The following is a 41,589-nucleotide window of genomic DNA, read 5'->3' on the forward strand; positions in this document are numbered from 1 at the left end:
CTGAGGCCACAGAAACACACAGGGGGGCACTTATTGGCGCATTAGCCTCTTGAGTCACCTTAATCCGCGTGATTGATGCGCCCCACTAACCGAGATAATCAGATGTCACCGACCCAATACGCCTGGGAAGCCCTTTCGAACACGATGCGCCTTTATGCAGAGTCGAGTGCAAGATTTCACTACCTGATGCAGGTCGATCAGGAAGAAGCCGTTGCCAACCTTGATCGGGCCTTCGAGGCAAAGCTGGAGTCATTCCATCGTCTGTACGACCTCACCAAGAGCGTTCCAGGCTTTGGCTATTTCGATCACGCTGATACGTCACTGATGATCGTATTACGTAATGCCCTGCACCATCGTGATCACACGCTGTTTACCAGTTGGAATCGGATGATGATCTTAGATGGAGGAGTGTCAGGAAAGGCCGGGGCGGCCTATCTAATAGGTGAATACGAGCGACAATCTGAGCGGACTTCGCGGTATCCACTGCCCTTGCAGGACTTCTACCAGCGGCTATCCCACAGCTCCATTCGAAAGCCAGACACATTGCGCAAGCTTTGGAATGATAACCTCGCCTTCGAACAGATCGCAGATCACGCAAAGCGGGAAGGATACCCCACGAACCAAGTGTACGTAGATGTGCTCCCAGTCTTCTGTTCGGCGCTCAAGCGGGTGACCTCATGGATGCAAACCTCTGAGGTTGCTCCTGTCGGTTTTGACAGTGCAACCTACGTCGCCCACTTTTCCCGATCCCTGGAGCTGGATCTGCGCGTGCCAGCTTTCAAGGTTGTCCGGATTCCTTCGTTCCTTGCAGACATCCAGGCACCTGACAACTAAGCCCGCCCAGGAGCCACGCACCAGATGGCTCCATGCGCAAGCAACTGTCGCTGCTATCAGATCGAAACCGGTGCCGCGATGTGCGGGTGCGGCTCGTACCCTTCCAGCTCGAAGTCCTCAAACGAGTAATCGTAAATGCTGTCAGGCTTACGCTTGATCTTCAGCTTCGGCAGAGGCTTGGGATCGCGAGTGAGCTGGAGCTTCACCTGCTCAAGGTGGTTCAGGTAGATGTGCGCATCGCTCATGGTGATGACGATCTCGCCCACACCCAGATCGCACTGCTGGGCCAGCATGTGGGTGAGGGTCGCGAGAGATGCGCAGTTGTACGGCCAGCCCAAGAACAGGTCTGACGACCGAATCAGCAGGTGAGCCGACAACTTGTTGTTGGCGACGTAGAACTGGTACAGCAGGTGGCACGGGGGAAGAGCCATTTTGCCGTTCTTTACGTTCTCCTGGGCGCTTACCTTCTCATCAGGCAGGTATTCGACATTCCAGCCATGGAACAGGATGCGGCGGCTGTTGGGGTTGTTCTTAAGGGTGTCGACAACGTAGTCGATCTGGTTGACCGTCTTGCCATCCTTTGTCGGCCAAGCAGTCCACTGCTTGCCATAGATCGGGCCCAGGTCACCGTCCTCGGTCGCCCACTCATCCCAGATGGTCACACCGTTCTCACGGAGCCACTTGGTGTTGGTGTCGCCCTTAAGGAACCAAAGCAACTCGTTGACGATTCCCTTGAAGTGCACCTTCTTGGTAGTCAGCAGCGGGAAACCGTCTTCCAAGTTATGGCGGAACTGCCGACCGAAAACGCTCACGGTGCCGGTGCCGGTGCGGTCGCCTTTCTGGACGCCGTTGTTGAGGACGTCTGACAGTAGATCTTGGTAAGCCTTCATGTTGAGCCCTCGGAACGCTCAGTTTCTAGAATCGAGATGACTCCCTTGAGCTTCTCGATTTCGAGCTTCAGACTATTAATTTCAAGCAGGCCTGCCTCGGACTGCTTAAGATAAAAATCGCGACTCTCGCTCATAGATTTAAGTCTAACTTCTAATGCGCGAGCAGTTTCTTCTAGCTCGTTACGTTGATTGAACCAGTATACTACTTCAAGACGGCTTTTTTCTAGCTTTTCCGCCAACACAGAAACCGGGTCTTGTCGTTTCTCTTTCTTAAGTTTGATCCTTAGTTCTTCTAGCTTCCGCTGCTCCTTTATTGCTTCCAATCGCTCAGATGGCCAGCGTCTATTACGAATAGTATTTCTGTGAATACCCGAGATTCGACTTAGCTCACTGATGGTTGCCTTGAGTTTGTTATCGGACGCAATGACCTGTAAAGCCTTACTTAATGCCTCTGTATTCTGATCGAAGTCTTCTTTGTTTCGACTCTCAAATGCTTGCTGCTTCAATCCTCGACCTCCTGCCCCAGATACCTGAGGACGCCAGCAGCTTCTTTCATGATTTCTTCAATTTGCTCACGCCGATCTGCATACAGCGGGTCATCAAGCAATGCTTTATTCTGATAATAAACCTCACGCCATTTGGGCGCATGAACTTCGCCTACAACAGAATTTGAACACCGATTGGGATTGCAGCGAAGTCCCCCTGCGCAAGGCAGAGCATCATTAAAGTCCTCAGTTACATTGCCATAACAAAAGCCTAAGCCGACGTTAACTATGGCCATGCCTTGATCAGCCATAGCAGCGATAATTTGATCTTTAGTGTAACCAGCGGCCATATAGCCTTTAAAGACTTGCTGATTACGGGCCTTGTGGGCAGACGCATTAAGGCCAGCATAGCCACCGTCAGGGTCATAAAAATCCTTTACGGCCTCAATTTCCGCCTCCCTACGAAGCGGGTTTTTAACATGGCGGCCACCTTTCCCGAGCATGTCGCCAATGCCACCGTAGCCCAGCGTAACCTTACTTACACCCTTCCCTGCGTATCCACCTACGATCTCCCCAAAATGTTTGAGTTGATGGGAAATAAAGGGTAGACCAAGGTCAATCCGATACATTTGAAATGCAAGTGTGTGTCGAAGGGTGTACGGACTGAACTCCAAGTCCTGATACTGCTGCTTACTGAGCACGACAGAGAACAGCTTCTGCAACTGGTGTTTAATCCCACCTGAGTGCAATGCAAGACAAACACTATCTGGCGCTACCGTGGCCACATTCGAAAACAGATACGGACTTTGTTTGTAACGCGCAACCACACGGGCTGCTTCAATAGCATCTCTGATAATAGGTATGGCAATCCATTTGTCATCGAATAACTTGCGATCTGCCTGCTGATGCTTGATCACTCTGGACTCTAGCAACCAATACCTCCCTTCCTGAATCAAGCAACTCTCCACCATGAGCTCACACAACTCAGATGGGCGCATACCGGTATACTGCGCCACTAGGTAACAGCAACTGTAATTCACCAGGTTTAAGTATTTTCTAAAATCATCGTGTATCAAACCGCCCGCCAGTTTCTCGATGGCATCTCTTGAAACAAGCTTATCGCCAATACTTACGCCTTCAGGAACAGCACCGAGAAGCTGCATGACTGCCGAATAGTCATACCCCTTAGCGCCCAAACGCATGACGGTATATAGCTCCATCAGCCTGGGGGAAAGCCCATACTGACCACTCATCCTGAAGCCCTTAACATTCCTCCGCTTTAGCGAATCCACGTCTTGAATTGGCAAGCTCAGCGCATCTAGAAAATCAACCACTTGCAAGGATGCGAAATTGGAAACTGCCTCGAAAACGTCATTAGGCAGATGATTTGCCTCATCATCTTGATCGTCCTGACTTTCTTCGTCGCCATCTTCATCTTCCTCTAAATCCTCCAATTTCCAAGGTAAGGATTCGAGCTTTTTATTGCTCAGAGGATTACCAAATACTGAATCCCTCAAATACGGGGATCGCAAAATACTAAAGAATCGAGAAAGCCCATTACTGTATTTATGCTCAAATGTCTCTGCCGCTTTTTCATAGATACCGTCATCAAGCTGAGAGATACTAAAGCACGTCGAGGAAATGAAAGCCGCCTTGTACTCTTCAATGGCACAAGCGTACATGCGATCAACAAATCTTAGGCCACTCTCAAAGTTAGCAATGGCAGTATTGTACTTAACCGTTTTTTTACTTCGCGGAGTATCGCCCGCAACTGCCGAGGGAGCCAGCAAATAAAAATTAAGTGCTGCCTTAACCTCTAAGATTGCCGTCGCATTAAGATTTGTGTATCTAGAAAAGTCTATTTTTAGCTTTGCGCCCTTTACGTTTCTCGCCGCATGTGGATCGTCTGCGTTAAAATCCCATATGGCGTCACCAAATTTCGACAGTTTAGATACTGGCATTGCCATGAGGGATTGATAGTAGCCCCAAGCCTCTAGAGCGGCTTCACTTCCGCCACTAATGGTTGACGGTTCTTGTACTGCCGACTCGACAGCCGGCAAGAAGTCAGTACGCCAGGTGCGGAATTGGGCTAGTTGGTTGATATATTTCTCACTCATTGCCCAACCCCTTCAATAGCAATATTGGTATCAACGTATTCCGACAGGCGCTCAGCTTCTTCAAGTTCTTCTTGCGAAAAATCAGAAAGCTCTGGATCCAAAATATTTTCAAGCAGATTTAGATTTTCAAGAACCACATAGCCATATGGTGTATCCGCCACCCGATTAGTGTGCAGTATATGCAAGTAATCCCTGCGCATTGCGAACAGCGCGGGCAAGTCCGATTTGGTAATCATATTATTTTCGCAAGCCAAGCATTTATTGTAGAGCGCGCAAGGTTTTCCAGGAACGTAGTTACGAAGATTCTTTATGAAATCTGGCGGATTGAAAATATTCTTGCACCCGCCAAGCGGCGTCTTGAAGATAATATTGTCGTCATTGCCGGAGTTAATATCAGGGGCTGCGGTTACTGGCTTATCTGTAATGGTTTCAGAGTGAATTTCTCTAAGCGCAACCTCCAGCTTATCCCGCGCAACCCGATTGAAGTCCATCCGTTCCAAATACTTGAGGGTTGTTTCAATATTCTCGTGACCAAGCATCATTTGAATTTCGCGAACAGAGACACCTCTCTCAACCAGTTCGCTGACGAAGCTGGGCCTGAACCGCGAGGGCGACAGGGATAGCGGCTCTCCTGAATCGGTAAGCAAATTACTTTTCTCAGAAAAACTTCTAAGAGCAATATTCAAAACAGAACGTTGCTGAGACAAAGATTTGATCTCACCCCAAGTCGCTCTTGATGAAGATTGATATATAAATAAGTCATCCTTAATGCCGGGGCCAGCACAGCCCCTAAACTCAGACGTTATAAGAACAACATCGTCTATGATCTTCTTAATTTCTCTAGCCTGACTAGTGGTCAGCCAAGAAATCTCGGCTTTGAAAATATCCAAATGGTATTCTTTCTCACCTGTCGACCTTTCTTTCCAATACCGAAGACAAGGCCTCTGACTGAGCGGGTGCACAGGAACAAAGTCATCTAACTGAAGCGTCGCAATGGAGTCAGCATTGAGGCCAGTGACTTGCGCAAGTCTTGCTATGTAGGGTGCAAGCACCTTCGAAGAGCGGTCATAAAGAACGCCCCAACTTTCGTAGATGTCATAAATCGACAAGCTGGAGGCGTTAAGGACATTCCGAAAGTACCTGTGGTACTTATCATTCACGTCTAGATTTGCGAAATTGATGGGCACACAACCCAGCTTGTTCTCGAAAATCCATCGCGCAGTTTCGAGCGTCGCTATGCCAACCTTGACCTTGCCGTGCTCGTCGTAGGGATCCTCACCAACCCCAGTGCAGACGTAGGGTTGGGCCAAAGCATGGGTATGGGCAATCGCAGTCTGTATGGCTTCAGAAATTCGGCTGCGTTCATCAGGTGAATATGGGTTGTAAAGATCTGTTTCACGCGCTACATCGAAACCGGGCGCGGGATAAAAGCTGTGCAAGCCCAGACCGTCAATCTCCGTCGCACGCTCCAGCATCCTCCTAGCTGCGCTCATATGCGTATTGGCCACTGCCGTAGAGATTTGTGCATTCTGAAGCAAGCTTTGCAGGTATTTCCTGAACCGAGTCAGTGTGTGCTCACCGAGCATCGTCAGCACCGAATCACCGTCGTTGTGCCCACCATCAACAAGGCACTGGATAAAGCACTTACTAGCATCGTAATAGTTGGACTGACCGGACTCACTATGACTCTGCATGGATGCAGCAGCGAATAGATGCATCACAGGAGTGAACGGAATATCTGCTGACTGTGCCAAATCAGCCACTGATGCGACTGATACCGCGCGCAACGCAAAGAAGTGCTTTTTGTAGCTGACCGTCTCCTCTTTAGGTTTCTGAGCCTTCTCCAGCTCGCGCTCCTCAACAGTCTTGTAATCGCTATTTCCCACGCCCAGCCGCACCAGATCTTCACTGATCTCATCGAGAGTCAGGTTGATCAGTTTGTGCATGGAGCTGGTGAGTAACTCCCGGACTCCAGGAATTTGATCCAGATAGCCCTTCTTTTTGATTTTGTTGCCAAACAACGGGATGCCGAATTTTTCCTGCTCGGAAAGCCCCTCGTACCAGCGGAGAAGCTTTCGGCGCTTATCGCACTCAGATGACATGTAGCCCGGCAGAATGATCCTTTCGCGCTTCATGGCTTCGATCACTTCGGGCATGTCGTTGTATTTGTTCAGTACCGACTTACTGACACCAAGCTGTTCGGAGAGGTATGGGACTGAAACCGCAAGGGGGCCGCTGGCATTGAGCTGAACTGTCAGAAGCTTTTCACGGCTACTCAACACATCCTTCAGCCATGCATCCACCCTGCGCTTAACCTCGTGGGTGCCTGTCCTGCCTGGTGGGGCTGCCACTTCAGCGCGTCGCCTCAGGACATCCTTCCCAATTTCTGTGCGAGTCAGGTTGTACAGGGGCGTAGGGTTGATGCCAGCAAGCTCTGGGATGGTTTCGAGATAAGCAGGCTTTAGCTGATCCCCATAAGTCTCAACGGCAAGTTTTTCCTGATCATCAAGACCCTCATACCAGCGCAGAAGCCTACGGCGTTTGTCGCAATCGCCAACGTTGTAGCCCTCAACGATGATGCCTTCGGCGATCATGGCCTGAAGCACTTCGGGCATCTCTGTTTGACCGTAGAGCGTGTCTTTACTAAGGCCAGTCAGGTTACTCACATAAGTGGCAGAGACCGCTAGGCGGCCCTTCTGAGCAAGTTCAATCTCCAACAATTTCTCGCGGCGACCAAGGACAGAAGCTACCCAGTGATTTAGCTGGTTCTGCACCGTGTGTGAAAAAGAGGTGTCTTCAGGTGGGTATTGCTCTTGGAGTGTCAATACTGCTTGGCCAAGCTCAGTTCTCGTGATGCCCAGCAGTGCATAATGCCGATGATTAAGCTCAATACCATCGATCTGATCTAGCGTCCCCACATGTGCTATTTGCCCGTTAATTAGGCGAACCCTCGCCTTTTCACGGTCGTCCAGTCGTTCGAACCAGCGCAATGCGATTCGCCGTAGGTTGCACTCTGTGGAGCCATACCCCTGCACAACGATCTTTTCGAGAACCATGGCGTCGATGACGCGTTGTAATGCAGGGTGCTCTAGGCCCGTATCGAGCTGAATGCCGATCTGCTCAGACAGGTATGAAGTCGAGATGTTTGGATCCTTGCCACTCCCCAGCTCAACGTCTAGCAATGCCGTACGGCTCTGAATGACCTTGTCAGACCACTGTTGCAGTCGGCTTTCAGTGACTGGATCTAGCTCCTGAGGAATCAGATCCAGCATGCGCTGGTGATCTTCACGACGACGGATTACATCGCTTGCAATTTCCTCACGAGTCTCGTTGTAGAGCGGTAAGAGTTTGTGGCCAGGAACCAGCTCAGGCACCTGATCCAGGTATCCCTTCATCTTCACTTGGCCACCAAAAACTTCAACACCAAGCTTCTGCTCATCGCTGAGGTTTTCGTACCAGCGCAGTATCTTCCTGCGCGCCTCACACCAGAGGGCTGTACCCAGGCAGGATGATGTTCTCCCGCTGCATGCCCTGTATGACCCTCGTTAACCACTCACTGGCTTGAATGCGGTCAACGCCTGCACCGACCTCCTTCTCAAGGTAGGACGGAGCAATGGCAAGCGGCTCTTTAATGCCCAACTCAACATCTAAAAGCGCTTGCCTTGATGCGAGAGCTTTGTTCGCCCATGCCTCGACACGTTGGGCAATCTCGTGCTGTTGAATCGCATCAACAAGCTCACGGCGTCGCATGACATCCTGGGCTATCTCTGCGCGCTTGATTTTGTATAAGGGGTAGCGAAGCGGGCTCTTTTTGAATGCCTCCATTTGATTGAGGTAGCCGATATGCGCAACCAGGTCGCCGCGAAGCTCGACCTGTAGCTTTTCCTCATCCGTCAGGTGCTCATACCAGCGCAGCACCAGTCGGCTCTGTTCGCTGTCGAGAATGTTGTAGCCCTGGACGATGATCCCTTCCCGGTGCATCTCCTGTTCGAGGTCTGCCAGGAGATGCCTGTGGTCACGCAGAGCGATACGCAATGTCTCTTCTGGAAGACCAGTGACTTCTGAAACGAATCGACGAGAGATCGTGGTTTTATCGGTGTACTGAAGTGGGATATCCAAAAGGGCTTTTCGGTTGCCACTGACTGTTACTACCCATTCACCCAAGCGCTGCTCAATCTCGGCCAAGGTTGGGAGGCCCATCAATACCTGCTCATGCGCTGTCATTACTTGCTATCTCCCAGGCCGATCTTCAAGCGAGTCGCATCTGATAGCGCCTGCATGTTCTCAGCTTTGGTGGTGGTGTCATCCATGGCGCCGTTGATGCGGCTGTAGATGTCGAACGGCACCATGGTGTAGATCTGGGTCGTCGTGATGTCTGCATGGCCCATCGTTTTCTGGGCGATGAACAGACGCTCCGCAAAGTCCTCCCCGAGATCGGGACTGCTCAAGATTGCATAGGCATAGCCGTGCCTGAGCTTGTGTGGAGAAATGGGCTTCTTCAGCTTGCAGGCCTTGATTGCCCTAGCGCTCAACCGCTCAAGCAGCTTGCTGACAGAGTTCGCCGTATAGGCATCACCATGGGCATTCATGAATGCAGGTGTGCTTTCAGCGTCTTTGAACTTGCGTGCGTGCTTCCTGTAGAGAACAGAGGCGTGATACCGCTGAACTCGCTGCAAGGTGGCGCGGCTGACGAGCGTGTAACGCGGCTTCTCCTGGTTCGACCGGCCCTTGCTGCCTGCAATTTCCAGCGAGCAGTAGTCAGTATCGAGTGGAGGGGCATCACCGCTGGAGATGTACTGATACCGCTGGGCATCCAGGGCTTTTTTAACAGCTGCCAGTGTCACCCTGGGCAGCTCTGAGCGCCTGATCCCTGCATCAAAAATGAATTGGAGTACGCAGCGCTCGCGCTCACAGTCACTAAAGGTGATGAGAGTTTCAAGCTCCAAGAGGCTGCAAGGAATGACCAGGTTCTTCTTGGGACTGGGCGAGATCAGCCCTTTCTCGTAAGGGTTATCCTCACGCAAAACTGGCCCACGAAAGGTCGGAGCGCAGAGATAGGAGTCGTAAAAGGACAGCAGGGTGGCGTCTCGGTTGCGCACCGTCTTCGTCGAGAGTTCTTCGTTCTCAATCAGGTGGGCAATGTACTCGGCCAGCAAGCTTCTGCTGACTTCGAGAAAGGCTTCGTCTGAGCTGGCTGTGGCGAATTCACGACGGGCTTTCAGGTATTGGTGGGCATACCCTAGGTTTTTGCCATAGGTCTCTACCGAAGTGATCGAAAGGGACTCCTCCTTGGCATGCTGTGTGAGGAACCCTGAGCACAGGGGCAACAAGCGTTCGTCGTCATCAAAGACCGCACCTCCTGTGACATTCACAAGACCTGATACCTGGGCCCCATCCTCATTCAGCAAGGACTCACTCAGATCCAGAACCACCCTTCTCGCAGCAACCACCTTCATCGAATTTACCCTCAGCACGCATTGTGCAAACAGTGCAGTTATCGTAGATCACAATAAACCGACCGTGAAGGTAAATTTTTTTACGCAACCATCACGTACTGTGCGCTTTCTGGATGGGGGCATAAAAGGAAGATGTCCGCCGAACGCTGATAGAGCTGGCAGCTGAGCTTGCCGTCCGCCACATAGAACTGGAACAGCGCGTGGCACGGTGGCAGGGCCATCTGCTCGACCAGCGCCGGGTTCCAGGCCGAGACGATCAGGCGGCGCGAATCCGGATTCTTCCTGATCATCTCGATCAGCTTGGCGATCTGGTCGATGGACTCGCCGTTGGGCGCCGGCCAACTGCGCCACTGGTAGCCGTAGACTGGGCCGAGGTCACCATTCTCGTCGGCCCATTCATCCCAGATGCTGACACCGTTGTCCTTGAGGTACTTGATGTTGGTGTCACCCTGCAGAAACCACAGCAACTCGTGGATGATCGAACGCAGGTGGCACTTCTTGGTGGTGACGAGAGGGAAGCCGTCGGCCAGGTCGAAGCGCATCTGGTAGCCGAACACGCTGTAGGTGCCGGTACCGGTACGGTCTTCCTTGAAGGTGCCGTGCTCGCGCACGTGGCGCATCAGGTCGAGATACTGTTTCATCAGGCGGCTCGTTGAACGGGCTGGCGCTTGTAGGCGTAGGCGATCAAGCCGATGCCACCGAGGATCATCGGCAGGCAGAGAACCTGCCCCATGGTCAGCCAGTCCCAGGCCAGGTAGCCCAGCTGGGCATCCGGCACACGGACGAATTCGACGATGAAGCGGAACACCCCGTAACAGGCGGCGAACATGCCGGATACCGCCATGGTCGGACGTGGTTTACGCGAATAGAACCAGAGGATGGTGAACAGCGCCACGCCTTCCAGGGCGAACTGGTAGAGCTGCGACGGATGCCGCGCCAGTTGCTCGGGGTCGGTGGGAAAGACCATCGCCCAGGGCACATCGGCGGCCTTGCCCCACAGCTCGGCGTTGATAAAGTTGCCAATGCGTCCGGCACCCAGGCCAATCGGCACCAGTGGTGCGATGAAGTCCATCAGCTCGAAGAAGCTTTTGCCGTTGCGCTTGCCGAACCACCAAGTCGCCAGCATCACCCCGATCAGCCCGCCGTGGAAGGACATGCCGCCTTCCCAGACCCGCAGAATCTTTGCCGGTTCGGCGATATAGGCAGCAAAGTCATAGAAGAACACGTAACCCAGACGGCCGCCGAGAATCACCCCCATGGCCACCCAGAACACCAGATCGGACAGTTTGTCCTTACTCCAGGTCGCATCGAAACGCTCCAGCCGGCGCGAGGCCAGCCACCAGGCACCGCCAATACCGACCAGGTACATCAGGCCGTACCAGTGGATTTTCAGGGGACCAAGGGCGATGGCCACCGGGTCGATCTGCGGATAAGGTAGCATCCAGGACTCCTTAAATGAAAAAACTCAGGCCCACGCTCAGCAGCAGCAGGGCGAACAGACGCTTGAGCAACAGGGGCGACAGGCGATGAGCCAGACGCGCCCCCAAACGGGCAAAGAACATGCTGGTCATGGCGATCCCCAGTACTGCCGGGAGATACACGAAACCGACGCTCCATGGCGGCAGATTCGGATTCCCCCAACCGGTAAACATGAAACTCAGCGCACCGGCAATGGCGATCGGCAAGCCACAGGCCGCCGAAGTGGCCACCGCCTGCTGGATCGGCACGCTGCGCCAGACCAGAAAGGGCACGGTCAGCGAACCACCGCCAATGCCGAAGATCGCCGAAGCCCAACCGATCACCCCGCCGGCTACCGTCAATGTCGGCTTGCCTGGGACACCGCGACTGGCCTTGGGTTTCAGGTCCAGCGCCATCTGCGCAGCAACGATGATAGCGAAGGTACCGATGATCTTCTGCAACCAAGGCCCCTGGATCAGCGCTGCGGTTAGCGCCCCCAGCGCTGCACCCAGCAGGATACCCAGAGTCAGCCAGCGAAACAGCGGCCAGCGTACCGCGCCCTTGCGGTGATGCTCGAGCAGCGAGTTGATCGAGGTAAAGATGATCGTCGCCAGGGAAGTGCCCACTGCCAGGTGAGTGAGGATTTCCGTTGCCAGACCCTGTGCGGTGAAGCTCAGCACCAGCACCGGCACGATGATCAGACCACCGCCCACGCCGAACAGGCCAGCCAGCACACCGGCAGCCGAGCCCAGTACCAGGTAGAGCAGCAGCTCCATAGACACCCCCAAAAACAAAGCGGCATGGTAGCGGAAATGTCTCCTCAACGGCACACGGATCGACGGAACGGTTGCCGCCCCTGGCTGAGCTCGCTAGCCTGCCAGACTCCGCCATAGGAGGAATGCGCATGTGCCTGATCGTCTTCGCCTGGCAGCCCGAAAGCCCGACGGTGCTGCGCCTGGCGGCCAATCGCGACGAGTTCTACTCACGCCCCAGCGCCGCATTGAGTGAATGGCCGGATGCACCTGGCGTATTCGCCGGTCGCGATCTGCAAGCTGGGGGTACCTGGCTCGGCGTTACCGCGCAAGGCCGCTTCGCGGCGCTGACCAATATCCGCGATCCCAGGCAGAAAGCCGGCCCGCGTTCACGCGGCGCGCTGACAGCCGACTACTTGCTGGGTCAGGAGTCGGCGCCGGCCTATCTCGACAGGATCATGCGCGATGCCACCGAATATGCCGGCTTCAATCTGCTGGTTGGCGATGCTCAACAGCTCTGGCATTTCAATTCTCAGGAAGGGCAGCCCAGGCAACTAGAGAGCGGCATATATGGCCTGTCCAACGCCAGCCTCGACACGCCCTGGCCGAAGCTGCTGCGCGCCAGAGATGCGTTGAGTGAGCGCATCGATGGGGTGGATGAGGACTTGCTTGAGATGCTGAGCGACAGCAGCCAGCCAGCCGACCACCTGCTGCCGGACACTGGCGTAGGACTGGCCACGGAGCGCCTGCTGTCGAGTGTGTTTATCGCCAGCGCCACCTACGGCACTCGCGCCAGCACGGTGCTGAACCTCAAACAGAATGGCGGCTGGAGCATCACCGAGCGCAGCTTCGGCCCACATAGCACCGTACTCGACGAGGTCGCGTTACGTCGGTAGCCCGGATGCAATCCGGGGAAGGCGATGGCGAGATAAATCCCCTGAGGCAGGAGCCCGCTTGCGGGCGATGGCGGCTGACGTGATCGCCGGCAAGCCGGCTCCTACAGGTCAGGTTGCGGCGTTTATTCGGCATCGTGGGATGGTTAGAGCCAGGCGAAACCCGTCAGCCGGCCCCGGGCTTCACCAAGCTCATGCTGGACGCACCAGCATGCGCGGTAGGCGAATCAGGCCTGGATATTCGACGCCGGGTTGATCACTCGGCCCAGCCCCAGGTTGCGCAGCGCCAGGTGCAGGGTGCTGTAGATCAGGTGCGGGTTGTCCATGGTCATCACCTGGCCCAGCAGTTCCCTGGCCTTGCTCTGGGTGATCTGGCGCAGCAGCCACTTCACCTTGGGCAGGTTGGTGGCGTTCATCGACAGCGAATCGAAGCCCATGGCCAGCAACAACACGGCAGCAGCAGGGTCGCCGGCCATCTCGCCACAGATGCTCACCGGCTTGCCTTCGAGGTGAGCGTCGTTGACCACCTTCTGCAGGGCTTGCAGCACCGCCGGATGGAGGAAATCGTAGAGATCCGCCACACGCGGATTGTTGCGATCGACCGCCAGCAGGTACTGGGTCAGGTCGTTGGAGCCGACCGAAAGGAAGTCCACCTGCCGCGCCAGCTCACGGGTCTGGTACACCGCCGCCGGAATCTCGATCATCATGCCAATCGGTGGCAGCGGCACGTCGATACCTTCATCGCGGACTTCGCCCCAGGCACGGTGAATCAGGTGCAAGGCTTCTTCCAGCTCCTGAATGCCGGAAATCATCGGCAACAGGATGCGCAGATTGTTCAGCCCCTCGCTGGCCTTGAGCATGGCGCGGGTCTGCACCAGGAAGATTTCCGGGTGGTCGAGGGTGACGCGAATGCCGCGCCAGCCGAGAAAGGGGTTCTCTTCCTTGATCGGGAAGTAGGACAGCGCCTTGTCGCCACCGATGTCCAGGGTGCGCATTGTCACCGGCAGCGGATGGAAGGCCTGCAATTGCTCGCGGTAAGTAGCGAGCTGTTCCTTCTCGCTGGGAAAGCGTTCGTTGATCATGAACGGCACTTCGGTGCGGTACAGACCAACGCCCTCGGCGCCACGCTGCTGAGCGCGTGCAACGTCGGCAAGCAGGCCAGTGTTGACCCACAGCGGCATGCGATGACCATCGAGCGTCTCGCAGGGCAGCGCGCGCAGCGCATCGAGCCCTTCGGTCAGCTGACGCTCCTCCTCGACCACCTCTGCATACTGCTTGCTCAGCAGTTCGCTGGGGTTGGTGAAGACTTCGCCGTGGTAGCCGTCGACAATCAGTTTGATGCCGTCGATCTTCGAGTACGGCAGGTCGAGCACGCCCATCACCGTGGGAATACCCATGGCGCGGGCGAAGATCGCCACATGGGAGTTGCCCGAGCCAGTCACCGAGATCAGACCGGCCAGTTTGCCTTCCGGCACCTCGCCGAGCATCGCCGGCGACAGCTCCTCGCTGACCAGGATGGTGTTATCCGGATAGACCAGCGTGGTCTTACGTTCTTCCTGCAGGTAGGCGAGCAGGCGCCGACCGAGGTCGCGCACATCGGAGGCGCGTTCGCGCAGGTAAGCGTCATCCATCAGCTCGAAGCGCTTGACGTGGTCGAGCACCACCTGGCGCAAGGCGCCCTGCGCCCACTGGCCGGTACGAATGACCTTGCGCACCTCGTTACCCAGCGCGGCGTCCTCGAGCATCATCAGGTAGACGTCGAACAGCGCGCGCTCTTCCTTGCGTAGCTGAGTGGCGAGTTTCTCGGACAGCTCCTGCATGTCCTCGCGCACCCAACCCAGCGCCTTGTCGAACAGTTCCAGCTCGGCAGCGATGTCATCGACACTGCGGTCTGGAACCACATTCAGATCAGCCGGGGGCAGCACCACGACAGCGGTTCCGACCGCTACCCCCGGCGCACCCGGCACGCCGACGAACTTGGCCTCCTGCACGCCCTTGCCCTGGCGCCCCAGGCCGCGAATCGAGCCGGTTGCCTCGGCATGGGCGATAACGCCGGCAAGCTGCGCGCTCATGGTGACCAGGAAGGCTTCTTCGCCCTCGTCGAATTGACGCCGCTCCTTCTGCTGCACAACCAGCACACCCATCACGCGGCGGTGGTGGATGATCGGTGCACCGAGGAAGGAGGCGTAGCGCTCCTCGCCAGTCTCGGCGAAGTAGCGGTAGCGCGGGTGGCTGGCGGCGTCTTCGAGGTTCAGCGGCTCTTCACGGCTCCCCACCAGGCCGACCAGACCTTCGCTGGGCGCCATGCTGACCTTGCCGATGGAGCGCTTGTTGAGGCCGTCAGTAGCCATCAACACGAAGCGGTTGGTTTCCGGGTCGAGCAGATAGACCGAGCAAACCTGGCTGCCCATCGCTTCTTTTACACGCTGCACGATGATCGACAGCGCCGCCTTGAGGTCCTTGGCGGCGTTTACTTCCTGGACGATCTTGCGCAGCGTATTGAGCATGCTCGATTGGGGTCCGTATCAGTCGCGCACTATAAGACGCGGGGCAAGTTCCTTGAGCGCGCGACGGTAGACCTCGCGCTTGAATGTGACCACCTGGCCCAGCGGATACCAGTAGCTGACCCAGCGCCAGCCATCGAATTCGGGCTTGCCGGTCAGGTCCATGCGTACGCGGTCTTCAGCCCCCGTCAGGCGCAGCAGAAACCACTTCTGCTTCTGCCCGATGCACAGCGGCTGGCTGTGGGTACGCACCAGACGCTGCGGCAAACGATAACGCAACCAGCCGCGGGTGCAGGCGAGGATCTTCACATCCTGCTCTTCGAGCCCGACCTCTTCATTCAGTTCACGGTAAAGCGCATCGATCGGCGATTCACGATCATTGATGCCCCCCTGGGGAAACTGCCACGCATCCTGGTTGATACGCCTGGCCCAGAGCACCTGGCCGACATCATTGGTCAGGATGATGCCGACATTCGGGCGGAAACCATCAGAATCGATCACGGCAAGCAACCTCGTACACGCAAGTTCCGGCATTGTTCCACAAAGCCGGCGACAGCAGCAACGCGGGTTTAGGCGCTGTTTGAAAGCCCCGGCAAAGCGGCTATTCTGGCGCGCCTTCCCTTTCTACAGAACAGGTAACGAACCGTGCGCTTGGCCCTTTTCGATCTCGACAACACCCTGCTGGCTGGCGACAGCGATCACAGCTGGGGCGAATTCGTCTGCCAGCGCGGCCTGGTCGACGCGGCCGAGTACCTGGCGCGCAACGATGCCTTCTATGCCGATTACTGCGCTGGCAAGCTCGACGTGGTGGCCTACCAGAATTTCAGCCAGGCCATTCTCGGCCGCCACGACATGGCGCAACTGGCGCAGTGGCACCGCGAGTTCATGGCCGAGGTGATCGAGCCGATCATCCTGGCCAAGGGCGAGGCACTGCTGGCCGAACATCGTGCCGCTGGCGACAAGCTGGTGATCATCACCGCCACCAACCGCTTCGTCACCGCCCCCATCGCCGAGCGCCTGGGCGTGGAGACCTTGATCGCCACCGAATGCGGCATGCAGGATGGCCGCTATACCGGGCAGATCACCGGTACGCCGTGCTATCAGGCTGGCAAGGTGACCCGCCTGAACGAATGGCTGGCTGAAACGGGGTACAACCTCGATGGTGCCTACTTCTACAGCGACTCACGCAATGACCTGCCGCTGCTTGAGGCCGTGGCCAACCCGGTAGCAGTCGACCCGGACGAGGTGCTGCGCGCCACCGCCACCGAACGCGGCTGGCCGGTGATTTCGCTGCGTTAAGCGTCACCACCGAACGTAGGGTGCGCCGCGCGCACCGCAAGTTCCATCGTCAACCGCCGGTGCGCACAGCCTGGGCGGCCCCGCGACACGCTACCGGGCAGTTTCATCGAGCCACAAGCCCTCTCCCGCCCTTCGGGCACCCTCTCCCGGAGGGAGAGGGTCATCAGAAGCCGCTCTGCGGCTGCTTTAGGTGGGTTTGGCGCCCATCAACGCCATGATGGCGATCAGCAATACCAGAATCAGTCCGGCATAGATCAGGCACAGACGCTTCAACGCTGTTGGCGCTGGCGCATCACCCAGCGCACGCCAGACCGCCAGACGACCGGCCAGCAGCAAACCGAGCAGCATCATCAACGCATAGAGAATGCTGCCCAGCAGCAGCCAGGTCTGTCCCAGCGGCCAGCCGGCGGTGTCCACCAGCCAGTAGCCGGTAACCGGCAGGCTCAGCGCCAGCACGGCGAATGCCGGGAAGCTGAACAGCAGAGTCACGCGCAACTTGCGCGCCAGCACCGTCGCATCGCCACCGCGCTGCGCCTTGAATAGCATGACGCCATGGGCGATCAGGCCGAGCAGCAACAACACGCCCGGGGCGCTGTGGAGAATACGGACCAGCAGGTAGTGTTCCATCGTGGTTTCCTTTTATTCGGCGATTAAGTAGGGCAGGTGCAACCCGCCAGAACGCGGCGGCGGGTTACACCCGCCCTACGGCTCGAAGGCAGCTTTCAACCCAGAAACAGGCGATAAGCCGGATTGTCGCTTTCATCCCAGTAGGGATAACCGATCGCGTCCAGCGCCGCCGGCACCAGATGGCGTTCGTCGTCCGGCACCTGCAGCGCCGCCAGTACGCGGCCATCGGCTGCGCCGTGGTTGCGGTAGTGGAACATCGAGATGTTCCAGCGCCCGCCCAGTTTCTGCAGGAAGTTGAACAGTGCGCCCGGCCGCTCGGGGAATTCGAAGCGCAGCACCATCTCGTTACCGACACCAGCGGCATGACCACCGACCATATGGCGGATATGCAATTTGGCCAGTTCGTTATCGGTCAGGTCCAGCACCGGGAAGCCCTGCGCACGCAGGCCCTCGACCAACGCCTGGCGCGGGTCATTCTCCGGATGGGTCTGCACGCCGACGAAGATGTGCGCTTCGCGGTCAGTGTGATAGCGATAGTTGAACTCGGTGATCTGGCGCTTGCCCACCGCCTCGCAGAAGGCCTTGAAACTGCCCGGCTGCTCGGGGATGGTCACGGCGATGATCGCTTCGCGCTTCTCGCCCAGCTCGGCGCGCTCGGCAACGTGGCGCAGGCGGTCGAAATTGACGTTGGCGCCGGAATCGATGCCCACCAGCACTTCGCCTTTGGCGCCCTGGCGCTCGACGTATTTCTTGATCCCGGCCACGGCCAGCGCGCCGGCCGGCTCGGTGATCGAGCGGGTATCGTCGTAGATGTCCTTGATTGCCGCACAGATTTCATCGGTGCTGACGGTGATCACTTCATCGACGTGATGCTTGCAGATATCGAAGGTGTGCTGGCCGATCTGCGCCACTGCCACGCCGTCGGCGAACAGCCCGACCATCGGTAGCACCACGCGCTCGCCCGCCGCCATCGCCTGCTGCAGGCAGTTGGAGTCGTCCGGCTCGACGCCGATCACCTTGATTTCCGGGCGCAGGTATTTCACATAGGCGGCGATGCCGGCGATCAGGCCGCCGCCGCCGACCGGCACGAAGATGGCGTCGATATGGCCCTGATGCTGGCGCAGCACTTCCATGGCCACGGTGCCCTGCCCGGCGATCACCAGCGGGTCGTCGTAGGGGTGGATATAGGTGTAGCCCTTCTCCTCCACCAGCTTCAGCGAATGCGCCAGCGCCTCGGGAAAGGCGTCGCCGTGCAGCACCACCTTGCCGCCGCGCGAACGCACGCCCTGCACCTTCAGTTCCGGCGTGGTACGCGGCATGACGATGGTCGCCTTCACCCCCAGGTGCTTGGCGGCCAGGGCCAGGCCCTGGGCGTGATTGCCGGCCGAGGCGGTGACCACCCCGCGCGCCAGCTCTTCAGGGGACAGTTGCGCCAGCTTGTTGTAGGCGCCGCGAATCTTGAACGAGTACACCGGCTGCAGATCCTCGCGCTTGAGCAGAATCTGGCTGCCCAGCCGCTCACTAAGCTGGCGGGCGGGTTGCAGCGGGGTTTCCACCGCGACGTCATAAACGCGCGAGGTGAGGATCTTCTTCACGTACTGTTCGAGCATGGTGATTTCGCAGGCGTTCGGGCTTTGAGAGGACTGCCGAGTCTACCCCAGCGCCGCGCCGGACGACCATACGAAACGCGTGGGTTCTGCTCCGTCAGCACAGCACTTGCGGCTATAATTCGCGCCTACTTCCCCCACCTTCCCAGGCATTTCCCCGCGATGAACCAGGATCAGCTGAAACAGGCCGTGGCCCAGGCCGCCGTCGACCACATTCTCCCGCGCCTCGACAGCAAGAGCATCGTTGGCGTCGGCACCGGCTCCACCGCCAACTTCTTCATCGACGCACTGGCCAAGCACAAGATGGACTTCGATGGCGCCATCGCCAGCTCCGAAGCCACCGCTGCACGCCTGAAGGGCCATGGCATACCGGTCTACGACCTCAACAGCACCGCCGAGCTGGAGTTCTACGTCGATGGCACCGACGAAAGCGACGAACGCCTGCACCTGATCAAGGGCGGCGGCGCCGCACTGACCCGCGAGAAGATCGTCGCCGCCGTGGCCAGGACCTTCATCTGCATCGCCGACGCCAGCAAGCTGGTACCGGTGCTGGGTGCCTTCCCGCTGCCGGTGGAAGTCATCCCGATGGCCCGCAGCTATGTCGCCCGCCAGCTGGTGAAGCTGGGCGGCGACCCGGTGTACCGCGAAGGTGTGCTGACCGACAACGGCAACGTCATTCTCGACGTGCACAACCTGTCGATCACCGACCCGGTGAAGCTGGAAGCGGACATCAACGCCATCGTCGGCGTGGTCACCAACGGCCTGTTCGCCGCCCGCCCGGCCGACCTGCTGCTGCTCGGCACCGCCGAAGGCGTGAAAACGCTCAAGCGCTGAATCGGTGGGAGGCGCTTCAGCGGCGATTGTCGCGGCTGAAGCCCCTCCCACAGAGTCCTTTGTTCCACCCACTCTGATTTGCGCAGTCGGTGGCCCGAGTGCAATCCGAGTCTGCTGCGATTCGCCATGCGCACCGGAAACGGGCTACGGGTCGGGTGTTCACTTGCGCAACAAGCGCAAGCCGTTGAACACCACCATCAGGCTCACGCCCATATCGGCGAACACGGCCATCCACATGGTCGCCTCGCCCGCCAGGGTCAGGGCCAGGAAGATCGCTTTGATGCCCAGGGCCAGGACGATGTTCTGTACCAGGATGGCGTGGGTCTGCCGCGACAGGCGAACGAAGGCCGGAATCTTGCGCAGGTCGTCGTCCATCAGTGCGACATCTGCCGTCTCGATGGCCGTGTCGGTGCCGGCGGCGCCCATGGCAAAGCCGATCTCGGCCTTGGCCAGGGCTGGCGCATCATTGATGCCGTCGCCGACCATGCCGACCACCCTGCCCTGTGCCTGACGCGCCTCGACCCAGGCCAGCTTGTCGGCTGGCAACAGGTCGCCACGTGCCTCGTCGACACCGACCTGTTCGGCAATGGCCGCGGCGGTATGGGCGTTGTCACCGCTGAGCATGCAGGTGCGCACACCCAGCTCGTGAAGTTCGGCGACTGCCTCGCGACTGCTCTGGCGCACCGTGTCGGCCACGGCGAAGAGCATCAGCGCGCGCTGTTCGTCGCACAGCACCACCACGCTCTTGCCCTGACGTTCCAGCGCCTCGAGGCGCTGCTCCAGTTGCGCCGAGCACAGCCCGAGGTCTTCGACCAGGCGGTGGTTGCCTATATAGAGAAGCGTGCCATCGATCCGACCTTTGCTACCCCGCCCGGGCAGTGCCTCGAAATCCTCGACATCGTGCAACGCCTGCCCCTGCTCTTCGGCACGCTGGGCCAACGCCCGGGAAACCGGGTGATCCGAGCGCGCGGCCAGGCTCGCCGCCCAAGTGGCGTGCAGCGGTTCATCCACTTCCAGCAAGTGGAGGCTGTCGGTCTGCACCGGCTTGCCATGGGTCAGCGTGCCGGTCTTGTCCAGCGCCAGCAGGGCCAGATGCCGCCCGTTCTCCAGATACACACCACCCTTGATCAGGATGCCCTTACGCGCAGCCGCCGCCAGGCCACTGACGATGGTCACCGGGGTGGAAATCACCAGCGCACAGGGGCAGGCCACCACCAGCAGGACCAGGGCGCGGTAGACCCAGTCGAGCCAGGCGCCACCGATGACCAGCGGAGGCACCACGGCCACCGCCAGGGCGAATGCGAACACCACCGGGGTATAGATGCGCGAGAACTGATCGACGAAACGCTGGGTCGGCGCGCGCGAGCCCTGCGCCTCCTCCACCGCATGGATGATGCGTGCCAGGGTGGTGTCACGTGCTGCCGCGCTTACGCGGAACTCCAGCGAGCCCGCCTCGTTGATGGTGCCAGCGAACACCGCGTCGCCCACACGCTTTTCCACCGGCAGGCTTTCCCCGGTGATCGGCGCCTGATTGACCGTCGAGCTGCCGCCGACCACCTCGCCATCGAGACTGATGCGCTCACCGGGGCGCACACGCACCACCGCGCCCAGCCCGACAGCCTGCACGTCGATCTCCTGCCAACTGCCATCGGCCTGCTGCACGGTAGCGCGCGGCGGCGCCAGATCCATCAGCCCGCGAATCGCATTGCGCGCCCGATCCAGCGAACGCGCCTCGATCAATTCGGCCAGGGTGAACAGCACCATGACCATCGCCGCTTCCGGCCACTGACCGATCAGCACCGCGCCGGTCACGGCGATGCTCATCAGGGCATTGATATTGAGGTTGCGGTTCTTCAGGGCGATCCAGCCCTTCTTGTAGGTGTTCAGCCCGCACATCAGGATGGCGGCAACGGCCAGCAGTGCCACCAGCCAGTCGGGGCCGAGCCCGGCGAAATGCACGATTTCCGAAGCAGTTGCCACCCCACCAGCCAGCGCCAGCGGCCACCACGGTTTTTTTGCCGGTGCAGCAGCCGGCTGCTGCGCAGTGCGATCATTTTCGACCTGCGGGGTGAACCCCAGCGCGCGGATGGCCGGCAGCACCTGCGCCAGCATTCCCTCGTCATGACTGACGGTGAGCACGCGCTGCAGCAGATTGAAATGCAGACCGGCCACGCCCGGTAGCCGACCCAGCGCGTCACGAATCAGGCGCTCTTCCGTGGGGCAATCCATCTGCTCGATGCGAATACGGGTATTGCACGCGCCCGTCAGCGCGGTGTCCGCTGGCTGCGGCACGGCCTCGTGATTGTGTCCAGCGTGATCGTGGACATGCTCAGGGTGAGCAAGTGGCTGTTGGTGCGAGTGATCGCAGCAGCGGCTCATGGCAAATCTCCGTCAGGTATCTATTGCCGAGTACACACCCTGTAGTCACTATAGGGTCAAGCACCTACGGAGCGATCCCATGAAAATCGGAGAATTGGCGAAAAAGGCCGGCTGCCGGGTAGAGACCGTACGCTACTACGAACGCGAAGGTCTGCTGCCGGCGCCCGCACGCAGCGAGGGCAACTACCGCCTGTACGGCGCCCAGCACCTGGAACGTCTGGTGTTCATCCGCAATTGCCGGACGCTGGACATGACCCTGGAAGAGATTCAACGACTGCTGGCTCTGCGTGACCTGCCCCACGAGAGCTGCGCCGGTATCAACAGCCTGGTAGACGAACATATCGAGCATGTTCAGGCGCGCATCGACAGCCTGCAGGCGCTACGTGATCAACTCACCGAGTTGCGCGACCGTTGCAACGACCCCAAGGGGGCGGAAGACTGCGGCATCCTGCGCCAGCTCAACGTCAGCGGCGGTGTGCAACTGCTACCGGACGATGGCCATACCCATGTCGGCAAGAGCCACTCGCATTGATGAACTACGCTTGCTGAGCATCGCTGCGGCATACCGCCGAGCGCTCAGGGAGAAATGAACATGTCTGGAAAGTTCGAGCTGAAGAAGGCCAAAGACGGTCAGTTCCACTTCAACCTGCTGGCGACCAATGGCCAGCCCATCCTCAGCAGCGAGATGTACAAGGCCAAGGACTCGGCGCTTAACGGCATCGAGTCGGTGAGGAAGAACTCACAACGCGAGGGCGCCTTCGAGATCAAGACCTCGAGCAACGATAAACACTACTTCCTGCTCATGGCCACCAACGGCCAGGTGGTCGGGCAAAGTCAGATGTATGCCAGCGCCGCCAGCTGCAAGAGCGGCATCGAGTCGGTGCAAAAAAATGCACCGAGCGCGGTGATCGACGACCAGACGAGTTAGTCGCCCTGCTTCCTGAACACATAGAACAGGTTCGGCTCACTGATCAGGTACAGGTTGCCGTCGTCATCCGTCGCTATTCCCTCGGCCTGCGGCACACTGCGCTGCAGGCCGTGCTGGCCACGTAGCAACGACAGGGTGCTGATCGGTTTGCCTTCGGCATTCAATTCGATCACCAAGCGTGATTCGTCCGACAGCGCCAACAGATGGCCGGTCGCGGCGTCGAAGTCCAGGCTGGAAAGGTCGCGCACGAACAAGCGCGCATCGCGCTTTGGGTCGGTATTGACCTGCAGCGCCAGCGGCTTGCTCTCGTCGACATGGGGGAAGCCGAGCACCTCGAAGATGCGCACCGGATCGCGCTCCTTGGCAACCAGCAGACGCTGATTCTTCGCATCGTAGGCCAAACCCTCGAAGCCCTTGTTGCCGTTGCGCCCGATACCCAGGGAAAGTTGCTGGAAGTCGGCTGCGTCGAGCACGCGCGTGGCATCGTCAATGCGCACCTTGACCAGGCGCTGCTCGCGCTCATCGGCAATCACATAGGTGCCGGGCGCCACATATTCGATGGCCTCGGGATCACCAAAACCTTCGAGATCGATGGTGCGCTTGAGCTCGCCCTGCAGGCTGATCTCGATCACCTTGGCCGGCTTGTTGGTGACGCTGAACAGGCTGCGGCGATCCGAGTCGTAGGTCAGCGCCGACACATCGCTGATATCGGCAATGGGCTTGGCCTCGATCACCACGCGGTAGTCGCCCAGCCACAGCGACTGATCGCGCCACTGTGCACCATGCTGCCACTCCTGCACGGAGAACCAGGCTCGCTCGAACAGCCGATACTGCTGGCCCAACACGGCGGCGACCAACAGCACGAAGAACAGCAGATAGAGCCAGGGGTTTATGGAGAGCAAACGACGCATGATGAATTTCTCTGACTACCACGGAAAAGCCCGCCACGGGCTTAACGTGGCGGGCGGGCGGGATATCGCGATCAGTTGATCAGTTCGACGCGATCGACATCGATCTCATGACTATTGAGGTCCTTGTCGACTTCACCGGTCAGGCGCACCTTGGCGGTTTCAGAAACTTTCTGGCCCGGCCAGTCTTCGTCGTCGATTTCCACCTGGATGGTGCCAGTAGCGTCCTTGAACTCGTAGAGCTCATCCTGCAGACGCTTGACGATCTGACCTTCCAGCACAACATGGGTGTCGTCGGCAGCTTCCAGCGCGGCAGCCACGGTAGTGATCTGCGGGGTGGCGCCAGGGCCGGTGTAACCGGTGGCGAAAGCAGCGGTGCTGAGCAGCGGCAGAACCATCAGAGCGAGAGCAGTACGTTTCATGGTGTGAACCTCGTTGTTCGTAAGTGACGGGGTCAGATTAGTGCCGCTAGCTGAAGCCAGACTGAATCGACGCTTAAGCCAAACTGAATCCGCCACGCCACTCAACTGGCATCTGGCTGCGCCTTGCTGAAGACGTAAAAAAGATTGGGCTCGGCGACGATATAGATGTTGCCCTCTTCGTCCATGGTCACGCCCTCGGCCTGCTTGATGCCCTGCTCCAGCCCGTTGAGACCGCCGGTAAGGCTGAGAAAGCTGACCGGGTGACCGCTGCGATCCAGTTCCAGCAGCATGCGCGACTCGTCGGACAGCACCAGTGCGTGGCCGGTACGCGCATCGATACTCAACGAAGAAATATCGCGCATTCCCAGATTGCCGTAGTTGAAAGGCTGCATCACGCCAGCAGCACCATCCTCGCCAGGAAAAGGCAGGCTGAACAAGCCCATCGGGCTACGCTCCTTGCCCAGCATCAGGCTGCTGCTGCGTGCATCCCAGGCAACGGCTTCGAAGCCCTTGTTACCCGCTTCGGCAAAGCCCAGGTCGAAGCCGGGGAAATCGGCCGCATCCAGCTCCAGGTCGTCGTCATGCAGGATAAAGGTGGTGAGCTGACGTCGACGCTCATCGACGATGGCCATGCGCCCGTTGTCCATCATCTCCACCGCTTCCGGATCAGCGAAGCCCTTCAACTGAATACGCCGCAACACCTCACCCTCACGCGAGAGTTCCACCAGCAGGGGATTCTTGCCTGTGACGGTGAAGAGGGTGCCGGTTACCGGGTTGTAGGTCAGCCCCGAGGTTTCATCTTGTTCCAGACCCGACAACGCCTTGGCCTGAATGACCGCACGGTAGCCAGGCAGCCAGACGCTGGACAGGCGCTCGACCAACGGCGTACGCCCCTCCTGCCACCAGAGCAGGGCGCGATCATCCAAATGCTGGGTTTTTACGACCGTGATCACGGCCAGCACGGCTATGCCGGACAACCAGTAACGGGGGCGAGAAAGGCGGGAACGGAGGGAGGGCATCGGCGACGGCTCGGCTGCTTGATGGCAATCTGGCATCCGATGTCTGGAGGAGTTCCGCCGCCTGAAAAGGCGGCGGTCAGAGCTTATAGCACGCGGCTGGTGAAACTACTGTGACCGACCAACTCCAGCACCAGCTCGTCGCCCTTGTTCAGCGCGCCAACTCCGACCGGCGTACCGGTGAGGATCACGTCGCCAGGCTGCAAGGCGAAGTGCCCGGCCATGTGCTGGATCATCGCGACGATGGGGTTGAGCATGTCGCGGCTGTTGCCGTCCTGACGGATTTCGCCATTGATCACCAGGCGAATGCCGATATCGGCCAGATCCTCGATGGCATCGCCAGGCACGAAAGGCGCCAGCACACAGGCACCGTCGAAGCTCTTGGCGATTTCCCAGGGATAGCCCTTCTCCTTGAGCCTGGCCTGCACGTCGCGCAGGGTCAGATCCAGGGCCGGGGCGAAGCCGCTGATGGCATCACGCACTTCCTCAGCGTCCGGTTTCTTCGACAGCGGCTTGCCGATCAGCACGGCGATCTCCGCCTCGTAATGCACCGAGCCACGGTCTTCGGGAATGGCAAAGCCACTATCGAGCGGCACCACACAGGAACCCGGTTTGATGAACAGCAAGGGTTCGCTGGGCACCGGGTTATTCAGTTCCTTGGCATGCTCGGCGTAGTTGCGGCCGATGCAAACGACCTTGCCGAGGGGGAAGTGGACGGTGGTTCCGTCGACATACTGGTGCTGATAGCTCATCACCGACTCCTGTGTTGTTCGTATTGTGGGCATCGCGGCTTGTGGCCGGTGCCGTACCTTAACCGACACATGGCCGGATACGAAAACGCCCGCTGTCAGGCGGGCGTCTGCGATCAGGCAAAGATCTTGCCGGGGTTCATGATGCCGTTGGGATCGAACACCGCCTTGATCGCTTTCATGCAGGCGATTTCTTCTGGCGAACGGCTGTAGTGCAGGTAGTCGCGCTTGGTCATGCCCACGCCATGCTCGGCACTGATCGAGCCGTTGTATTTCTGCACGGTCTCGAACACCCACTGGTTGACTACCGCGCACTTGGCGAAGAACTCGTCCTTGGACAGGTTATCGGGCTTCAAGATATTCAGATGCAGGTTGCCGTCACCGATATGGCCGAACCACACCACCTCGAAATCCGGGTAGTTGGCTTCGACGATGGCATCGATGTCCTTGAGGAAGGCCGGCACCTGGCTGACCGTGACGGAGATGTCGTTCTTGTACGGCGTCCAGTGGCTGATGGTTTCGGAGATATATTCGCGCAGCTTCCACAGGTTCTGCAGCTGCTGCTCGCTTTGGCTCATCACGCCATCGACCACCCAGCCCTGCTCGACGCAATGCTCGAAGGTTTCCAGCGCCTGGTTGGCCACTTCCTCGGTGCTGGCTTCGAACTCCAGCAGCGCATAGAAGGGGCATTCGCTTTCGAATGGCGCCGGCACGTCGCCACGGCCAAGTACCTTGGCCAGGGCCTTGTCGGAAAAGAACTCGAACGCGGTCAGGTCGAGCTTGCTCTGGAAAGCGTGCAGCACCGGCATGATCGAGTCGAAATCAGCGGTGCCGAGCACCATCGCGGTGAGGTTCTTCGGCGCGCGATCCAGGCGCATGGTCGCTTCGACCACGAAGCCCAGGGTGCCTTCGGCACCGATGAACAGCTGACGCAGGTCATAGCCAGTGGCGTTCTTGATCAGGTCCTTGTTCAGCTCCAGCAATTCGCCGGTGCCGGTCACGACCTTCAGGCCGGCCACCCAGTTGCGGGTCATGCCGTAGCGAATGACCTTGATCCCGCCGGCATTGGTGCCGATATTGCCGCCAATCTGGCTGGAGCCCGAAGAGGCGAAATCCACCGGGTAATACAGGCCTTTCTCTTCGGCGAACAGCTGCAACTGCTTGGTCACCACGCCCGGCTGGCACACCGCCGCGCGGTCGTATTCGTTGAACGAGAGAATCTGGTTCATGTAGTCGAACGCCACCACCACTTCGCCATTGGCCGCGACCGCAGCCGCCGACAAACCGGTTCGGCCACCGGACGGCACCAGGGCGACCTTGTGCGCATTGGCCCAACGCACGATGGCCTGCACCTGCTCGGTAGTCTTGGGGAAGACGATTGCAGAGGGCGCCGGGGCGAAATGCTTGGTCCAGTCCTTGCCATAGGCCTCGAGGGAATCGGCGTCGGTCAGCACCTTGCCGGGTTCAACCAGGGTCTTCAGCTCTTCGATCTGGGCGGAGGTGGTCATCTACGGAACTCTCAAAGGATTCATGGTCGCCCTGAGAACCATTCAGGTCGCAACCGAGCATTGAAAAAGGCGAACATGCTAGCATACGCACCCCGTGAATCGAGCCATGCAGCGATCTGCGGGCGCCGGCTGAGCTTCTCAGCCCTTCCCTGACAACATCCCGTGGGACACAGGTACTCCGATGAGCAAGACCTCTCTGGACAAGAGCAAGATCAAGTTCCTTCTTCTCGAAGGCGTCCACCAGAACGCCGTGGACACGCTGAAGGCCGCCGGTTACACCAACATCGAGTACCTCAAGACCGCTCTGTCGGGCGATGAGCTGAAAGCGAAGATCGCCGACGCTCACTTCATCGGCATCCGCTCGCGCACCCAGCTGACGGCTGACGTCTTCGACTGCGCGAAGAAACTGGTCGCCGTCGGCTGCTTCTGCATCGGCACCAACCAGGTCGACCTGGACGCTGCCCGCGAGCGCGGTATCGCCGTGTTCAACGCGCCGTATTCCAACACCCGCTCGGTGGCCGAACTGGTGCTGGCCGAAGCCATCCTGCTGCTGCGCGGCATCCCCGAGAAGAACGCCTCCTGCCATCGCGGTGGCTGGATCAAGTCGGCGGCCAACTCCTTCGAGATCCGCGGCAAGAAACTGGGCATCATCGGCTACGGCTCGATCGGCACCCAGCTCTCGGTACTGGCCGAGGCCCTGGGCATGCAGGTGTTCTTCTACGACACCGTGACCAAGCTGCCGCTGGGCAACGCCACGCAGATCGGTGACCTGTACGAGCTGCTGGGCCTGTGCGATATCGTCTCGCTGCACGTGCCGGAGCTGCCGTCCACCCAGTGGATGATCGGCGAGAAGGAAATCCGCGCGATGAAGAAGGGCGGCATCCTGATCAACGCCGCGCGCGGTACCGTGGTCGAGCTGGATCACCTGGCCCAGGCGATCAAGGACGAGCACCTGATCGGTGCGGCCATCGACGTGTTCCCGGTCGAACCCAAGTCCAACGACGAAGAGTTCGAGAGCCCGCTGCGTGGCCTGGATCGCGTGATCCTGACCCCGCACATCGGTGGCTCCACCGCCGAAGCGCAGGCCAACATCGGCCTGGAAGTGGCCGAGAAGCTGGTCAAGTACAGCGACAACGGTACCTCGGTGTCCTCGGTCAACTTCCCTGAAGTGGCCCTGCCGGCACACCCAGGCAAGCACCGCCTGCTGCACATCCACCAGAACATTCCGGGCGTGATGAGCGACATCAACAAGGTGTTCGCCGACAACGGCATCAACATCTCCGGTCAGTTCCTGCAGACCAACGACAAGGTCGGCTACGTGGTGATCGACGTAGACGCCGAGTACTCCGACCTGGCGCTGGAGAAGCTGCAGCACGTCAATGGCACCATCCGCAGCCGCGTCCTGTTCTAAACCGGAGCGGCTGCGCGTCGGCGATACGGCGTTGGGAACAACCTCGGAGATGCTCATTTACTGACGTAAACTCCGCTCTCCTCGGTCGCTCCCGCCTTGTCTCGCTCTGGCTCGCGAGCCCCGAAGGTGTGCAGAAATGAACAAAGGGAGGCTTCGGGCCTAATGCCAGTCAGTTAAGCCGTTGCACTCGATCTTTGTAGGAGCCGGCTTGCCGGCGATCCGCCATAAAAAGCATCGCCAGCAAGCTGGCTCCTACGAAAAGCGCCCCCCTCTACTGCAAGTAGGAGGGGGTGGTGACGAACTTATCTGATCAGCATTAGGCTTCGAGCCTCCCTTTCTCATTCCGTAGGGTGCGCCGCGCGCACCACCGTGCCCCGGATTGCATCCGGGCTACCTCAATCCCGCTCCAACCGCGCCAACTCGGCGGCCGCTTCGTCCAACTGCATTTCGTTGAACACCTTCACTCCAGCTCGTTTCAGCAGGGCAGCGGTCACGCCCTCGCCCGGCACTCGCACGCCGCTGAAGCTGCCGTCATAGTTTTCCAGATTGCCACACGAAGGGCTGCGCGCCTTCAGCAGTGCCAGGCGGATGTCGTGCTCGCGCACCAGCGCCAGCGCCTGTTCGGCGCCGTCGACGAATGCAGCCGTGACATCCTCGCCCTCGATCGTCAGTACCGGCAGCCGACCATCCAACACCGCACCACCCTGTCCATGGCGAATTTCCGCAGGCGGACGTGGCGTCGGCAGTCCACCCGCCACCTCCGGACACAGCGCCACCACCCGTCCTTCGTCCAGCCACAGCTGCAGCTGATCGAAAGGTCCGTGAGCACCACCGTCATAACGCACCCGATGCCCGAGCAGGCAGCGGCTGACCAATATCTTCTGCATCGCCCTCTCCATGACTGTCGCCAGACAGCCCGCAGACCTCAGAGTACCGCGCCACCCCGACGCCTGAACCAGCCGGTCAATGACAGTCGCTCGCGGGTGGCCGGCAGCACTTCGTGAGGCATCTCGGAAGATAGAAACAGCGCCAGTGTTCCAGCCTGAGGCAGTACGTCATGCTCCCGGCCATCGGCCAGATACAGGCGCAACGCCCCGCCGTGCTCGGCCTGCCACTCCTCATTCAGATAGAACACCGCCGACACCGTGCGGCGGTCGTCATCGCGAAAACGATCGAGATGGCGCTGGTAGAAGGCCCCCGGTGCATAGCAGGCGAAGTGGCATTCGTAGTCTTCGAGCCCCAGATAGAGCGCCTGGTTGAGTGCCTGGCGCAAACCGTCCATCAATTGCAGATACTGGTCACAGGCTTGGCTCTGGCCAGGTTCCAGCCATTGGATGCGATCGCCGCGAATCCCTTCCTGCACCTGCTGCGTGCCCCCGCGCCCAACGCCGGCGGCATTGAGTTCGCCATTCTGTGCACGCGTGCGACACTCGACGGCCAGTTCGCGGGTCAGAACTTCTGGGGCGAACAACGCCCGTTGCGACCAGCCCTGGCTGGCAAGGTCGTCGATAAGGCCGGAAAAGAGGTCGTGCAGGCTGGATTCGGTCATGGCGGCGATTGTATCAGTGGCATGTCGTGACTCGACAAGCCTCCACCAGCCACCGAAAATAACCGGCCGCAACACCTGCGGCCGACCAGGAAAGTTTGCCAAGGAGTTCTCGATGCGCGTTCTGTTTGCCCTGTTGCTGATTGGCCTGACCTTGCCGGCCCTGGCAGACGACCACCTGCGCCTGTATCAGGCCGCCGGCTGGCCGCAACAGCGCGAACATTTCAACCAGGCGCTCGACGCGGCTCAGCAGCGCTACCGCAGCACTCTGCCACCGGCGGTGTTTCAGGCGCTGGTGGATAACAGCAATCGCCGCTTTGCTGCTGCCGCCATCGACCAGCGCGCGCAGCACAGCCTGCGCATGGGGCTGGCCGACCCGCAGCCGGCGCTGGCCTTCTTCGAATCCGCGCTGGGCCGCAAGATCGTTGCCGCCGAGACGCTGGCCACCCGTAGCGACCAATTGGCCAAATACGCCAATGGCCTGCCACGCACCGATGCCGATGCCACTCGCCGCCTACTGATTCGTCACCTGGCCCAGGCCATTCCCGCCAAGGAAGCGGGGGCTGAAGTCAGCCTGGCGCTGGCCGGCGTAGCGGCCGACAGCCTTAGCCAGATGATTCCCGGCCTGCTCGGCGGCAGCCAGGCTCAAGGGCTGCTCAATGGCCAGCGTGAGCGCCTGATGACGCAGATCGAACAGGATCTCGACAACACCCTGCTGCACGTCTATCGCGAGCTGAGCGACCCCGAGCTGGAGCAGTTCGTCGAATTCGCCCAGTCGGAGCCGGGCAAAGCCTATTACCAGGCCGCCCTGCAGGCGCTGCGCGCAGGCCTTGCAGTAGGCATGAGCAGCAACGAGCTGGAGCCGGCGCCGCAGGGCATCTGACAGCCTGTAGCCTGGGTTGAGCGCAGCGAAACCCAGGGCCATTTGATTAATGCCCGTCAGTTGAGCGTCGACGCTGCGAATGTGTAGGAGCGGCGCCCCGCCGCGAACCAGGGCGATGCGCAATTGAAAAGCTTCGCCCCGGGGCGGGGCTCCCACGAAAGGCCGCTTTTGCAACCTTATCTGATCGGTATTAGGCCATCTGATGGGTTTCGCGTTGCTCTACCCATCTACGATGCTCCTTGGCGCCGGCAGAACCTACGCCAATCGCTCGCGCAGAAAGTCGAAATAGTGCTTACGCAACGTCTCGTTCTCATTGGCCAGATGGTGGCGCGCCTCCGGCAGCCGCAGGATCTGCGGCTGATGGAACTTGTCCTGCAGCACCTCGAGGTTGTAGCGCCAGTCCACCGTCATGTCCGCCTCGCCCTGAATGATCAACGGGCTGTGCGCGCTGCGCCCGGCCGCTTCGATATGCGGCACCCACTTGGCCAATGCCCCCACCCAGGCAGTCGGCAGGCTGCGCGGCTGCAGGGGATCGAGGTTGTGCACGAAGTCGATGAAGGTGGCGTCGCTGGAGTTCTCGCTGAAGCGCCGCGGAATTTCCCGAACGAAGGGACTGAGCATCCGATAGCTGAGCTTCGACCAGGCCCAGGCGCGCGGCCGCACCAGTGGTGCCAGGAGAATGCTCTGCCCGAGCTCCGGGCGCTTGCCGTCGGCGAGCAGATAATCCAGCAGAATCGCCCCCCCCGTACTCTGCCCACAGAGATGCCAGGGCTGCGGCAGCCCCAGCTCGCTGGCCTGCTCGAACAAACCAGCCAGCACCTGCTGATACTCGGCAAAATCACCGATGCTGGCACGCGCGCCGCTGGACAAGCCGTGCCCCGGCAGGTCGCAGGCGAGCACGGCAAAATTCATGCTCAGCGCCCAGTCGACCACATGTCGGTACAGGCCCATATGGTCGTAATAGCCGTGCAGCAACAGCAGGGTGCCCTGCGGCTCGGCCGGCGCCCACAGCTGCACGGCGATCTGGTAGCCGGCGGCATTGAAGCTGCCGAGACGGTTGTCCAGCCCGGCAAAGCGCGCGGCCAGGTCGAAACCGTAGAAGCTGCGATACGCCTGCAGCGCCGGCAAATCCAGGTGCGCTGCGGCCAAGGGTCGCAGCAGAGGGCGCAAGTGATCGGGCTGAAACGGCTCTGACATAGGGCTTTCCATAAATGCAGGATGCGCGCGGACGATCCCGACGACATCTCCTCGAATGCTGCGATATTCAGCTGCCCGGCGCATCGTGGCAAGCTACACGCCCTTTTTACGCCCGGCCCGCCCATGCTCCGCCTGCCCCGCAAGAACCTGCTCATCGCCCTGCTCGCCCTGGCCTGGCTGGCCGGTATGGCGCTGGCATACCGCTGGTTCGAAACGCGCTACCTGCGCACCTTCGACGAGCGCGCAGCGGTGTTCTCCGGCGCCGAACTGCAGCTACCCACTGAACTGAGCGGCCCCGGCGCGATCCGCCTGGTGCATTTCTGGGACCCGGCCTGCCCATGCAATGTCGGCAACCAGCAGCACCTGGCCGAACTGATCGAACACTACACGCCACAAGGCGTGCAATTTCATGTCGTACAGAAGCCCGGTAGTAAGGGCCACCTGCCCGCCGAACTGGCCGCGCTGCAATCGATCGACGAGCTGCCCGGCAGCGCCAAACTGCCAGCCAGCCCGGCCGTGGCGATCTGGGACAAACAGGGCCAGCTGGCCTATTTCGGCCCCTACAGCGAAGGGCTGACCTGCAACTCGAGCAACAGCTTTATCGAGCCGATTCTCGAAGCCCTGGCCGCGGGGCGCCGGGTCGACGCCAGCAACACCCTGGCGGTGGGCTGCTTCTGCGACTGGGCCGCACCGACCAGCAACTGACGAGACCCGAGCAACAAGGGTGGGTTAGCCGCCTGTCGCGCTTACCGGTCGATTAGCTCTGTTTGACGCGGCGTAACCCACCATCGGCGCAATACGAGCCACCGCCTGGTGGGTTACGCGACGCACCACCTCCGCGGCGTTTGTCGATCCACCTCCAGCGTCGCTAACCCACCCTACGAACGCTCTTCACTCGCCAGTCGTTCCGTGGCGCGATACAGGCCGTGCGGCGTCCCGCCCTGCCAGCGACGAAACGCGCGGTAGAACGGCGACAGCTCGGCGAAACCGCAGGCCCGCGCCACCTCGCGTACGCCCAGGCCTTGATCCAGCAGGCGCAGCGCACGTAGGCGCCGCACCTCATCGTGCAGTGCGCGAAAACTGCTGCCCTGCTCGCTCAGCGAACGTTGCAAGGCACCGCGATTGCTGCCAAGCGCCAGTGCACAGGCCTCCAGGCTGCAGGTCGTACCCCCTAGATTGACCTCCAGCCAGTAGCGCACCCGTGCCAGCAACTGGTTCTCCACCAACCCTGCCAACTGCTTCTCGGCTTCTTCGCTGAGCACCTCGAACAGCCGCGGGCTGGCGCTGCGCGAAGGCCGCGAGAGCAGCGCACGCGGCAGGATCAGCACGTCGTGCGGCCGCGAGAAACGCGGCTCGACGCCGAGCAGGCGGCGATGCTCGGCAAGCTTGCGCGGCGCCCGGTGGCGAAACTCGACGCCCATCAACGGCAACTCGCCGCCAGCGGCCGACGCCAGCATCTTGCTCAGCAGCACGGCCAGGCACTCCATCTGCTGGCGCAGTGAACCGACCTCACGGTAGTTGAGGTCGATCACCAGACGCGCTTCCTCGCCCTGCTCCTCCAACCGCGCGGCAAAACCGCCGGAGAGGATGTGCTGGAAGCGCACGAAGGCTTGCAAGCCCTGGCGCACGTCCCGAGCAGCCAGCAGCAGGTAACCGACCACATCCATCGGCCGTGGCTGCATGACCTCGCCCAGGTGCAGGCCAATGTCGGCGTCCCCGGTGATACCTTCCAGCGCCTGCCAGAAGCGCGGCGCGTTGTCGTGCTCCTCGCGCGCTTCCAGCAACGGCGCCGCCAGCGCCACGCCGGCGTAGGCGCGGCGGTAGGTGTCGGTCGGGTCGAACCCCAACACGGCCAACGCCTCGTAGAGCAGGCGGCGCAAGGTCGAAGAATGCGTGAGGGCGACGAAGGCGTTATCGGGCATAAGGATTCCAGCAGGCTTTGACCATAGACTTTCAGCATCGAGGCATATGGTCAATGCCGGCGCCAGGGCGCCCGCGCAAAATGCTCGCACGCTTGCCCCACAACAATAAGGATCGCTGGATGAAACGTTCCCTGACCGCCCTGGCGCTGGTAATCGCTGCCGCAGCCGGTGGCCTGACCTGGTACCTGCATGACAAGCAACCGCAACGCGATGGCGAGTTGGTACTCGGCGCGCTGCAGGCGCCGGTTACGGTCGATTACGACGAACGCGGCGTGCCGCACATTCGCGCCGAGAATGAAGCGGACATGTACCGCGCTCTGGGTTTCGTCCACGCCCAGGATCGCCTGTTCCAGATGGAGCTGCTGCGGCGCCTGGCGCGCGGCGAACTGGCCGAAGTGCTCGGCGAAAAGCTGGTGCCCACCGACCGCCTGTTCCGCACCCTGGAAATAGGCCGCCATGCCGATGCCTACGCCGCCCGCCTGGACGCAGGCAGCCCATCCACCCAGGCGCTGCAGCACTATCTCGAAGGGGTCAATCAGTACCAGGCCAGCCGCCCACGTCCGCTGGAGTTCGATCTGCTGGGCATCGAGCCACGCCCTTTCACCATGGCCGATACGCTCAGCGTCGCCGGCTACATGGCCTACAGCTTCGCCGCGGCCCTGCGCACCGAACCGGTGATGACCCATGTCCGTGACGCCCTGGGGGCGGATTATCTCGAGCTATTCGATCTCGACTGGCATCCGCAGGGTGTGCTCGGCACCTCCCTGGCCGCCGGCGACTGGCAGGATCTTTCCGCCCTGGCCCAGCTCAGCAACAGCGCCCTGGAGGGCACCGGCTTGCCGCAGTTCGAGGGCAGCAACGCCTGGGCTGTTTCCGGCAGCCGCACCGCCAGCGGCAAGCCGCTGCTGGCGGGCGACCCGCATATTCGCTTCTCGCTGCCGGCGGTCTGGTACGAGGCGCACCTGCAGGCACCCGGCTACGAGCTGTATGGCTACCACCACGCGCTGATTCCCAGCGCCATGCTCGGCCACAATCGCAACTTCGCCTGGAGCCTGACCATGTTCCAGAACGACGACCTCGACCTGATCGCCGAGCGCGTCAACCCGGACAACGCCAATCAGGTCTGGTACCGGGGCAACTGGGTCGACCTCGAGCAGCGCACGGAAACCATCCAGGTCAAGGACGCCGAACCGGTGCAGCTCACCCTGCGGCGCTCGCCGCACGGGCCGATCATCAACGATGCCCTCGGCCAGGCCAGCGGCAGCACGCCGATCGCCATGTGGTGGGCCTTCCTCGAAACCGACAACCCGATGCTCGACGCTTTCTACAAGCTCAACCGTGCCGACACCCTGGACAAGGCCCGCACCGCCGTCGAGAAAATCGAAGCCCCCGGCCTCAACGTGGTCTGGGCCAGTGCCAGCGGCGATATTGGCTGGTGGGCCGCAGCCAAGCTGCCGCTGCGCCCGGCCGGCGTCAACCCGACCTTCATTCTCGATGGCGCCAGCGGTGAAGCGGACAAGCTCGGCTATCACCCCTTCAGCGCCAACCCGCAGGAAGAGAACCCCGAGCGCGGCTACATCCTCTCGGCCAACTACCAGCCCGTGCCGGCCAGCGGCATTCAGATTCCCGGTTACTACAACCTGCCTGATCGCGGTCAGCGCCTGAACCAGCGCCTGAGCGACGCCTCGGTGAAGTGGGATATCCACAACAGCCAGGCACTGCAGCTCGATCCTGGTACCGGCTATGGTCCGCGCTTGCTGGCGCCGATCCTCGACGAGCTGCTCGTAGCAGCGGCGAACGACGAGGAGCGCGCGCTGGTGGAGCAACTGGCCAAGTGGAATGGCGACCACGCACTCGATTCCGTGGCCGCTACCCTATTCAACCAGCTGACCTATCAGCTTGCCCGCGAAGCCATGGCCGACGAGCTGGGCGAGGTGTTCTTCGACAGCCTGCTGCAAACCCGCGTGCTCGACACTGCCCTGCCGCGCCTGACCGCCAATGCCGACTCGCCCTGGTGGAATCGCCAGGGCAGCGAGCAACGCGAAAGCCGCGCGCAGATCGTCGCCGACGCCTGGCGCGCCAGCCTGACGCATCTACGCAGCGTGCTCGGCAATGATGTCGAGGCCTGGAACTGGGGCCGCGGTCATACCCTCACCCATCAGCACGCACTTGGCCAACAGCAGCCACTGGCCTGGCTGCTGAACATCGGCCCATTCGCCGCACCAGGCGGCAATGAAACGCCGAACAACTTCTCGCACAAGGTTGGCCCGGCGCCCTGGCCCGTGGTCTATGGCCCTTCCACCCGACGACTGGTCGACCTGGCCGATGCCGACAAGGCGCTGGGCGGCATTCCCGTCGGCCAGAGCGGCGTGCCGTTCGACGCGCATTACGGCGATCAGGCGGCACCCCATGTGGCCGGCAAGTATCAGCCACAGCACCTGAGCGAGGCCGACGTCAAAGCCAACCGCCAGGGCACGCTGAAACTGCTACCACGCTGAGCCCCCATCCAGCCCCCAGAACAGCGTGGTGCGCCAGCGGTGCATCACGCTACACGCTGGTGCACCGTGGCGTCGCAACTGGCGCCGCAGCCCTCGCCCGCGGGCCTCAAACCCAGCGAAATAGCGCCTTCCCGCTGCGGCAATAAAATTGGCACACGCCCTGCATAAGCTAAGGCAATCCCAGTTTCGGGGACCTTGGTACAGGCAGGCCGGGGAATCCCCTTCTTTATTCGACGCCACCGCGCGTCATGTGTAACGCGCCGTTGCTCTGCCCATGAGCGCGGCGCCACCCGTTTCGGGGACCTTGGTACAGGCAGGCCGGGGAATCCCCTTCTTTATTTGGGACGCAGCGTCAGGCGCGCCCGCCAACGTCCATCCTCTTGCGCACCGCGCCACTCCCCGTCCAGCGGACGGGGTGACACCAGCACCAGCAGCAGATCCCGTCCGTCGCGCTCCACGCGCCAGTTCACCAGCCCCAACGGCAGTTTCAATTGCCCCTCACGCACCCGCCCGTAGGCATCCGCGTAGCGATACACCAGGGCGCCGTCGACATGTTCGGCCTGCGCCTGTGGCTCACGGTTGAACCAGAGCTGCAACCCCTGTTCCCAGGCCTCGGCATCCTCGATACGCAGACGTGGTGGATCGAACACGCGGCCGATCATCATGCCGACGAGAAAGGCGATCAGCATCACCGATGCCACGAAACGCCAGCGCAAACGCGGCCGTGGATCTTCTGGCGGCGTAGAATGGCGCTCGTCCCAGCGCTCGGAGTGTTGCATGTTCCACGTCATCCTCTTTCAACCGGAAATTCCGCCCAATACCGGCAACATTATCAGGCTGTGCGCCAACAGCGGCTGCCAGCTGCACCTGATCGAGCCGCTGGGCTTCGAACTGGACGACAAGCGCCTGCGCCGCGCCGGCCTGGATTATCACGAATACGCCACCCTCAAGCGCCACCCGGACCTGCAGAGCTGCCTCGACAGCCTTGGCCAGCCGCGCCTGTTCGCCTTCACCACCAAGGGTTCGCAACCGTTCCACGAGATCGCCTACCAACCCGGCGACGCGTTTCTGTTCGGCCCGGAAAGCCGTGGCCTGCCCGTGGACGTACGTAACGCGCTGCCACCGGAGCAGCGCGTACGCTTGCCGATGCGCGCCGGTTGCCGCAGCCTGAATCTCTCCAACACCGTGGCGGTGACGGTTTATGAAGCCTGGCGGCAGAACGGCTTCGCCGAAGCCGAGTGAGGCGCGCACCCTGCCCCAACCATCCCACGATGCCGAATAAACGCCGCAACCCGACCTGTAGGAGCCGGCTTGCCGGCGATCAGGTCGCCGCCATCGCCCGCAAGCGGGCTCCTACAACGCATGCAGGTAGCCTGGGTTGAGCTCGGCAAAACCCGGGGCCGCCTGATGGGTCATTCTTATGCTCTGCCTGCGCCACCCGGCATGAAGTGGGCGTTGCAAACACTGGTAACCCTGCAGAGCGTGGGCAGCACCGGTTATAGAAACCGGCTCATGTCGCCCCTGAAAAAGCAAAACGCCGCGCTCCCTCGGAGGGAGTCGCGGCGTTTTTCCAGCGATATGACGCTTATTGCGCAGCGGTTTCGCCGGCTTGCTGCATGCGCTGCAGCTCCTGGGCGTACAGCGCGTCGAAGTTCACCGGCGACAGCATCAGGGCCGGGAACGAGCCGCGGATCACCAGGCTGTCCAGCGCTTCACGGGCGTACGGGAACAGGATGTTCGGGCAGAAGGCACCGAGGGTGTGGCTCATCGAGGCAGCGTCCAGGCCCTTGATCAGGAAGATGCCGGCCTGCTGCACTTCAGCGATGAAGGCGACTTCTTCGCCGTTCTTGACCGTCACCGACAGGGTCAGCACCACCTCGTGGAAGTCGCCTTCCAGGGCCTTCTGGCGGGTGTTCAGATCCAGGCCGACGCTCGGCGTCCACTCCTGACGGAAGATTTCCGGGCTCTTCGGCGCTTCGAAGGACAGGTCCTTGACGTAGATGCGTTGCAGGGAGAATTGCGGATTCTGCGAATCGGCAGCGGCTGCGCCGCTGTTGGCTTGCTCGGTCATGACGTTTGCCTTCCTTAACGTTGAGGTTTCAAGCGGGGCTCTGCAGCAGGGCGTCGAGCTTGCCGGCGCGCTCCAGGGCGTAGAGGTCGTCACAGCCACCCACATGGGTACTGCCGATCCAGATTTGCGGCACCGAGGTGCGGCCAGCCTTGCGGGTCATCTCCGCGCGAATGGCCGGCTGGCCGTCGACGCGAATTTCCTCGAAGTCCACCCCTTTACTGGCCAGCAGCTGCTTGGCGCGCATGCAGTAGGGACACCAGTCGCTGGAGTACACGACCACGCTGGTCATGTCACTTCACCAGCGGCAGGTTGTCGCCACGCCAGGTGGCGATGCCACCGGACAGCTTGGCGACGGTAAAACCGGCTTTCTTCAGCTCGCGGGCGACGCTGCCGGCATGCTGCCCCATGGCGTCGACGACGACGATGGTCTTGGCCTTGTGCTTTTCCAGCTCGGCGATACGTGCCACCACCTTGTCGTAAGGGATGTGCAGCGAATCGACGATATGCCCGGCGGAGAAGTCCTTCTGCGCGCGCACGTCGAGCACCACGCCCTTGCCGCTATTGACCAGCGCGGTGAGCTCGCGGCTCGACAGGCTCTGCCCACCCTTGCGCATTTCGGTGACGATCAGCAACACCAGCAGAACGGCGAACATGCCGCTCAGTACATAGTGATTAATGATGAATTCAATCAGGTTGGCGAACATCTATATGGCCCAGGACGGTAAAATGCCGGCCAGTATACACAGCCCCACAGGTCGGCCAAACCCCGTCTGGCAGTGACGCGCCAGGCGCTTGGCCCTAAAATACCGGGCTGTTTCCTTGCCCCCTCAGACGCAGAGCGAGCCAGTTCAATGAGTGCCACGCCAAAACCCTTGGTTCTGATCATCCTCGACGGCTTCGGTCACAGCGACAAACCCGAGTACAACGCCATCCATGCTGCCAACACGCCGGTCTACGACCGCCTGCGTGCTACCTACCCGCACTGCCTGATCTCAGGCAGCGGCATGGACGTCGGCCTGCCGGACGGGCAGATGGGCAACTCCGAAGTCGGCCATATGAACCTCGGTGCCGGTCGCGTGGTGTACCAGGACTTCACCCGCGTGACCAAGGCGATTCGTGACGGCGAGTTCTTCGACAACGCCACGATCAACCAGGCCGTGGACAAGGCCGTGGCCGCCGGCAAGGCCGTGCACATCCTCGGCCTGCTCTCCGATGGCGGCGTACACAGCCACCAGGATCACATCGTCGCCATGGTCGAACTGGCCGCCAAGCGCGGCGCCGAGAAGATCTACCTGCATGCCTTCCTCGACGGCCGCGACACCCCACCGAAAAGCGCACAACCGTCCATCGAGCTGCTCGATGCCACATTCGCCCGCCTCGGCAAGGGCCGCATCGCCAGTCTCACCGGCCGCTATTTCGCCATGGACCGCGACAACCGCTGGGACCGCGTCGAGCAGGCCTACCACCTGATCGTCGACGGCGCCGGCCAGTTCAACGCCGCCAGCGCCGTTGAAGGCCTGCAAGCCGCCTACGACCGTGGCGAGAGCGACGAGTTCGTCAAGGCCACCACCATCGGCACGCCGGTGCAGGTGGAAGATGGCGACGCCGTGGTGTTCATGAACTTCCGCGCCGACCGCGCCCGCGAACTGACCCGAGCCTTCGTCGAGCCTGGTTTCAAGGAATTCGAGCGCAAGCGTGCACCGCAGGTCGGTTTCGTCATGCTCACCCAGTACGCAGCGAGCATCCCGGCGCCCAGCGCCTTCGCTCCGGAAGCCCTGACCAACGTGCTCGGCGAATACCTGGCGAAGAACGGCAAGACCCAGCTGCGCATCGCCGAGACCGAGAAATACGCCCACGTCACCTTCTTTTTCTCCGGCGGTCGCGAAGAGCCGTTCGAGGGCGAAGAACGCATCCTGATTCCGTCGCCGAACGTCGCCACCTACGACCTCAAGCCGGAAATGAGCGCGCCGGAAGTCACCGACAGGATCGTCGATGCCATCGAGAACCAGCGTTATGACGTGATCATCGTCAACTACGCCAACGGCGACATGGTCGGCCATACCGGCGTGTTCGAGGCGGCGGTCAAGGCCGTGGAAACCCTCGACCGCTGCGTCGGCCGCATCACCGAGGCGCTGGACAAGGTCGGTGGCGAAGCGCTGATCACTGCCGACCATGGCAACGTCGAACAGATGGAAGACGAGTGCACCGGCCAGGCGCACACCGCCCACACCTGCGAGCCAGTACCGTTCATCTACGTTGGCAAGCGCCCGGCGCGTATCCGTGAAGGTGGCGTGCTGGCCGATGTGGCGCCGACCCTGCTCACGCTGATGGGCCTGCCACAGCCGGCCGAGATGACGGGCAAGACCATCGTCGAGCTGCAATAAGACGCAAGCAT

The 41,589-nt window shown here is 60.5% G+C and carries 37 protein-coding genes and 2 pseudogenes; 12 read left to right on the forward strand and 27 right to left on the reverse strand.

The features are described from left to right. Positions 1–102: 102 nt before the first annotated feature. The gene (locus N5J71_RS17585; protein ID WP_161866127.1) at positions 103–834 is read left to right on the forward strand and encodes a hypothetical protein; all 732 of its coding nucleotides are present in this window, start codon (positions 103–105) and stop codon (positions 832–834) included. Positions 835–890: 56 nt separating this feature from the next. Here N5J71_RS17585 and N5J71_RS17590 read toward each other — a convergent pair whose 3' ends face one another. The 9 genes and pseudogenes from N5J71_RS17590 to N5J71_RS17630 all read right to left on the reverse strand — a co-directional run bounded on the left by N5J71_RS17590 (position 891) and on the right by N5J71_RS17630 (position 12,016). Beyond that, positions 891–1,724: a thymidylate synthase gene (locus N5J71_RS17590; RefSeq protein WP_279917334.1), complete on the reverse strand. Its 834-nt coding sequence runs from the start codon at positions 1,722–1,724 to the stop codon at positions 891–893. Beyond that, positions 1,721–2,230, reverse strand: a complete 510-nt coding sequence (locus N5J71_RS17595; RefSeq protein WP_257598592.1) for a hypothetical protein — start codon at positions 2,228–2,230, stop codon at positions 1,721–1,723. Before N5J71_RS17595 ends, N5J71_RS17590 begins: the two co-directional genes overlap by 4 nt. Beyond that, entirely contained in the window at positions 2,227–4,326 is a 2,100-nt protein-coding gene (locus N5J71_RS17600; protein ID WP_279917335.1) for a tyrosine-type recombinase/integrase, read from the reverse strand. Before N5J71_RS17600 ends, N5J71_RS17595 begins: the two co-directional genes overlap by 4 nt. Continuing rightward, the gene (locus N5J71_RS17605; protein WP_279917346.1) at positions 4,323–7,721 is read right to left on the reverse strand and encodes a site-specific integrase; all 3,399 of its coding nucleotides are present in this window, start codon (positions 7,719–7,721) and stop codon (positions 4,323–4,325) included. The genes N5J71_RS17600 and N5J71_RS17605 overlap by 4 nt, the downstream gene beginning before the upstream one ends. An 85-nt stretch (positions 7,722–7,806) precedes the next feature. After that, positions 7,807–8,550: a hypothetical protein gene (locus tag N5J71_RS17610; RefSeq protein ID WP_279917336.1), complete on the reverse strand. Its 744-nt coding sequence runs from the start codon at positions 8,548–8,550 to the stop codon at positions 7,807–7,809. Then, positions 8,550–9,782 (reverse strand): tyrosine-type recombinase/integrase, encoded by a 1,233-nt coding sequence (locus N5J71_RS17615; protein WP_161866132.1) that lies wholly within the window; start codon positions 9,780–9,782, stop codon positions 8,550–8,552. The genes N5J71_RS17610 and N5J71_RS17615 overlap by 1 nt, the downstream gene beginning before the upstream one ends. 116 nt (positions 9,783–9,898) lie before the next feature. Next, positions 9,899–10,423, reverse strand: a pseudogene (locus N5J71_RS17620) (thymidylate synthase); the annotation flags it as partial. Next, positions 10,423–11,223: a prolipoprotein diacylglyceryl transferase gene (gene lgt, locus N5J71_RS17625; protein ID WP_003464080.1), complete on the reverse strand. Its 801-nt coding sequence runs from the start codon at positions 11,221–11,223 to the stop codon at positions 10,423–10,425. The pseudogene N5J71_RS17620 and the gene lgt, both read right to left, overlap by 1 nt. Positions 11,224–11,233: 10 nt before the next feature. Then, the gene (locus N5J71_RS17630; RefSeq protein ID WP_003464085.1) at positions 11,234–12,016 is read right to left on the reverse strand and encodes a sulfite exporter TauE/SafE family protein; all 783 of its coding nucleotides are present in this window, start codon (positions 12,014–12,016) and stop codon (positions 11,234–11,236) included. A gap of 128 nt (positions 12,017–12,144) precedes the next feature. On the opposite strand from N5J71_RS17630, the gene N5J71_RS17635 reads away from it, so the two are divergent. Continuing rightward, a complete protein-coding gene (locus tag N5J71_RS17635; protein ID WP_003464088.1) occupies positions 12,145–12,888 on the forward strand; it encodes an NRDE family protein in 744 nt (247 codons plus the stop codon). Between the two features lie 224 nt (positions 12,889–13,112). Here N5J71_RS17635 and ptsP read toward each other — a convergent pair whose 3' ends face one another. Both ptsP and N5J71_RS17645 read right to left on the reverse strand, forming a co-directional pair. Next, positions 13,113–15,392: a phosphoenolpyruvate--protein phosphotransferase gene (ptsP, locus tag N5J71_RS17640; RefSeq protein WP_279917337.1), complete on the reverse strand. Its 2,280-nt coding sequence runs from the start codon at positions 15,390–15,392 to the stop codon at positions 13,113–13,115. 18 nt (positions 15,393–15,410) lie between these two features. Then, positions 15,411–15,890: an RNA pyrophosphohydrolase gene (locus tag N5J71_RS17645; protein ID WP_074860405.1), complete on the reverse strand. Its 480-nt coding sequence runs from the start codon at positions 15,888–15,890 to the stop codon at positions 15,411–15,413. Positions 15,891–16,034: 144 nt separating this feature from the next. On the opposite strand from N5J71_RS17645, the gene N5J71_RS17650 reads away from it, so the two are divergent. Continuing rightward, positions 16,035–16,688 (forward strand): histidinol-phosphatase, encoded by a 654-nt coding sequence (locus N5J71_RS17650; RefSeq protein ID WP_003464098.1) that lies wholly within the window; start codon positions 16,035–16,037, stop codon positions 16,686–16,688. Between the two features lie 186 nt (positions 16,689–16,874). Here the strand turns inward: N5J71_RS17650 and N5J71_RS17655 are convergent, their stop codons facing one another. Beyond that, on the reverse strand, positions 16,875–17,315 hold the full coding sequence (locus tag N5J71_RS17655) for a DUF2269 family protein (RefSeq protein ID WP_279917338.1): 441 nt from the start codon (positions 17,313–17,315) through the stop codon (positions 16,875–16,877). A 95-nt stretch (positions 17,316–17,410) separates the two neighbouring features. Next, positions 17,411–18,925, reverse strand: coding sequence for a threonine ammonia-lyase, biosynthetic (gene ilvA / locus N5J71_RS17660; RefSeq protein ID WP_116620227.1), 1,515 nt, complete (start codon positions 18,923–18,925; stop codon positions 17,411–17,413). Between the two features lie 159 nt (positions 18,926–19,084). Between ilvA and rpiA the strand changes: the two genes are divergently transcribed. Next, the gene (gene rpiA, locus N5J71_RS17665) at positions 19,085–19,756 is read left to right on the forward strand and encodes a ribose-5-phosphate isomerase RpiA (protein ID WP_039965303.1); all 672 of its coding nucleotides are present in this window, start codon (positions 19,085–19,087) and stop codon (positions 19,754–19,756) included. 159 nt (positions 19,757–19,915) lie between these two features. On the opposite strand, the gene N5J71_RS17670 is transcribed toward rpiA, so the two are convergent. Continuing rightward, complete coding sequence (locus N5J71_RS17670; protein WP_279917339.1) at positions 19,916–22,135, reverse strand: heavy metal translocating P-type ATPase; 2,220 nt, start codon at positions 22,133–22,135, stop codon at positions 19,916–19,918. Positions 22,136–22,214: 79 nt separating this feature from the next. Here N5J71_RS17670 and cadR point away from each other — a divergent pair, with 79 nt between their 5' ends. Both cadR and N5J71_RS17680 read left to right on the forward strand, forming a co-directional pair. Then, entirely contained in the window at positions 22,215–22,667 is a 453-nt protein-coding gene (gene cadR / locus N5J71_RS17675) for a Cd(II)/Pb(II)-responsive transcriptional regulator (RefSeq protein ID WP_003464107.1), read from the forward strand. A 60-nt stretch (positions 22,668–22,727) separates the two neighbouring features. Further along, positions 22,728–23,063, forward strand: a complete 336-nt coding sequence (locus N5J71_RS17680; protein WP_003464108.1) for a YegP family protein — start codon at positions 22,728–22,730, stop codon at positions 23,061–23,063. On the opposite strand, the gene N5J71_RS17685 is transcribed toward N5J71_RS17680, so the two are convergent. The 5 genes from N5J71_RS17685 to N5J71_RS17705 form a co-directional block, all read right to left on the reverse strand. Continuing rightward, positions 23,060–23,974 carry an SdiA-regulated domain-containing protein gene (locus N5J71_RS17685; RefSeq protein ID WP_279917340.1) on the reverse strand — a complete coding sequence of 305 codons (915 nt, stop codon included), beginning with the start codon at positions 23,972–23,974 and terminating at the stop codon, positions 23,060–23,062. The genes N5J71_RS17680 and N5J71_RS17685 overlap by 4 nt on opposite strands. Before the next feature lie 71 nt (positions 23,975–24,045). Then, a complete protein-coding gene (locus N5J71_RS17690) occupies positions 24,046–24,393 on the reverse strand; it encodes a NirD/YgiW/YdeI family stress tolerance protein (RefSeq protein ID WP_179574759.1) in 348 nt (115 codons plus the stop codon). 101 nt (positions 24,394–24,494) lie between these two features. Next, on the reverse strand, positions 24,495–25,448 hold the full coding sequence (locus N5J71_RS17695) for an SdiA-regulated domain-containing protein (protein WP_170962192.1): 954 nt from the start codon (positions 25,446–25,448) through the stop codon (positions 24,495–24,497). A 47-nt stretch (positions 25,449–25,495) separates the two neighbouring features. After that, positions 25,496–26,161 (reverse strand): fumarylacetoacetate hydrolase family protein, encoded by a 666-nt coding sequence (locus N5J71_RS17700; protein ID WP_074680156.1) that lies wholly within the window; start codon positions 26,159–26,161, stop codon positions 25,496–25,498. Between the two features lie 113 nt (positions 26,162–26,274). After that, a complete protein-coding gene (locus N5J71_RS17705; RefSeq protein ID WP_279917341.1) occupies positions 26,275–27,666 on the reverse strand; it encodes a D-2-hydroxyglutarate dehydrogenase in 1,392 nt (463 codons plus the stop codon). Positions 27,667–27,847: 181 nt separating this feature from the next. On the opposite strand from N5J71_RS17705, the gene serA reads away from it, so the two are divergent. Next, the gene (serA, locus tag N5J71_RS17710; protein ID WP_003464121.1) at positions 27,848–29,077 is read left to right on the forward strand and encodes a phosphoglycerate dehydrogenase; all 1,230 of its coding nucleotides are present in this window, start codon (positions 27,848–27,850) and stop codon (positions 29,075–29,077) included. A gap of 395 nt (positions 29,078–29,472) precedes the next feature. Here serA and N5J71_RS17715 read toward each other — a convergent pair whose 3' ends face one another. Continuing rightward, entirely contained in the window at positions 29,473–29,964 is a 492-nt protein-coding gene (locus N5J71_RS17715) for a 2-thiouracil desulfurase family protein (protein WP_279917342.1), read from the reverse strand. A gap of 38 nt (positions 29,965–30,002) precedes the next feature. Beyond that, positions 30,003–30,626 carry a 2OG-Fe(II) oxygenase gene (locus tag N5J71_RS17720; protein WP_039965306.1) on the reverse strand — a complete coding sequence of 208 codons (624 nt, stop codon included), beginning with the start codon at positions 30,624–30,626 and terminating at the stop codon, positions 30,003–30,005. Between the two features lie 112 nt (positions 30,627–30,738). Between N5J71_RS17720 and N5J71_RS17725 the strand changes: the two genes are divergently transcribed. After that, on the forward strand, positions 30,739–31,506 hold the full coding sequence (locus N5J71_RS17725; protein ID WP_257598360.1) for a hypothetical protein: 768 nt from the start codon (positions 30,739–30,741) through the stop codon (positions 31,504–31,506). 255 nt (positions 31,507–31,761) lie between these two features. Here the strand turns inward: N5J71_RS17725 and bipL are convergent, their stop codons facing one another. After that, complete coding sequence (gene bipL, locus N5J71_RS17730; protein ID WP_279917343.1) at positions 31,762–32,703, reverse strand: phospholipase BipL; 942 nt, start codon at positions 32,701–32,703, stop codon at positions 31,762–31,764. Between the two features lie 123 nt (positions 32,704–32,826). Between bipL and N5J71_RS17735 the strand changes: the two genes are divergently transcribed. Next, positions 32,827–33,408, forward strand: a complete 582-nt coding sequence (locus N5J71_RS17735) for a DUF6436 domain-containing protein (protein WP_084341616.1) — start codon at positions 32,827–32,829, stop codon at positions 33,406–33,408. 186 nt (positions 33,409–33,594) lie between these two features. Here the strand turns inward: N5J71_RS17735 and N5J71_RS17740 are convergent. Next, positions 33,595–34,625: pseudogene (locus N5J71_RS17740) on the reverse strand (AraC family transcriptional regulator). Positions 34,626–34,744: 119 nt separating this feature from the next. Here N5J71_RS17740 and N5J71_RS17745 point away from each other — a divergent pair. Continuing rightward, positions 34,745–37,123: a penicillin acylase family protein gene (locus N5J71_RS17745; RefSeq protein ID WP_279917344.1), complete on the forward strand. Its 2,379-nt coding sequence runs from the start codon at positions 34,745–34,747 to the stop codon at positions 37,121–37,123. Positions 37,124–37,458: 335 nt separating this feature from the next. Here N5J71_RS17745 and N5J71_RS17750 read toward each other — a convergent pair whose 3' ends face one another. Beyond that, positions 37,459–37,902 carry a hypothetical protein gene (locus N5J71_RS17750; RefSeq protein WP_003464139.1) on the reverse strand — a complete coding sequence of 148 codons (444 nt, stop codon included), beginning with the start codon at positions 37,900–37,902 and terminating at the stop codon, positions 37,459–37,461. Here N5J71_RS17750 and trmL point away from each other — a divergent pair. Further along, positions 37,901–38,365 (forward strand): tRNA (uridine(34)/cytosine(34)/5-carboxymethylaminomethyluridine(34)-2'-O)-methyltransferase TrmL, encoded by a 465-nt coding sequence (gene trmL / locus N5J71_RS17755; protein ID WP_003464141.1) that lies wholly within the window; start codon positions 37,901–37,903, stop codon positions 38,363–38,365. The genes N5J71_RS17750 and trmL overlap by 2 nt on opposite strands. A 343-nt stretch (positions 38,366–38,708) precedes the next feature. Here the strand turns inward: trmL and secB are convergent, their stop codons facing one another. From secB to N5J71_RS17770, 3 genes are read right to left on the reverse strand one after another with little or no spacing between them, the layout of a single operon-like run. Further along, positions 38,709–39,194, reverse strand: a complete 486-nt coding sequence (gene secB / locus N5J71_RS17760) for a protein-export chaperone SecB (protein ID WP_003464143.1) — start codon at positions 39,192–39,194, stop codon at positions 38,709–38,711. Between the two features lie 28 nt (positions 39,195–39,222). Continuing rightward, a complete protein-coding gene (gene grxC / locus N5J71_RS17765; RefSeq protein ID WP_003464145.1) occupies positions 39,223–39,483 on the reverse strand; it encodes a glutaredoxin 3 in 261 nt (86 codons plus the stop codon). Position 39,484: 1 nt separating this feature from the next. Beyond that, positions 39,485–39,898: a rhodanese-like domain-containing protein gene (locus N5J71_RS17770; protein WP_003464147.1), complete on the reverse strand. Its 414-nt coding sequence runs from the start codon at positions 39,896–39,898 to the stop codon at positions 39,485–39,487. Between the two features lie 147 nt (positions 39,899–40,045). On the opposite strand from N5J71_RS17770, the gene gpmI reads away from it, so the two are divergent. Further along, the gene (gene gpmI, locus N5J71_RS17775; protein ID WP_279917345.1) at positions 40,046–41,578 is read left to right on the forward strand and encodes a 2,3-bisphosphoglycerate-independent phosphoglycerate mutase; all 1,533 of its coding nucleotides are present in this window, start codon (positions 40,046–40,048) and stop codon (positions 41,576–41,578) included. Positions 41,579–41,589: the final 11 nt, after the last annotated feature.

Origin of the sequence: Ectopseudomonas oleovorans, from assembly GCF_029845265.1 — a bacterium.
Lineage (GTDB): Bacteria > Pseudomonadota > Gammaproteobacteria > Pseudomonadales > Pseudomonadaceae > Aquipseudomonas > Aquipseudomonas oleovorans.

What these genes read in the sequence shown, in the direction of transcription:
- N5J71_RS17720 (WP_039965306.1), bottom strand. Translation starts at nt 30,626, where the DNA reads ATGACCGAATCCAGCCTGCACGACCTCTTTTCCGGCCTTATCGACGAC.
- cadR (WP_003464107.1), top strand. Translation starts at nt 22,215, where the DNA reads ATGAAAATCGGAGAATTGGCGAAAAAGGCCGGCTGCCGGGTAGAGACC.
- N5J71_RS17655 (WP_279917338.1), bottom strand. Translation starts at nt 17,315, where the DNA reads ATGGAACACTACCTGCTGGTCCGTATTCTCCACAGCGCCCCGGGCGTG.
- N5J71_RS17610 (WP_279917336.1), bottom strand. Translation starts at nt 8,550, where the DNA reads ATGACAGCGCATGAGCAGGTATTGATGGGCCTCCCAACCTTGGCCGAG.
- bipL (WP_279917343.1), bottom strand. Translation starts at nt 32,703, where the DNA reads ATGTCAGAGCCGTTTCAGCCCGATCACTTGCGCCCTCTGCTGCGACCC.
- N5J71_RS17695 (WP_170962192.1), bottom strand. Translation starts at nt 25,448, where the DNA reads ATGCCAGATTGCCATCAAGCAGCCGAGCCGTCGCCGATGCCCTCCCTC.
- N5J71_RS17770 (WP_003464147.1), bottom strand. Translation starts at nt 39,898, where the DNA reads ATGTTCGCCAACCTGATTGAATTCATCATTAATCACTATGTACTGAGC.
- N5J71_RS17585 (WP_161866127.1), top strand. Translation starts at nt 103, where the DNA reads ATGTCACCGACCCAATACGCCTGGGAAGCCCTTTCGAACACGATGCGC.
- rpiA (WP_039965303.1), top strand. Translation starts at nt 19,085, where the DNA reads ATGAACCAGGATCAGCTGAAACAGGCCGTGGCCCAGGCCGCCGTCGAC.
- N5J71_RS17680 (WP_003464108.1), top strand. Translation starts at nt 22,728, where the DNA reads ATGTCTGGAAAGTTCGAGCTGAAGAAGGCCAAAGACGGTCAGTTCCAC.
- N5J71_RS17735 (WP_084341616.1), top strand. Translation starts at nt 32,827, where the DNA reads ATGCTCCGCCTGCCCCGCAAGAACCTGCTCATCGCCCTGCTCGCCCTG.
- trmL (WP_003464141.1), top strand. Translation starts at nt 37,901, where the DNA reads ATGTTCCACGTCATCCTCTTTCAACCGGAAATTCCGCCCAATACCGGC.
- ilvA (WP_116620227.1), bottom strand. Translation starts at nt 18,925, where the DNA reads ATGCTCGAACAGTACGTGAAGAAGATCCTCACCTCGCGCGTTTATGAC.
- N5J71_RS17715 (WP_279917342.1), bottom strand. Translation starts at nt 29,964, where the DNA reads ATGCAGAAGATATTGGTCAGCCGCTGCCTGCTCGGGCATCGGGTGCGT.
- N5J71_RS17590 (WP_279917334.1), bottom strand. Translation starts at nt 1,724, where the DNA reads ATGAAGGCTTACCAAGATCTACTGTCAGACGTCCTCAACAACGGCGTC.
- N5J71_RS17750 (WP_003464139.1), bottom strand. Translation starts at nt 37,902, where the DNA reads ATGCAACACTCCGAGCGCTGGGACGAGCGCCATTCTACGCCGCCAGAA.
- lgt (WP_003464080.1), bottom strand. Translation starts at nt 11,223, where the DNA reads ATGCTACCTTATCCGCAGATCGACCCGGTGGCCATCGCCCTTGGTCCC.
- N5J71_RS17600 (WP_279917335.1), bottom strand. Translation starts at nt 4,326, where the DNA reads ATGAGTGAGAAATATATCAACCAACTAGCCCAATTCCGCACCTGGCGT.
- N5J71_RS17615 (WP_161866132.1), bottom strand. Translation starts at nt 9,782, where the DNA reads ATGAAGGTGGTTGCTGCGAGAAGGGTGGTTCTGGATCTGAGTGAGTCC.
- grxC (WP_003464145.1), bottom strand. Translation starts at nt 39,483, where the DNA reads ATGACCAGCGTGGTCGTGTACTCCAGCGACTGGTGTCCCTACTGCATG.
- N5J71_RS17635 (WP_003464088.1), top strand. Translation starts at nt 12,145, where the DNA reads ATGTGCCTGATCGTCTTCGCCTGGCAGCCCGAAAGCCCGACGGTGCTG.
- N5J71_RS17745 (WP_279917344.1), top strand. Translation starts at nt 34,745, where the DNA reads ATGAAACGTTCCCTGACCGCCCTGGCGCTGGTAATCGCTGCCGCAGCC.
- N5J71_RS17700 (WP_074680156.1), bottom strand. Translation starts at nt 26,161, where the DNA reads ATGAGCTATCAGCACCAGTATGTCGACGGAACCACCGTCCACTTCCCC.
- N5J71_RS17705 (WP_279917341.1), bottom strand. Translation starts at nt 27,666, where the DNA reads ATGACCACCTCCGCCCAGATCGAAGAGCTGAAGACCCTGGTTGAACCC.
- N5J71_RS17670 (WP_279917339.1), bottom strand. Translation starts at nt 22,135, where the DNA reads ATGAGCCGCTGCTGCGATCACTCGCACCAACAGCCACTTGCTCACCCT.
- serA (WP_003464121.1), top strand. Translation starts at nt 27,848, where the DNA reads ATGAGCAAGACCTCTCTGGACAAGAGCAAGATCAAGTTCCTTCTTCTC.
- secB (WP_003464143.1), bottom strand. Translation starts at nt 39,194, where the DNA reads ATGACCGAGCAAGCCAACAGCGGCGCAGCCGCTGCCGATTCGCAGAAT.
- ptsP (WP_279917337.1), bottom strand. Translation starts at nt 15,392, where the DNA reads ATGCTCAATACGCTGCGCAAGATCGTCCAGGAAGTAAACGCCGCCAAG.
- N5J71_RS17685 (WP_279917340.1), bottom strand. Translation starts at nt 23,974, where the DNA reads ATGCGTCGTTTGCTCTCCATAAACCCCTGGCTCTATCTGCTGTTCTTC.
- N5J71_RS17690 (WP_179574759.1), bottom strand. Translation starts at nt 24,393, where the DNA reads ATGAAACGTACTGCTCTCGCTCTGATGGTTCTGCCGCTGCTCAGCACC.
- N5J71_RS17605 (WP_279917346.1), bottom strand. Translation starts at nt 7,721, where the DNA reads ATGAAGGGATACCTGGATCAGGTGCCTGAGCTGGTTCCTGGCCACAAA.
- N5J71_RS17630 (WP_003464085.1), bottom strand. Translation starts at nt 12,016, where the DNA reads ATGGAGCTGCTGCTCTACCTGGTACTGGGCTCGGCTGCCGGTGTGCTG.
- N5J71_RS17725 (WP_257598360.1), top strand. Translation starts at nt 30,739, where the DNA reads ATGCGCGTTCTGTTTGCCCTGTTGCTGATTGGCCTGACCTTGCCGGCC.
- gpmI (WP_279917345.1), top strand. Translation starts at nt 40,046, where the DNA reads ATGAGTGCCACGCCAAAACCCTTGGTTCTGATCATCCTCGACGGCTTC.